This window comes from Methylobacillus methanolivorans (assembly GCF_054588515.1).
On the sequence record NZ_BAAILT010000002.1, the window covers coordinates 1,493,081 to 1,550,751 of the forward strand.

Consider the following 57,671-nt stretch of genomic DNA (forward strand, 5'->3'; position numbering starts at 1 on the left):
GTATCTCTCGCCAAGGTTTAGCTAGCCGCGCTCAGGTGCAACGCAAGCCTGATCTCATCCTCATCAATCAAAAGGCCAGGGATTGCTCCCTGGCCTTTCGTGTTAGCACTTTGCCAAGTGTTAATAGATTAACGCTTGGCAGATGCCAGTCTCAGTAGCACCCCTTGCAGCACATCCACTTCTGCATATGTATTGTAGAAAGCCAAGGACGGCCTGACCGTGGTTTCCACGCCAAAACGGCGCAGAATGGGCTGCGCGCAATGATGACCAGAGCGTACGGCAATCCCTTCCTGGTTCAACGCTGCGCCAACTTCCTCACTCTTGTACCCATGCAGGTTGAATGACAATACACTGGCTTTATTCTGGGCAGTGCCTATCAAGCGCAAGCCCGGCACTTTGTGCAGCGCGGCTGTCGCATAGACCAGTAGTTCATGCTCGTAGTGCGCAATATTTTCTATGCCCAGACGCTCAACATACTCGAGTGCAGCGCCCATCCCAACAGCATCAGCAATATTGCCAGTACCGGCCTCAAACTTGGCCGGCGCAGCGTGATAGACAGTTTTCTCGAAGGTGACGTCTTGAATCATGTTGCCGCCACCTTGCCAGGCTGGCATATCCTCCAGCACCGCTGCCTTACCGTACAAAGCACCTATGCCGGTCGGGCCAAAAATCTTGTGCCCGGAGAACACCAGGAAGTCGCAATCCAGCAACTGCACATCGGTACGCATATGCGACACGGATTGAGCACCGTCAAGCAGCACTTTTGCACCCACGGCATGCGCCATGGCGATCATCTGCTGTGCAGGTGTCACCGTCCCTAATGCATTGGAAACCTGGGTAAAGGAAACCAGCTTGGTGTGTGAAGTCAGCAGCTTCTGGTACTCGTCCAGCAACACCTGGCCACTATCATCCACGGGTACCACTTTCAACTTGGCACCAGTCTCCTGGCATAACTGCTGCCAGGGCACGATATTGGCATGATGCTCCAGGTTGGTGACCACAATCTCGTCACCTTCGCCCAGGTGCTTCTTGCCCCAAGTCTTGGCTACCAGGTTGATCGCTTCTGTCGTACCGCGCACGAAGACGATATTTTCCACCGAAGGTGCATTGATGAAGCGCCGCACGGTTTCACGCGCCCCTTCGTAGGCATCCGTCGCACGTGCCGCCAACTCATGCGCTGCACGATGGATATTGGAGTTTTCATGCTGGTAGAAATAGGACAAGCGATCAATCACTACTTGTGGCTTCTGGGTAGTCGCTGCGTTATCCAGCCAGATCAACGGCCTGCCGTTGACCAACTCACGCAAGATCGGGAAATCCTTGCGTACCAGATTGACGTCAAACGGTGGATGCGCAGAATCTGCAACATCGGGTACTCGCGGTGATTCGGCAAGGAAATAGAACGGCGACGACGCCTTGCTGTTGGCAGCTTTGCCTGAACCTGCAGCACTAGCAGGAACACCGCTAAACGGTGATGCCAGCAAACCCAGATCCATAGCATAAGGAATGTCGAGCCCACCCAGCAAGCCACTGATATCCAGGCCAGGTAAAGTAGGAACAGACCCCACAGCATCAACGCGCTCCTGGCTGAATTCTGGTGGCAAATCAGACGGCGACACTCCGAAGCTGGGAGACCTGACTGGCAAAGTTTCAGCGCCCGGCACCACGTTAGTGGCAGCTGGCAAGCCCGTAGGCACCGCAGAAACGATGGAAGGAGCTGCAGGCACAGGAGCACCAATAGTCGGACTGCCTGCCCCATAAGGTGCGGCGGAATCCGAGAGCGACGTCACCGACGGGGCATCTTGTGGCAAACGAGGAAACCCCTCCGCATACAGCTCATTGGCTATGCGGGTAAGCTCATCAACATCCAGGTGACCACCTGATTGCGCTTCACGACCCACGGCCAATGCAGCCGCCATGCGTGGATGCTCACCAGGCAAAGAGGCCAGAATGGCTTCGGGTTCAAAAGAAGACAGATCGTTGAGGTTACTTGTAGTCATAGTAGTTGCCTACGTCTACATTCTCCAGCACGGCAATCGCATCTTCGGTCAGTACCGCCAGCGAGCAATAAAGTGAAACCAAGTATGAAGCAATCGCCTTGTGGTTGATACCCATGAAGCGTACGGAAAGCCCCATGCTTTGTTGACCCGGCAGGTTAGGTTGATACAGGCCTACAACACCTTGACGGCTTTCGCCTGTGCGCAACAGCAGAATGTTGGTCTTGCCCTTGGTCACGCGCAGCTTGTCACACGGAATCAAGGGGATGCCACGCCATGTGATGAACTGTGAGCCAAACATGCTGACAGTAGGAGGTGGTACGCCGCGACGAGTGCATTCACGCCCAAACGCAGCAATCGCCTGTGGGTGTGCCAGGAAAAATGCAGGCTCTTTCCACACGCGGGAAATCAACTCATCAAAATCATCTGGTGTGGGAAATCCGGTGCGCGACTTAACCTTTTGGCCATCTGCCACGTTGTGCAGCAAGCCGTATTCCTTGTTATTGATTAGTTCGCTTTCCTGGCGTTCCTTGACGGTTTCGATGGTCAGGCGCAACTGCTCGCGAATCTGGTTGTGCGGGCTACTGTAGAGATCGGAAATACGGGTATGGACATCAACCACAGTATTCACTGCATTCAGCACATACTCACGGCCCCACTCTTCATAATCCACAAAAGTAGCAGGCAACTCACGCTCATCCTTGGCAGAGCAATCCACCTCGACATTGTGGTTGTCTTTCACCTTATTGACACGGTAGATACCCGCCTCAACCGGCACCCATTGCAGCAGGTGTACTAGCCAACGTGGTGTGATAGACCCAAGCATGGGGACTGTTTTGGTCGCATTGGCAAGCGTGCGCGCTGCAACATCCCCTAATGCGGTATGGGCCTGATGAATATCTGACATGAAAGCTCTCCTAAAAAATTACCAATCAATGGCAGGCAAATGCCTGCCCTATTCACTACTGAACTGCCGGATGACTCACAGCGCCATTAGAATGGCCTGTAGATGTCCCCTCCTTCATCTGTATCTGGGTAATATTGCTATTCGGGGGAACGCTATATGTAAGCCAGACATTGCCACCAATCACCGAGCCGCGACCAATCGTAATACGGCCGAGAATCGTCGCGCCGGCATAAATGACGACATCGTCCTCGACAATTGGGTGTCGTTCATTGCCCTTCACCAAACTGCCATCGGCATCCTGCGGGAAACGCTTGGCGCCAAGAGTCACAGCTTGGTACAACCTGACATGCCTCCCAATAATGCTGGTTTCCCCGATCACGACCCCGGTGCCATGGTCAATGAAAAATCCCTCATCGATCTGAGCGCCCGGGTGAATATCAATACCCGTGGCAGAGTGAGCGATCTCAGTGATCATGCGCGCAATTAATGGCACGCCAAGTTTGTGCAGCAAGTGGGCAATACGATAGTGGATCATAGCGTTGATGCCCGGATAACAAACCAGCACCTCATCTACGCTGCGTGCTGCCGGGTCGCCTTCATAGGCAGCACGTATATCGCTATCCAACAAGTGACGTACTGCTGGCAACTGAGCAGCAAACTTGCGCACTAAATCCGTGGCACGTTCACGCACTGCTGCCAACGCTGATGTTTCTGCGACGAAGCTCAACTCCAGGCGCACCTGAACCACCAACTCCCGCAATGCAACGTCCAGCGTATTGCCGACAAAATAATCGATCCCTTCCTCTCGCAAATCCGGCAAGCCGAGACGATTGGGAAACAAGGCAGCACCCAGCCCCTCCACCACATCCGCTAGCGCCTTGCGTGCTGGCAGTTTGGGAGGTCGGTTCAAGCGATTCCGGTGTTCCAGCGAGGTGAGCCTAACCTCACGCAGCTTGCCTACAATCTGGCTAATTCCCAGTTCGTCGCCCAACTCAATATTTTTTTCATGCTGACTCATCAAGTCCTACCCACAAGTGACCTTGTAAAAACAAAAAAGCCAGCCCCTCTCAAGAGAGGAGCTGGCTTCCGGTTGTCCGGTCAGCTTACGCTAACGATGTATGGAAATGCTGTACTGAAATTAATTCAAGTTCACAATGCTTGTTGTCCATACTGAACATGGTGCAACAAACATATCACGTCGGGAAGACTACCACATATTCAATTAACTTCTATACATAGAACTATAAAATATATTAATTCCCACCCATTAAATAACCAATAAATTTAATTATATTCCACTATATTCTTTTACATTATTACAATAATTTCTTATAGTACCGCACATTCCCTCCCATCTCTCCGAGGCCTACATGCTAAGAAAAATAGTGGCAATCAGTCTTTTTGCCGTCGCAGGAATTGTTCATGCAGATACCACACTACTCAACGTTTCGTATGATGTAACACGCGAATTCTACAAAGACTTTAATCCCGCCTTCAGTAAATTCTGGAAACAAAAAACTGGTGAATCCGTCACCATCAATCAATCACATGGCGGTTCCAGCAAGCAGGCCAGAGCCGTAGCAGATGGCTTGCAGGCTGACATCATCTCCATGAACCAGAGCAATGATATTGATATCTTGTTCGAGCGCGGCAAGCTGATTCCCGCTGACTGGCAGAAACGTCTGCCCAATGCCAGCTCACCCACCACATCCACCACCGTCTTTCTCGTGCGTAAAGGCAACCCCAAGAACATCAAGGATTGGGACGACCTCATTAAACCTGGCGTCGGTGTCGTGATCCCTAACCCCAAGACCTCGGGCAATGGACGCTATAGCTATCTTGCCGCCTGGGGCGCGGTTATCAAGAAAGGTGGGGATGAAGCCAAAGCACGTGATTTTGTCGCTCGCTTATTTAAGAACGTTCCTGTCCTGGATGCAGGTGGACGCGGTGCCACTACGACATTTATTCAGCGTGGCATTGGTGACGTATTGCTCACGTTTGAGAATGAGGTATTTCTCATCAATAAAGAGTTAGGTAACAATAACTTCGACGTGGTGTATCCATCTTCCAGCATCCTGGCAGAAAATCCCATCGCACTGGTTGACAAGGTGGTAGACAAGCGCAAGACACGCCAAATTGCACAAGCCTACCTGGAGTTTCATTACTCACCAGAAGGCCAGGAAATCGCCGCACGGCATTACCTGCGCCCACGTTCTGCGGAAGTATTGGCTGCACACAAGGACGATTTCAGGCCACTGCAACTCTTTACCGTAGATGAGACATTTGGCGGCTGGCAAAAAGCCCAAAAAACGCACTTTGCTGATGGCGGCATATTTGACCAGATTTACGTCAATAAATAAGCGGCCACAATCATGACCAAGCAAAACGTCTCCACATCCATCGCTATAGAGCAATTGAAAGCCCAGTTGCGAGAATCGCTTTATCTCGACCTTGATGAATATGGGCTAGAAGAACAGTCTTCGGGAGAGTTCAATAGCTCATTCCTGGGACTGCAACTCAACAGTGCCTTCCAGCCTATCTACGATAGTGAAGCAGGCGATTTGTTTGGTCATGAAGCGTTTATCCGCCCCTCGCTCGGTGGCCAACAAGCCATTAATCCAGAGTTTGCCTTCAGCTTTGCCGGGCAAGTTGGCAAGCTGGTAAAGTTTGATCGCGTTGTCCGCACGCTTCATGTACTGAACTTCCGTCAGATTTATGCAGAAAATGGCTTGTTGTTCCTCAATGTACACCCCAATTTGCTGATGAGCGTCAACGCGCACGGTAAAGTATTCGAGCGCATCCTGCATGCGAACTCTGTTCCCACCCATCGCGTCGTCATTGAAATACAGGAAAGTGTCGTCGAGCATGAGCATCAACTGGCAGATGCCATTGAAAACTACACAGAACGAGGCTACCGCATCGCGATTGGCAACTTTGGCAGCAAGCACTCCCATCTGGAACGGCTATGGAAACTTGCCCCCGAGTTTGTCAAACTTGATATTGGCCTGATCAAAGAAGCCGAGCGTAATACCCGCATGCGCAAGATATTGCCGCGCTTGATCCAGCTCATCCATGACATCGGTGCGCAACCTGTGATTACCGGCATCGAGTCTCAAACCGGCCTCGACATTGCAGTGGAATCTGGTACTACTCTGCTGCAAGGATACTTCCTAGGCAAACCGGTGACTGCCAAGGAGCTTCAACCCACGCAAGCACTCAAGCCTTCATTGCAGTTGAACAAACGAGCAGCCGCGTGATGCCGCAGCACATAGAAAAATAACCCCGAGCTATATCGTTATAAAAACATATTATTTTTTGCGCGCAGCCACTTCTGCTACATTGCAGCGGCCTTGCTCCAGCCACACACACTAAATTCACAATATGGCAAAAAAACACAAACCACATAACGTATTGCCTGGCTTTAACTTATCTCTTGGCTATACCTTGTTATACCTGAGCCTGATAGTACTGATTCCATTATCAGCTGCCTTTTTCAAGACGACAGAGTTAAGCCTTGCAGAGTTTTGGCACACTGTCACCACACCCAGAGTGATCGCTTCATACAAGCTCACTTTCGGCGCATCCTTGTTTGCAGCGCTGATCAATGCAGTGTTCGGTTTGCTTACTGCCTGGGTGCTGACCCGCTATACATTTCCCGGGAAGAAGCTGGTAGACGCATTGGTGGACTTACCATTCGCCCTGCCTACCGCAGTGGCTGGCATTGCACTGACAGCAGTCTACTCAGGCAATGGCTGGATTGGCAGCCTGATCGAGCCATATGGCCTCAAGGTAGCCTTTACTCCGTTAGGCGTCGTCGTGGCCTTGACATTTATTGGGCTACCCTTCGTTGTCCGCACCGTACAACCTGTGCTGGAAGACCTAGAAGCAGAAACTGAGGAAGCTGCAGCCAGCTTAGGCGCAAATCGTTGGCAGACCTTTCATCGCGTTATCCTACCAGCCCTCTGGCCAGCCCTGCTCACTGGATTTGCACTCGCGTTTGCCCGTGCAGTGGGTGAGTATGGCTCCGTGATTTTCATCGCTGGCAATATGCCGATGATTTCCGAGATCACACCGCTCATCATCATCACCAAACTCGAACAATACGACTACACCGGCGCAACTGCAGTTGCCGTAGTCATGCTGGTCATCTCTTTCCTACTATTGCTCACCATCAACGGCCTGCAGTGGTGGAGCAGCAGCCGCAACAGCGCATCGCGATAGGAATACACCTTATGTCAACCACTGTTTCCCAATTCGCCCGTTACAATGCCAAGGTAGCACGCAATCGTGCCACCTCCGAGCCAGCCTGGGTACGCTGGACGCTGATTATTTCTGCGCTGCTGTTTCTCAGCCTATTCCTGTTTGTTCCCTTGGCAGCCGTATTTACTGAAGCATTACGCAAGGGCTTCGACACTTACCTTGCTGCCCTGATTGAGCCCGATGCCGTTTCCGCGATCAAGCTCACGCTCATCGCAGCCGCCATCTCGCTACCGCTTAACTTGGTATTCGGTATTGCAGCCGCCTGGGCCATTGCCAAATTCGAGTTCAAGGGCAAAAGCATTCTGATCACCCTGATTGACCTGCCATTTGCAGTCTCCCCGGTCATTGCAGGCTTGATCTATGTATTGATCTTTGGATTGCAAGGCTGGTTTGGCGAGTGGCTAATTGATCATGATTACAAAGTCATTTTCGCCATCCCCGGCATCGTCCTCGCCACGATCTTCGTTACATTCCCCTTCATTGCACGTGAATTAATCCCACTCATGCAAGCTCAAGGTAAGGAAGAAGAAGAGGCAGGCTTGGTATTGGGTGCTTCAGGCTGGCAAATCCTCTGGCACATCACCCTGCCAAATATCAAATGGGGCTTGCTGTATGGCGTCATCCTCACCAATGCCCGTGCCATGGGCGAATTTGGCGCTGTCTCGGTGGTATCAGGCCATATTCGCGGGCTCACCAACACCATGCCGCTCCATGTGGAAATCCTCTACAACGAATATAACTATGCCGCGGCCTTTGCTGTCGCCTCGCTACTGGCCTTCCTAGCGTTAATAACACTGGCACTCAAGTCATACATTGAGTGGCAAAGTGGCCGTAGCGCCAGCGCACGTGAAAAAGCCTCTGACCAATAACGTACTGACCGCACCACCGTCACAAGGATGACATCATGAGTATCGAAATCCGCAATATCAAAAAAGAATTTGGCAGTTTTACCGCACTAGGAGACGTCAGCCTTGATGTTCCCAGCGGCGAACTTGTCGCCCTGCTTGGTCCTTCAGGATGCGGTAAAACTACACTATTGCGCATCATCGCGGGCCTGGAATCTCCCGATTCTGGCAGCATACATTTCCATGGTGAAGAAGCCACAAACCGCGACGTACGTGAACGCGAAGTGGGCTTCGTATTCCAGCATTACGCCTTGTTCCGCCACATGACAGTGTTTGAGAATGTCGCGTTTGGCTTACGTGTTCGCCCTAAAAAGACACGCCCCACAGAGGCCGAAATCCACCGTCGCGTTCACCAGCTCTTAAGCCTGGTGCAACTGGACTGGCTGGCCGACCGTTATCCACCACAACTTTCCGGTGGCCAGCGCCAACGCATCGCACTCGCCCGCGCTTTGGCCGTTGAGCCCAAAGTTTTGTTACTGGATGAACCCTTTGGAGCCTTGGACGCCAAGGTGCGTAAAGACCTGCGTCGCTGGCTGCGCCGACTGCACGACGAACTGCACATCACCAGCGTCTTCGTCACTCATGATCAGGAAGAAGCGCTCGAAGTCGCAGATCGCATCGTCGTCATGAACCAGGGCAAGATCGAGCAAATAGGCTCTCCGCAAGAAGTGTACGACAGCCCGGCCTCACCATTCGTCTATCAATTCCTCGGCAACGTCAACCAGTTCCACAGCCGCGTAGATCAAGGCCAAGCGCATATCGGCGACATCAGCCTCGCACTGGACGAGCACCACACCGTACAGAACAGCGATGCTCTTGCCTACGTACGTCCACACGACATCGACATCTATACCGAGCAAAACGGCAGCCCCGCATTACAAGCCGTGGTCAGCTACATCCATGCGGCTGGCCCACTTGTCAGGCTTGAACTACAGCCTACCAACAATGCCGACATCATCGAAGCAGAAATCACCCGTGAACGCTTCCGCGAGCTCGCCATCCGCCAGGGCAGCGCAGTATTCCTCAAGCCACGCAGCGTACAAGTTTTTCTTCAAGGTAGTAGCACTGCCAGTTGAGCACTGATTAGCGTTATCAACAACCAGCCGACCCGACCACAGGAGGCCCGCGTGATGAAAATCCCGCGGGCCTTTTTATTTACAGCCCACACAAGGAGCACTCCATGCAGAAACTCAAACCCGCTTTGACTGCGCTCGCACTGGCAGTAATCTCCCCTCTGGCGTCCACCCAAGCCCTCGCCACGGACGGATACTTTTCCCATGGCTATGGCATACGCTCGCAAGGTGCAGGCGGCGTCGGCATCGCCTTGCCGCAAGACAGCCTGGTAGCAGCCAGCAATCCCGCCGGACTCTCCCTGGTGGGTGATCGCCTCGACATCGGCGCCTCCTGGTTTCGCCCACAACGCGAAGCCGAAATAGAAAATAGCCCAGCGCCATCCGCCAATGGCAAATACTCCGGCAACGAACGCGAACACTTCATCATTCCGGAAATTGGCTACAGCAAACGCGTCAGCGACGTCACCACTGCAGGCATCAGCGTCTATGGCAATGGCGGCATGAACACCGCCTATGATCGCGCCATTCCCCTGCTGGGCGATAGACGTGCAGGCGTCGACCTGATCCAGATATTCGTCAAACCCACTCTGTCATGGCAATTGACGCCAACCCAATACGTAGGCGTAGGCCTTAACATTGCCTACCAGCGCTTTGAAGCAAAAGGCCTGTCGAATTTCACCGCCACCGGGCTGGGCCAGGTTTCCCAATCACCCAACAACGTCTCTGACCGCGGCCACGACTCCTCCTATGGCATCGGGCTACACCTGGGCTGGCTGGGTCAATTCATTGACCAGCGCCTCACCCTGGGCGCAAGCTACCAAAGTAAAATCTCCACCACAGACTTCGACAAATATCGCGGCCTGTTTGCAGAAGACGGCAGCTTTGACATCCCAGAGAATTATGGCCTGGGCATCGCATTCAAACTCACCCCATCCTGGACCATCGCCAGCGACATCCAGCGCATCCGCTACAGCGACGTCAACTCAGTGGGCAACTCCTTGAACAGACTCCTCTCCGGACAAGCCCTTGGCTCAGATCAAGGCCCAGGATTCGGCTGGCGCGACGTCACTGTATACAAACTCGGCACCGTCTTTGCCGTCAACGACCAACTCACCCTACGGGCCGGCTACAACCACACCACCCAACCCATCCCGCGAAGCGAAACCCTCTTCAACATCCTGGCCCCCGCCGTCGTACAAGACCACATCACCCTAGGCGCCACCTGGAAACTCGCCAACAACAACGAACTCTCATTTAGCTATGCCCACGCCTTCGAAAATACCGTCAAAGGCAACAACTCCATCCCCACATTATTTGGCGGCGGAGACGTGAACCTGAAAATGCATCAAGATACGTTTGGGGTTGCGTATAGCTGGATACTGTAGTGACCATCGCCACGCCTATCTAGAGCATGGGAGCCCAAGACGAGCAACAGTGACTTTGTCCACCTCTTACTCTGGTCAAGTCTAAATAGTCTTTGGTGGAGTTAAGGTGCCTAGACTCCACCATCGGAATGCCTGATAAACTCAGCGCGGTGCTTTCCACGCCGTTCACCTTCGTTCCGATACCCCACCATCGGAATGCCTGATAAACTCTCAAAGCAATCCCGCATTGATGCGCTGAGTGTTCCGATACCCCACCATCGGAATGCCTGATAAACTCCAGCGCCGGGGTCGCGAGACGATCCGGGTAGTTCCGATACCCCACCATCGGAATGCCTGATAAACTCGCGGAGGTTTTGGCTATGCCAACCACACTAGTTCCGATACCCCACCATCGGAATGCCTGATAAACTCGCGTGCGGAGCAAACCATGTTACCTTGCCAGTTCCGATACCCCACCATCGGAATGCCTGATAAACTCGTTCTCCAACTCCGCTATGCGGGATAGGAGGTTCCGATACCCCACCATCGGAATGCCTGATAAACTCTTGCTACCACGTTACTGGCTGACGCTTGAGGTTCCGATACCCCACCATCGGAATGCCTGATAAACTCGATGCGCTGAGTAAGGAGCTGTCTGCCCATGTTCCGATACCCCACCATCGGAATGCCTGATAAACTCTCAACCGGGTAACATGAGGTTACGGGCATGGTTCCGATACCCCACCATCGGAATGCCTGATAAACTCGAGCTGAGACATCTAAATCTGCCACAGATGGTTCCGATACCCCACCATCGGAATGCCTGATAAACTCACCCTCGGAAGCGGTTATCGAGGCTAACCAGTTCCGATACCCCACCATCGGAATGCCTGATAAACTCCACCGAGTTGCCAGGGATGAGTTTAGCGAGGTTCCGATACCCCACCATCGGAATGCCTGATAAACTCTTATACCTCTGCAAAGTGGTGTGATTCTTGGTTCCGATACCCCACCATCGGAATGCCTGATAAACTCCAGCCAGACGTGGTGCAAACCTCGCCTGTTGTTCCGATACCCCACCATCGGAATGCCTGATAAACTCACAGCAACTACCTGAGACTGCGTGAGCAGTGTTCCGATACCCCACCATCGGAATGCCTGATAAACTCCCAGCCATATGGCGGCATGGCGTGACCAACGTTCCGATACCCCACCATCGGAATGCCTGATAAACTCGGGTGCTGGGTGATGCCCCGGAGGAAATCCGTTCCGATACCCCACCATCGGAATGCCTGATAAACTCAAGCGGGGATTTTGCCGTATGACGGTAGGAGTTCCGATACCCCACCATCGGAATGCCTGATAAACTCGCGGAGGAACGACGCTGTACCGGTTTTGAAGTTCCGATACCCCACCATCGGAATGCCTGATAAACTCAGCGTTGAACGTGGCGTAAATGAAACTGCTGTTCCGATACCCCACCATCGGAATGCCTGATAAACTCATGGGGTCTCAGTTTGATGTGGTCGTATCAGTTCCGATACCCCACCATCGGAATGCCTGATAAACTCTTGGGCAGCATGCCAGCCGTCAAGGGTACCGTTCCGATACCCCACCATCGGAATGCCTGATAAACTCCCCATAGTCAGAACGGAGCCATCAAACTGAGTTCCGATACCCCACCATCGGAATGCCTGATAAACTCTTTCTATCCCAGCTGGAACTAAGAACGAAGGTTCCGATACCCCACCATCGGAATGCCTGATAAACTCTCGCTTCCCACTCTTAATAAGTCTTTCATAGTTCCGATACCCCACCATCGGAATGCCTGATAAACTCACAGTGGAGTGACAATAACATTATTTTTGAGTTCCGATACCCCACCATCGGAATGCCTGATAAACTCTGGGCAGCATGCCAGCCGTCAAGGGTTCCGGTTCCGATACCCCACCATCGGAATGCCTGATAAACTCCTCGCCCCTTAGTGCCTTCCGCCAGGACTCGTTCCGATACCCCACCATCGGAATGCCTGATAAACTCGTAGGTACGCAGTTAACGAAGTCAGAATTAGTTCCGATACCCCACCATCGGAATGCCTGATAAACTCTCCTGCCTGAAAGCCTGGAGAGGCTTAAAGGTTCCGATACCCCACCATCGGAATGCCTGATAAACTCGTTAATTCTGCTCTTATGGCTAAAAATATAGTTCCGATACCCCACCATCGGAATGCCTGATAAACTCTCAATGTATTCGCCATAGGTAGAGTGCGTGGTTCCGATACCCCACCATCGGAATGCCTGATAAACTCTTGCAGGGCCAGTAGTAGACATTGTGGTCAGTTCCGATACCCCACCATCGGAATGCCTGATAAACTCACGACCATAAATTCTACGCATTGTGTTATAGTTCCGATACCCCACCATCGGAATGCCTGATAAACTCCTGTATTGCGCTATTTGGACAAGCCCTTACGTTCCGATACCCCACCATCGGAATGCCTGATAAACTCTTTGAAATTGCCTTGTATGTATTGGTTAGAGTTCCGATACCCCACCATCGGAATGCCTGATAAACTCATAGCTACGCCTTCGGCTATCTGAGCACTAGTTCCGATACCCCACCATCGGAATGCCTGATAAACTCTTTGAAGCGCTTGAGCGGCTTGCATGGCTAGTTCCGATACCCCACCATCGGAATGCCTGATAAACTCACGCCACGGGCTTTCCCCATGACTACGTTGGTTCCGATACCCCACCATCGGAATGCCTGATAAACTCTCGACACTAGCTCACCTAGCCGTAGCGGTAGTTCCGATACCCCACCATCGGAATGCCTGATAAACTCCTGGCGTTGGGCAGTGCGTCAACTGGCAGAGTTCCGATACCCCACCATCGGAATGCCTGATAAACTCTTAGGCCAGCGAACAAGGATAGATCATTGAGTTCCGATACCCCACCATCGGAATGCCTGATAAACTCGGAGCTGATACCAGTAACGTCGTACACATCGTTCCGATACCCCACCATCGGAATGCCTGATAAACTCGCACGTCCTCGCATGCCGAGATCGTGTCCAGTTCCGATACCCCACCATCGGAATGCCTGATAAACTCTGACGAGGTGATGATATGAGTTGTGCCTAAGTTCCGATACCCCACCATCGGAATGCCTGATAAACTCTGATCGGCGTCAGGGAAAGTGATTCTGGTAGTTCCGATACCCCACCATCGGAATGCCTGATAAACTCGTGGCAGGCTTGAAAGCGATGATCCGGGCAGTTCCGATACCCCACCATCGGAATGCCTGATAAACTCTAGTTGTTCGCAACTAGTTAATTTATAAAGAAGTAACTATTAAAAAAGCTCAACTTGCTCAGGCATGTTGGGCTTTTTCTTTGTGGGTTTGGTACCAAAAAACTCTTTAGTCATACCGTATTGTTTGTCTGTAACAATAAAAAATGCCACTTGTGCATCCTTAGGAATAAGGGGGCGGAGCCTCACTATCGTCGCCTCACCTACCGCAATCGTCGGAAAATGATGCACATATAGCGAATTTTGCAATTGCACAAAATTTTCTTGCAAAAGACTGCGTCGAAACACGCTGTAGTCATGCCGAGCCTCAGAATCAATCATTGGACAGTCATATACGCATATCACCCACATCACGCGCCACCCATTTATTCCCATGGATATTCTTCATTTCTTTGTAGCAGTGCATCTTGCGGCAATTGTAAGTATTCCCCACGACCATCTAAGACTCTTACAAAGCTAGCAACACTCTCGTTAATTGCAGCAGGCAATCGATACCCCGCACCATTAAGTTTTATTTCTTGCTCTACGAACCTCAAAATCTCTTTACGCGCTTTACCGTCAAACTCCCCCGATGGTCCAAGAGCCACATGCCGCTCAACGACAAACCGATAAGGTTCTATAAAATCATCTGCCAGATTAAAAGGGTTCTCCATATTGCTATGTCCTAGACCAAGTGCTGGATTTAAACCAGCCATGACGAGTGAGCGCGCCACCATAGAGCGCAAAACCGCATAGCCAAAATTGAGCCGAGAATTAATAGCATCTCCCGCTCCCTCTTTTTCACGTTTGAAATCTTCATCAAACAAATAGGCCCAGTAGTGCTTGGCACCCTGGCCTTCACATTTCGTTTTATCTGCCGGTTGAACTTCCTTTGCCAGTCGCTCAAGCCTCAATGCACCTCTCCGATTCAAGACTCGTAAATTTGCAGCTTGAGTACTTAATCGGGCTTGGACGATAGCCTGCCAGAGTTTGCCTTTGGCAACACTGCTATCCAAGGCCATCTGCTGTCGCAAACGGCGAACCAAATCCCCATTACCCACTTGTGGCAACAACCATGCACACGGATGATGAAACTCATCTGTCACCAATACACTAGCGCCTGCGTCAGCCAATACTCGTAAAGCTTGCACAGATATTTGTATCGTATAGTGATGCAGACATAAAACAGCTATATCTTTCGGTGGTACAAAATTATCGTCAAAACCATCCCGCCTAATCCGCAATCTGCCTAAATCTACGGACAGAGAAGCAGGATTTTCGATGAGCAGGATGCGATGGTCAGACATTGTTAGTTAGTGATCTTGAGTCTAAAAGCTTGACTGAAAGCCAACGATTTCTTGCCTGAGTTTGGCTCCTCAATGGCGTTGTAAGCTCGAGGATCAGTGATAGGTACAAGAAAAAAACCTCCTGCTGCTTTAAACATACCAATTCTGTAAACTTTTCCATCTTTACTATCAAACACAGTATCGCCTTTATAAAAACGAATAATGCCTTCTTTAGGTGAGATTTTTTTATGTTTCATAGCCTGCTGAATTTTAACCAGTGTAGGCTGTCCAACAAGTCGTCCATCTGTCACTTCAGTCTCAAGATAAGCATACCCCGCATTTGGCAGACGCTTCAGATGTTCACGCCCATCCTTACTAGTGTGGCTGATGATCGCAACATCATCAGCATACTTATCTGTAAAACACCTTACCTTTTTAACCTCTATATGCTGACCATACAATGTTTGGAAGATCGGCTGCACCAAGGCATCGGAGGCAGATATTCCACTTGCAACTCTACTATCAAAGGTTTTAGCCACAATCTCCCTGACATGATCACTGACGATATTCTGAATTGCTTTCCTAGCTTGCTCTACCGTCCCTTTTTTGCGATCTATCAAATCGGCGACCTTAATGCGCAGAGTCAAACGCGATTTCTCTTCCCCTTCTTTCAACGCGATGCCATATGCTGTTTCTTGAAAAATTGCACCATCTGGATAACGATCAGGCTTGATCGACAGTGGGCATTCCTTCACCGCCGCCAAAGCCAATTCGCGTACATTTTTCAGTGGCAACGCTTCGCCGATTCGTAACCTCGGTTTTTCGCCTGCACCAACCCGTTCACTATCCAGCTTGTATTGCCTTGCCATCTGTTGAAACAAGGCACGCGAAGTCAACGCAATGGTAATGGCATCAATCAAATGGTGTCTGTGGTCTATACGCTTATCCAGTTTCCGATCAGTGTGACGTGATTTATCCAGTTTGCCATGGACATCAAGCACTCTGTGACCTTCCCATACATCTCGGTATCTTGCAAACTCCTCTGGGCTAACGACCTGCCCCTCTTCGTCTAGCAGCGGCAAGCCTTCTGCTATCCTTGCTTGGGGTATGACAGTTTCCAACTTCCATTTACGGCGCAAACCAGCCGTCATTTCTCCGCGCGAAACCGAGACTGGTGTTTTGCAGATACTTTGCAGCCACTGTGCTGCCTCTTTGGCAATCCATGAAGTCTGGTGAAATTGACGGTCAGCAAAACCATCTATGGATTCATCGGTAAGCACCTCTTGCTCAAAATCTTCCAACAACAAAAGCTTGGCTTTTCGGAAACATTTGTTATCAGCAAAGTATTTAGCACGTACTTGAATCACTTGCCAACGCTCAGCATACTGTCCCCATGTTTGGTAAGGGGTACGATTACCTTTATCCTGATTGCAGCTACGATGAGCGAGCACAATTTCACTGCGTTTCAGGCCAACCTGAGTGAGTGAGCGTGGCAAGATATGTTCGTACTCAGTTTCAGCTCCACTTAATGCATCCGCCAAAGTAATCGTCTTGCTGCAATATGGGCAGTGTCCTGCCCCCTGTTCTTTCCATAGCAAATAACGACGAATTCTAGAGGGGGTAACGGTAACCCCATGTGAGCGAATTTGCTCTTCTGCCGCTAACCGCATCTTGCGATTTCTGGCATTTTCACTTTCTCGCTCATTACGTTTAGTCAAACCAACGCTCAAATCCCGAGCCATCTCCACCACAATCTGTTCAGGTATCGTGCCTAACTCCTGAATCATACGATTCACCACATAGCGAATCTGCCGTAAAGAACCATCAACCACGGCATTACCGGTAACAGGTGGCTTATCCAAACGAGCCTGCAAAGCAACTTTTCCGTTCACTGAATGAGGATAGCAAACTCGAGTTGCAGCCTCTTCGTCTGGACGCATATCGCCTTGCGGATTGTCTGGCCACCACGGGGATTCCAACCAATCTGTCAGCGTTTTTAATGCCTTGATGGAATAGGATGCTCGACCACCCTCAAAACCCATCTTGCTTAAGCGGTCAAACTTTTCATTGGTTTTCAACTCATTGATAAAAGCAACGAATGTATCAGGCAGTTTGCGTGGAGTACCATCAGCCTTTGCAAACCGCGTATGCCACACAGGATCATCCAATTGCTCTGGCGATCCCAAATCCGCTAAAAAGTTAATCACTTGAATTTTCGTTCGCTCATCCAGAGCACGCCAAGTGTCATCCATACCGAGCTTGCGGAATACATGGTTAGTTTTATTGCCAGGAATTTCATCACGACTGAGACGATCAAGATTCAATCCTTTGGTTTCTGGTTTAGAACAACCAGCAACAGCAAGTGCTTTATAGATAGCCTCAAATTTCACCACTTCTTTCTCATCGCAAAGCTGACGGATAACAGCTTTTTGCTTTGGCGTGAGTTTCTCTGCCCGCTTACCTGCTCCCCAACGCAAATCAGCTAATGTTTTCTCAATGCGGAATCGTTGAAAAGCCAACTGAGCACGAGGAGCACGAGGTAGTGTGGGCTCAAGGCTGCATTGCCCCACCATTCCCCCAACTGCTTTTAATGGACGTTGATGAAAAATGGCCTGGCGAAAAATTTCCTTGAGAGCTTCTCCCCGAGACTCTGTCGACAAAACTGGGTAGAACACCGATTGTGTTTGCCAAATTTGCTCGAACTCAGCCTCAAGCTGACTGCGAAGTGCATAAAGATTTTTATCCGTGGCGGTTTTATCATCAGACTCTTTGATCTTCAGCTTGGTAGGCTTCCCATCCAGCCACCGTTGATAAAGAAACTCTCCCAAAGTAACGGACTCTAGACCTTTAGCTTGCGCCAGAGCCCCCATTTCAACTTTTAAATCGTTACTCCCACCTTCAACTTCACCAAGCTTCGCTCCTTCTTTTTTCTGCTTGAACTCACCGGCGTAGCCGCGCCGCTTCCCGATACGGATAAAAATGCGGATCAGGTCGGACAGACTCACTTTTTGCCGAGCAGCATTGGCACGCAATTCTAGAAGAGTGCGTCCACTATCTGGCGATGGCTCAATACAAATACCGAGCAAAGGTACTAATAGCGCGATATGCTTGGTACGCCCCAAGCGACGATCATGCTGCCGACGCTGCATCCGTGCCGCACGACGCCCTGCTTTTTTAGATTTAAGCCCTGTCTGGCTTTTTTCCAAGGGCTCGTCAAAAATCCGCACATGCTTCCAAACTAAGTCAATTGGATTATTTGCTTCATCCAATGAAAAAGCTGCCACCCCCAAAGATGCTGTTCCCACATCCAAGCCAGCCCGATACCGCATATCGCTTACCTCGCGTTGAAACTATTCATTGTTGTGTTACAGTAATAATCGTATCAGGTATTCCGATGGTGGGGACTATCGGTAACAAGGGGAAGTTGAAAAACAACCCCACCGATATAAAAGGCAGACTTCGGTCTGCCTTTTTCAATTCTGTCACCATCATGATAAATCCAGCTTTCGGTTATAATTCATCAATTCTGCTCTTAAACTAGACGCTCAGGCTCTACCTCTAATGATTAAAAAACTGCTGCAACGCGTTTTTAAACCCTCAAAAAAATCCGCATCTTTGCCCGCAGCCAAACCGAATCAGCCCGCCACTCGTATTACTGCCAAGGCCCACCACATCAACCGCAAGCTGATCAGCCATGCTGCGATCAAGACGACGGAAGGATTGCAGAAAGCCGGTTTTGAGGCGTTTATCGTGGGAGGCGCGGTGCGTGATCTCTTGCTGAAAAAACGGCCCAAGGATTTCGATGTGGCGACGAATGCCACGCCAGAGCAAGTGAACCGGATTTTCCGCCGCTCTCGTATTATTGGCCGACGCTTCCGGCTGGTGCACGTGATGTTTGGCGATGAAACGATTGAGGTCTCGACCTTTCGTGGTAGCCATTTGAATGATCAAGGTGACGCCAAGGTCGCCGATACCGGGCGTATCTTGCGCGACAATGTTTTTGGCTCGCAGGAAGAAGATGCGGTAAGGCGCGACTTTACGGCCAATGCGCTCTATTACGATCCAGCGACCGAAGAAGTGCTGGATTTCCACAATGGCGTCCCTGATATCCAGGCAGGCGTGCTACGCATGATTGGTGACCCAGAAATTCGTTATCGTGAAGACCCTGTACGCATGCTGCGTGCCGTGCGTCTATCGGCAAAACTTGGGCTGAAGCTGGATAAGAAAACCGAACAGCCGATTTCCGAGTTGGCAGAACTACTGCACGATGTGCCACCTTCACGGCTCTTCGACGAGATGCTCAAGATGTTTCTCTCCGGCCATGCGATCGAAAGTGCCAATGCCTTGCGCGAGCATGGCCTGCACCATGGCTTGCTGCCTTTGCTGGATGTGGTGCTGGAACAGCCAATGGGTGAGCGTTTCGTCAAGCTGGCATTAAAAAATACCGATGAGCGCGTATTGGCAGATAAGCCCGTCTCTCCTGGATTTCTATTTGCCACGCTGCTGTGGCACGAAGTCCTGTTGGCCTGGAAAAAATTTGAGCAGCAAGGCAATAAGCCTATCCCCGCCTTGTTTATGGCAATGGATGAAGTCTGTGACATCCAGGCCGAGAAAATGGCGATCAACAAGCGCTATAGCGTGACGATGCGCGAAATCTGGAGCTTACAGCCTCGCTTTGAGCAACGTGCGGGCAAGCGCCCCTATAGCTTGTTGGAAAACCCGCGCTATCGCGCTGGCTATGATTTCCTCTTGTTGCGTTGTGAGTCTGGTGAGCTGCCCGCAGAGCTTGGTCAATGGTGGACTGACTTTGCTAATGCCGATGGTGAAAAACGCCAAACCATGTTGCTGCCTGATTCCACGCCACGCAAACGCAGACGCCGTCGCACCAAAAAGCCAGCGACCGCAGCCGCAGGAGAATAAGCATGGCGCGTGCTTATATTGCCTTAGGCAGCAACCTGCGTGACCCGGTGCAGGAAGTACGCCAAGCCATGGTTGAGCTCGGCACCCTGCCAGGAACTCGTGTGGTTCGCACCTCTTCACTCTATCGCACCGCACCGCTTGGCTATGATGATCAACCCGACTTCATCAATGCCGTCGCCGAGATTGAGACCAGCCTGGAGCCGATGGCCTTGTTACGCGCTATCCTCGCACTGGAAACCCTGCATGGCCGCGAGCGCCCTTTTCCCAATGCCCCGCGGGTGTTGGATCTGGACCTGTTGTTGTACGATCAAGTGTCCATGAATAGCCAAGAATTAACCTTGCCCCATCCACGCATGCATCAACGTGGCTTTGTGTTGCTGCCGCTCGCGGAGATTGCTCCAGACCTGCAGCTTGCTGACCACGGTAAAGTGATGGATTTGGCCGCACAATGTGCAGACCAAGGCGTTGCCTTGTTGCAGGAAGATCAGGCATGAGTATTTTTGATCGCTTTCATTACATCGTCATTGAAGGGCCGATTGGCAGCGGCAAAACCACGCTGGCAAAAAAGCTGGCCGATATGTTCCCCGTCAATCTCCTGCTGGAAAACGCGGGTGCCAATCCGTTCCTGCCCAAGTTTTATCAGGATGCACCACGCTATGCCTTGCCTACGCAAATGTTTTTCCTGTTCCAGCGTGTTGAGCTGATTCGGGACTTATGCCAGCGGGATATGTTCAACCAAGCGACCATTGCCGATTTTTTCCTGGAAAAAGACCCATTATTTGCTCAGCTAAACCTCAATGATGAGGAATATGCGCTGTATCGCCAGATGTACAAGCACCTGCATGTACAAGTGCCAACGCCAGATTTGGTGATCTACCTGCAATCGCCCGTGGAAACCTTGCATGAGCGCGTTAACCAGCGCGGTACCTCATATGAACAGGAAATCCCGCGCGAATATCTTTCGCGTCTATCAGATGCCTACAGCAATTTCTTTCACCAGTACGATGGCGCACCTGTGCTCATCGTGAATAATGAAAAACTCGACATCACCGAAAATGATGCCGCCATGACCATGCTGCTTGATCGCGTGATGCAGATGCGTGGCCGTCGTGAGTTCTTCAACCCCAACCTGGAGTAAAGCCATGAACCTGCTTGCATTGCAGCAACTCAAGGAGCGTGGCGAAAAGATCGCCGTACTGACCAGCTATGACGCCAGCTTTGCCGCGCTCAGTGATAAAGCAGGAGTAGACGTGCTGCTGGTTGGCGACTCGCTGGGCATGACCATTCAAGGCTATACCAGCACATTGCCCGTATCCTTACGTGATATGGAATATCACACGCGCTGTGTTGCCAAGGGCGTACAACAAGCCTTTATCGTCACCGACATGCCTTTCGGCAGCTACCAGATTAACCCTGAACAGGCTTTCGAAAATGCAGCCTTGCTGATGGCTGCGGGAGCACAAATGGTCAAAGTGGAAGGTGGCAGCATCATGCTGGATACCGTGCGCTTTCTGGTGGAACGTGGCATTCCTGTCTGTGGTCACTTGGGGCTAACACCACAATCAGTACATCAATTTGGCGGCTATCGCGTACAAGCACGTGATGAGGCGGCTGCCCGTCAATTGCTTGATGATGCCAAAGCCCTGGCAACTGCGGGTGCAGGCATGTTGGTACTGGAAATGGTGCCAACTGCCCTGGCAGCGGCAGTGAGCCAAGCAATCAAGATTCCTGTTATTGGTATTGGGGCGGGCAAATACTGCGATGGCCAGGTACTGGTCTTGCAGGATATGCTGGGTATTTACGCAGGCAAATCACCACGCTTTGTGCGCAATTTCATGCAAGGTGCCACCAGCATTCAACAAGCGATCAGCGACTATGTGGCTGCCGTCAAGGCGCAAACTTTTCCTGATACCGAACATAGCTTTGAATAAGCCATGCCATTAGACATCATCCCTGACATTGCAACACTGCGCGCTCGGCTAAAAGTAGCACCCAGCATTGCCTTTGTGCCTACCATGGGTAACCTGCATGCCGGACATATCCATTTGGTTAAGCTAGCCCGACAACAAGCTGACTGTGTGGTCGTCAGTATTTTCGTTAATCCGCTGCAATTCGGCGCCAACGAAGACCTCGCAAGCTATCCACGCACGCTTGCGGAGGATTGTGAAAAACTGCAGGCTGCGGGCGCAGACATCGTTTTCACGCCATCAGTCGCCGAAATGTACCCAGCGGCGCAAACCATGCGCATCACACCCCCACCAATTGCCAATGAACTCTGTGGCGCTGCACGACCAGGGCATTTTGATGGGGTAGCAACTGTGGTGATGAAGCTGTTTAATATCGTACAGCCGCAAATTGCCTTATTCGGCAAGAAGGATTATCAGCAGCTTTTCATCATCCGCGAGTTGGTAAAACAGTTCAACTTGCCTATTGACATCATCGCTGGCGAAACCCAGCGTGAAGAAAGTGGCCTTGCCCTAAGTTCACGCAATGGCTACCTGAGCAGCGCACAGAAACTGGAAGCACAACGCCTCTATCGCACCCTTAACATGATTGTCGACAATGTGCAGAAGGGGCACCATGACTATGCCGCTATTGAAGCCCAATCCAGCCAATACCTCACCCAGCTAGGCTGGATTGTAGACTACATCTCTATCCGCTCCGCAGCCACGCTGTTACCTGCCGGCGCAACAGACACTGAGCTAGTCGTGCTTGCTGCGGCACGGCAAGGCAATACCCGCCTAATCGACAATATAGAATTCACACGATCACTTGCCTCAAACTGACTTTACAGCAATGTCATGAGGGTAGACCATAGAGAACGCTGAAAGATACTCTCAGCATTTATACCTTCTTCAGTCGCAATATCAGCCCAACCAACTACAATTAAGAAGCATTATTATTTATAATAAGCACTTACTTAATACTGGCTGGTTTGCACGCGTGCTACCCAACTCATCCACTCCTCCCATCCTTGTCTCTTTGGTTCGGCATTACGACGACCTGGTGGATTATGTCCGGCGACGCTTTGGCTGCAAGATGTTTGCTCGCGAAATAGTGCATGACGTTTGCGTACACCTGCTGGAAAAACCAGCCATTGAAGCGCGACAACCGATTGCCCTGCTCAAGCGCATCTCGCACAACATGGCGGTGAATGAATGCCGTTCCGAAAGCGTACGCACCCGCTTGATCGAATCCATGGCCGAGCTGCCGGATACCGCCAGCGTTCCCGACCATGCTGCCGCGCTGGATGCCCAGCGCGAGGTGCAACTGCTGGCGCAAGCCATCGAACAACTGCCGCCGCGCTGCAAGCAAGTGTTCATCATGCACAAGGTTCATGGCTTGCCCCAATCCGAGGTGGCCGCGCAACTCGGCATTTCCGTCAAGATGGTCGAACGCCATACCCGCCTGGGGCTGGCTGCCTGCAAAAAACAACTCGGACGCGATTAAGCATCTATGTCGCAGCAAAATCCCCCGCCCGGTAAAGAGCAACACAGTGCAGAAGACGCACTGGCACAGCACCGCGACACTCTGAAAGAGCTATTCCCGCTGCCGGAAATCAAGAAGCCGCGCAAGAAGAAAACCGCCGCGAACGCAACGCTGCTGCTCGCCGTGATCGCCGCAGGCTTGCTATGGCTGGACCCGGCCTACAGGAGCGAACAGCATGCTACCGTCATCGGGCAGCGCGCCGACATTACACTGGCAGACGGCAGCAAGCTCACGCTCAATACCGATACGCAAGTTGAGGTTTCCTGGCACCTGCGCTCGCGCCGCGTGGCATTGCATCAGGGCCAAGCGCTGTTCTCCGTCGCCAAGGCCACCTACCGTCCATTCACCGTGGCGGCGGGCAAGGCAGACATCAGGGTGGTAGGCACAATGTTCGACGTCTACCGTCAGCAAGACCATGTGACGGTGACGGTGGAAGAAGGCAAGGTGCAGGTCACCAGCCGGGCAGCCAACGGCTATATGCGCACCATGCTCACCGCCAACCAGCAGGCCACCATATCGGCGGACGGCACATTGCAGTCGGCGCGCGACGTCAATCCTGCCAGGAGCCTCGCCTGGCGCGACGGCAAGCTGGTATTCGAGCAAACACCGCTCAGCCAGGCCATCGTCGAAATCCAGCGCTACCGCCGTGGACCCATCCATCTGCAAGCGCCGGCGCTAGGCAATTTGAGGTTCTCCGGCGTGTTCGCCATCGACAATATAGACAAGCTGCTGCAATTGCTGCCGGATATCCTGCCGGTCAACGTAGAAGAACAGGAAGACGGCAGCCTGCTGATTAGCAAAAAATAAGCAGTCAAATCACTCAAAGAAAAAATAATCAAAAAAATTCTCATTCCCAGGTTGGGACAAACCTTCTGCCAAACGGCTAACTTCCTGTAGGTCATCAGAATCGTTTACAGAAGGGGAGTTTTTACCGTGTCACATCACTACGCACTCGAGCAGGCCGCCATTGCCATCAGCCTGTTATTTGCCGCATCCATCCATGCCGACACCGGCAAGCTGGCGTTCGATATCCCGGCAGAGCCGCTGGAACAGGCCGTCAACCGCATCGCCAAGCAAGCCGACGTGCAGGTGCTGCTCGCCAGCAGCCTGGCCAGCGGCAAGACCAGCCCGGCCCTCAAGGGCCAATACACAGCGCGCGAAGCGCTGGAAAAACTGCTGGCCGGCTCCGGCCTGACCATCCAGGACAAGGGCGGCAACAGCTTCATCATCACGGTGGCACCGCAAAAAGAATCCGTGCTGCCGGAGGTCGCCGTCAAAACGGCAGCGGAACGCAACCTGACCACGGAAGGCACCGGCTCTTACGCAGCCAAGGGCGCCAGCCTCATGAAGGGCACGCAGTCGCTCAAGGATATCCCGCAGTCCGTCACTGTCATGACGCGCCAGCAAATGGACGACCAGCGACTGGATACGTTGACTACTGCGCTGGCCAACACGCCAGGCATTACGCTGGTCACCCGCCCCAACGGCGGCAGCGACATCTACTCGCGCGGATTCCTGACAGACACGCTGCAATACGACGGCGTACCGCTATCGCGCTATCACAGCTTTGGAAATGATTTGTCCGCCAGTGCAGTACACCTTGACCGCATCGAAGTGATGCGTGGCGCGCAAGGACTGCTGGAGGGAGCAGGCAGCCCAGCCGGCGCTGTCAACCTGGTGCGCAAGCGCGGCCTGGCAGAAACCGCTGTTATGCTCGAAGGACGCGCCGGCTCGTGGGACAATTACGGCGCACGCCTGGATATGGGCGGCGCGCTGAACACAGAAGGCACACTGCGGGGCCGCGCCGTCATCGACTACGAAGACAAGAATTCTTTCCTCGATACGGTGTGGGACCGCAACCTGAATGCCTATGCCGCCATCGATTTCGACCTGTCGCCTGATACCACTATCGGCCTTGGCATTGCACACTCCCGCCTGGACGGCAACAGCGTGCTCTATAACGGCGTACCCCGCTATGCGGACGGCCGCTCTCTCGGACTCTCCCGCTCCGCCAATATCGGTGCAAACTGGCAGGAGGCCAACCGCCGTGAAACACAGGTATTCCTGGACTTGGAACACCGTATTAACGATAACTGGAAAATCAAGGCTGCAACCGCTTTCGCCCAGGATGATTGGGATGCCATCACATCCAAAGGCAATGGCATCGTGGCGCTGGGCGGCAGCACGGTTCCCGGCCCTGGTTTTACTTATGACAACGCATCCAACAGCAAAGGCCTGGATATCCACGCGGATGGCAAGTTCCAAGCATTGGGGATGGCGCATGAAGTGGTGTTGGGCGCCAACTACTCGCGGCAAAAACGGGATGACAGTTATTCCCAATATTGGAATTACACCACCTACGACGTGTTCAACCCTAACCACAACGCCCCGCGCTTCAACACGCCCAGCGATATCTGGGACCAGACATCGACTACAACCCAAAAAGGCATTTATGCCTTGCTACGCAGCCATTTGACCGAGCACACCACTTTGGTACTGGGAGGCAGGACCAACTGGTACGACTTCCATTCGCATGGCTCGAGCAGAATCGATGGCTACGAAGAGACCACCGAACGCAAGGAAACCGGGGAATTCATCCCATATGGCGGCCTGGTGTATGCGTTGACGCCGCAATGGTCGGCCTATGCCAGCTACGCAGAGATTTTCAACCCGCAGAGCGCCACCGACACCCTGCGGAAAGTGCTGCCGCCGATGACGGGCAAATCCTACGAGACCGGGATCAAGGGAGAACTGTTCAACGGCGCGTTAAATGCCTCGCTGGCGGTGTTCCGCGTCGACCAGAAAAATCGCGCAGTGCTGGATTACAGTTCCCCGATGACATGCAACGGATGGTATTGCTCCCGCGCCGCAGGCGAAGTACGTAGCGAGGGTTTCGAGGCTGAAGCGCATGGGCAATTGGCACCAGGCCTGCAAGTCAGCGGCGGCTATACCTACACCAAGAACAAATACCTGGAAGATACCGACGAAAGCCTGGTCGGCAAGCCGTTCAACTACCTTATCCCAAGGCATATGCTGCGCCTGTGGTCGAACTACCAGTTGCCTGGCGAGCTGAACAAGTGGCGCGTCGGCCTTGGCGTCAATTACCGTAGCGAGCAGAAAACCACCAGCGACACCATGCTCAACCCGGTACAAGGGGGCTATGCGATATGGAATGCACGCATCGGCTATGACATTGACAAGCACTGGTCGGCGGCATTGAACGTCGACAACCTCTTCGACAAACGCTACTACTCCTTCATTTCGGACAATTACTTCTACAGCTACGCAGGCGAGCCGCGCAAAGTGCTGCTGACGCTGCGCTGGCAATATTAATACCCGTCACGACAGGCGCATCCATGGGATGCGCCGCCCAAACCCTCTTCCTCAAGATTTACCTGGATTAACAACCAAGCCACGCCTGAGCATCTACAATTTGGAGTACCGCAATCGCATTAAAGGAACGAGCATGTTACGCAAAAGCTTTCTGTTGATCGTCATTTCCGCCTTGCTGCTGGGCGGCTGCTGCGGCTTCGGCCCGTATGGCGGCCATGGCGGAGGCCCGGGCAACTCCGAGCGAGGACAGGGCAGCGACAGGACCGCGCCTGGACGTTAAGCGACTTGTCAAAAAGAAAAAGCCGGCATCTGCCGGCTTTTTACATCATCCCTTGCTGAAAGTATCACAGGCTTCCACCTTGCCGCTCTTGTAGCCGGTATTGAACCATTGCATGCGCTGGGCGCTGCTGCCATGGGTGAAGCTTTCCGGCACCACGTAGCCCTGCCCACGCTTTTGCAGGTTGTCGTCGCCGATCTGCGAAGCCGCATTCAACGCGGATTCGATATCCCCGGCTTCCACGATGCGGTACTGCGCATCGGCATGGTGAGCCCACACCCCGGCCAGGCAATCGGCCTGCAACTCCTGCAGCACGGAAAGCTGGTTGGCTTCCGCCTCGCGCGCGCGGGAGCGCAGTTGATCCACCTTGGGCAGCACGCCAAGCAGGTTCTGCACGTGGTGCCCGACCTCGTGGGCGATCACGTAGGCCCGCGCGAACTCGCCCGGCGCGCCGAGCTGCCTTTCCAGCGTGTCATAGAAGCCGAGGTCGATATAGGCGGTGCGGTCGAGGGAGCAATAGAACGGCCCCATGGCGCTCTGCCCCACACCACACCCTGTCTGCGTAGTATTGCTGCCCCCACCAAACAGCACCAGCTTGGGCTCCTGATACGTCCTACCCGCCTCACTGAACAGCCTGGCCCACAGCTAGCCAACACAGTGGCTACAAACATGGCCTGGCGATCGTTAGTCGGCGGCGTAGCCCCTTGCCGGGTGGCAACAGGAGGATTCGCGCCATCCAGCAAGCCTAAAATGGTGAGCGGATTCACTCCGAATATCCAGCCCGCCACCAGCGCCACGACCACCGCTCCAAGGCCCAGCTTACCGGTCCCAGTCGCTATGCCACGCCTATCTTCCACATTACCGGAACGACGATATCCATCCCATTTCATGATGTGCTTTCTAAAGCTTTGCGATAGTTTTCATCATACGCTCATCTATTCACAGAATTACGCCCAACTGATCTCCCCATTGTAGAAGAATGCGCCAAGATTTAGAATGAGAATAATTATCATATAAATCAGTATTTCTCATGCATTCTCCCCAGCATTTTTCCGTGGCAGAGATATATACGGCACATCGCGGCTGGTTATTCGGCTGGCTCTACAAAAAGCTGGGATGCCCCCACAATGCGGCTGATCTGACACAGGATGCCTTTGTCCGGCTGCTATTGAAACATGAGTCGCTGAGGGATATCAGCACCCCGCGCGCCTACCTTGTGAAAGTAGCCAAGGGCCTGATAATTGATCAATGGCGACGCCAGGAGTTGGAACAACGCTATCTTGATGCCTTGGACCTCTACGATGGTCAATCCGCTGCCTCGCAAGAATTGCAGGCCATGGTGATCGAAACCCTGCTAGAAATTGACACCATGCTCAATCGCCTCAATCCCAAGGCTAGGCAAGCCTTCTTGCTCGCACAGATTGATGGGCTGACCTACCTGGAAATCGCCCAGCAACTTGCGGTTTCAGAACGCATGGTGAAGAAATACATGGCTACCGCCATGATGCATTGCCTGCTGTTGCGCCGTGAACTCAACGATGCACAGGCATGAGTAAGGGTGACGAACTCACGGCATTGCAGCAAGCAGCGGAGTGGTTTGCTGTCTTGCGCGATGAACAGGCTGAGGAAAACGATAAAATCGCTTGGCAAGCCTGGCTTAAGGCCAGCCCGCTGCATCAATCAGCGTGGGCAGAAGTTGAATCCATCCATACCCCATTCCAAGAATTGACCAGTATTGCCCATAAACCTGCCGCCCATCAGGCCCTGAGCCGCCCAACATCCCGGCGCCAGGCCTTGAAGTTACTAGGCTTTGGGAGCATAGCCTTTGCCAGTGGCATGCTGCTGAAACGCTTCAGCCCCTGGCAGGACTGGATCACCACACTCACTGCACAAGCAGACATCCATCGCCCTGAGCCAGGTAAAACAGGCATCGTCACACTGGCAGATGGCGGCAAGCTCTGGCTGAATGCCGGTAGCCTCGCCACGGTGGAATATGGCTACAGCTTGCGGCGCATTACCCTCGCTGCCGGAGAAATCCTGGTGCAGTCAGGCCATGACACCACGTCCCCGGCGCGCCCGCTGGTGGTTGATACCCGACATGGGCGCATGACCGCCCTTGGCACCCGCTTTACCGTGCAACAACAAGCTGAACATACCTTGCTTGCCGTCTATGAGGGCCAGGTCGCCATCAGCCCGAAACACGCTTCCCCGATTGTCATCAGCGCAGGCTGGCAAACACAGTTTGATGCCCACCGAGTTTCCCACCCTACCAAGGCATCAGCCGCGCGAGAAGCCTGGACACGCGGCATCCTGATCGCAGATAACCGCAGGCTGGATGACTTCATTCAGGAGCTTGGGCTGTATTATCCGGGCAAGCTGAGTGTGTCACCGGCCGTCGCACACTTGCGGCTCATGGGAGCATATCCATTTAACGATGTACATCTCGTATTAGACGAAATCACCAACACCCTGCCTGTACAAATACAGGAGTCAGGCAAAGACTCTATTGTGTTGATGCCACGGCATTAAGCTCAAGACATTCGCAGTATTTTTATGGCTTCCAGTTCCCTTTTTTGAGTTTGGTTCGGTTTAGGAAATGAAGCAGCCTCATTCCAACCACTCAGGGAACCATATGAACACCGATCTATTTTGCAAGCGTGCAATACGCCTGCGCCTCTGCGTAATCTCGCTCACAATCGCTCTAGGCAGCACATTCGACATCACCACATTACAGGCTGCCGAGCCTGATAGTGCACTGCACGAGTACCACATTCCTGCCGGACCATTAAGTCAGGTGCTTAGCCAGTTTGCAGCAGGTGCAGGCATTCTGCTCTCTGCCGATGCCTCTCTGGCCGATGGAAAAACCAGCGCAGGATTGAATGGACGCTATAGTGTTGAATCCGCTTTTGAAATCCTGCTGGCAGGTTCAGGCCTCAGCGTGCAACGACGAGATCACCAACGCTATACGATTGTGGCAAAAGAAAAAATCTCTGAAATATTGCCAGAACTCAAGGTCAGTGCTGGAGACCAGAACATCAACCTTCTACCTGCACCATATGCCGGTGAACAGATTGCAAAAGGTGTACGGCTCGGCGTGTTGGGTAACACCTCCAACATGCGCGCACCATTCAGTACAACCAGTTATACATCCGCCGCAATCCAGAACCAACAAGCAAGAACCATTGCAGAATCCATCAATCGCGACCCATCCGTGCGCTATACAGTCGCTCCTGGTGGCAATGTGGACAATCTATACATACGCGGCTTTCCAATCTGGGAGGGAAACTCAGGAGAAATCGCCTTTGATGGTATTTATGGTATTGCGCCCAATTACCGTGTCAGGACAGAGTATGTGGAACGCATTGAGGTCATTAAGGGGCCGGGGGCATTATTATTTGGCATCTCGCCCAATGGTTCGGTTGGCGGCGTCATTAATATTGCCCCTAAGCGAGCTAATAAAGATGTCACCACCCTCACCACATCCCTGATCAGCAATAACCAAGCAGGCGCTCACTTGGATGTTGGCAGGCGCTTCGGCACAGATAGTCAGTTTGGTATCCGTTTCAATGGGAGCTACTACAATGGTGATACTGCTATCGATAAACAATCTACGGAAGGGCATACGGGTGCATTGGCATTAGATTATGAAGGAGAGCGCTTCCGGTCCACGCTGGATATCATCCTGCAGAAAGAACATATTAATGCGCCCACCCGCCCACTGATGCCTTCCGGCATTAGCCGGATGCCCGGCGCACCAGATGGCAAACGTAATGTCACCCAGCCCTGGGAATGGTCAGATAACAAAGAGCAAGCCATCCTGTTACGCACGGAATATGATTTCAATGAGCACTTATCATTATTTGCCAATGCGGGTACGTCCTCAGCCGACGTCTCCCGTGTGTACGACTCGGCTCCTCGATTAGTGAGTGAGCAAGGCACTACACAGATCACACCGACCTACGGCGTGTTTGAGGTCGCCCGCAAGACCTATGATGCTGGCCTGCGCAGCAAATTCCGCACTGGCTCAATACAGCACTCTGTCACATTCCAAACCAGTGTTTATCGCGACCAACTAGATAGGGCCCTGCTTGCCGGCACCGCAGTGACCTCGAATATTTACGATACGATGGACTACGCAAAACAGTATCTTGCCAAGCCTAGCAATATTCCGCGCATATACAACAACCAGAACACCAGCTTTGCATTGGTCGACACCATGTCCATGTTGGACGACAGGCTACATATCTCACTGGGGCTTCGTCACCAGCGCATCAAAACGACCAATCACAATGTGCTTAGTGCCAGTAACAACAATAATTATGACCGCAGTGTCTCAACCCCTGCTATTGGTATCGTTGTACAACCGATCAAGCATTTATCGCTGTATGCCAACTATATCGAGGGGCTGAGCAAGGGAGACATTGCTCCTCCTGCTGCCGTTAACTATGGTGAAGTTCTGGCACCATACAAGAGCAAACAATATGAAACAGGCATCAAGTATGATGCAGGCCACTTCATGACTACCGTGGCCGTGTTCCAGATCGAGAAACCCAGCGGAGGACTGGACAATGGTGTATTTTCCGCTAATGGTGAACAGCGCAATCGCGGCGTTGAGCTATATGGTTACGGCACTCTATTACCCAGCCTGAGGGCAATGGGTGGCATCACCTTGATAGACAGTGAAATCACCAGCGCAGCAACATCTAGCTTGATAGGCAATCGACCAATCGGCACCAGCAAGCAACAGGCAAACTTGGGATTGGAATGGGACTCTGCCTTCATTCCGGACATGACATTAACCGCCGATCTTGTCTATACCGGCAGCCAATATGTCAACCAGGCCAACACACTGCACATCCCCTCCTGGACGCGCATTGACGTTGGAGCACGCTACCAAACCAGCATTGCTGGCCGCCATACTACCTTGCGAGCCACCATCCAGAATCTCACAGACCGCGCATATTGGTCCGGCATTACCTCTTGGGGTGCAGTTTCTCCCGCGATTCCACGCACTTTTGTATTATCTGCATCCTTCGATTTCTAACAACCTCTGAAGCTGGCAGCAGTCAATCACACTGCTGCCTTTATTGCTCCTCCACCTGGTATTTCATATCCCCTACCCATAGATCACGCCAGGTATTGGGCTTGGCAGAGAAATCGAGGGTGTCTAGTTCGCGTCGTATATTGTCGGCGCTTAACGCATCCATATGCTTGCCTGTCAGCCGGCCGACCACTTTCCATACACCCTGCACTTTGGAAAAGATACAGCTGCTATACCCGCTCAGCAGCACCAACTCCTGCTCGCCATCGTCATTCAGGTCTAGCATTAACACCGGGCAGGGCTTGTTAGCGCTGCAATTGATATAAAGCTTCCCTGAATTGCGCTGCTCAAGGACGAAATCCAGAAACACCGGATCAAGCTCGGTAGCGTGGGGATAAAGCTTTAATTGTTCTTGCAATTGCTTATGTGTCAACGGCTCAGGCCCTTGGGGCTTGAACGTGCGATGCGTGACTTTCAGCGCATCAGCGGCTTTCTGCCTGATCAAGGCAGCATGCTCATGGGTAGTATTGTGGCTCAAGTCTTGGAGCACTTGATTGCCGTATCGCCTGCCTTCCAGCCGTAAATACTCGAAATCAAAATCACTGACTGGTGTACGACCATCGAGCAAGCGGGAAACCTGGCTATGAACTGCCAACCTTACAGGGTCAAGAATTGGCGTCAGGCTGAATATCAGCAGTGCCACCGTGAACAATGCCGCCACAACATTCACTCGCCTTGCATTGAGCATCCAGACGGCATGCCTTCGCATCACGACGAGGGCGTATCCGAATGCGTAAATGGCCATGACCACAATCGCTAAAGCCGCCCAGACCCTATCTATCGTCCAGCCATATTGGATTATCCGCAATCCAAGAGAGTAAGCGCATAAAAGGATATATACCGGCATTGTCAGCAAACTCAGGCCAATGAAGCGCCGCAGCCAACCAGGAAACCGTTGCTCACGCGAAGCATCTTGCCATGCAGCATTGAACAGAAATATCATCCACAACAACAAGCACAACATGAGACTAGTGGCATAACCTGTCTGCCACAACAGAGCCAGGCCCTGGAAAGGCAATGCCAGCAGGAACAAGAGCATGATGAAACTGACCACTGGCAACAACCAGCCCAATATATCCAGGCTTGCCCGGTAAATACCGACCAATGCTTCCTCCTTGGCAGCATACAACGAGAGTCCTATGCCAAACGTGATGGCGGTAACTGGATAAGCAAATATCCTGCTACTAATCAACTCCATGAGAAAATTGACATGAAGCACCTTGAACAAGCCCGCCAGCAAGAACAATAACGCCCAGAACAGGGCGGTAAAAACGCCAGCCAATACCAATTTGACCCAGTTGCGCCAAGCAGCAGAAAACAGGAACGAATAATCACTGAACCAACTGCCCTTGTTTAACCTATGCTCGGCAAACGGCAGCAAGACAAACCAGGTGGATAAGGTAATAAAAGTCAGGATAAGCCCAGGCTGCCAAGCCGAATGAGGAGGCATATTGCCGCCCCAGGCATGGTGTCCGCTATATGAGGCAGCACCCGCCATCAGTAGAGAATAGGCCGCCGCCATTACCCATAGCTGCCGCTGTTGGCGATATGCAGAAAGCACCATGAAGCTCAACGGTAGTGTAATGATCAAGGTATATATGGGCCAGATGCAACTGAAATATTGCTCAGGGAGTGTCAGCTTGAGTATCCACTCATGCAACAGCCACAGGCCACACCCTTGAAGGGTTGCCCAAGCAATCATCCAGCTACGTTCCTGTCTATTCATGACCTTATCTCTCCCTCAGCAATAAATCTTCATTTATTCAGCGTGTTGTTTCCACTATAATAGCGGGTCTCGTTTTTTTACACTGGCAGGCCATGCAAAGAACCATGCTCCAATCCAAGCTGCACCGGGTACGCACGACGCACTCGGAGCTGGACTATGAGGGCTCCTGTGCCATTGATGAAGCACTGCTTGACGCAGCCGACATCAAGGAATATCAACAGATCGACATCTACAATGTCAATAACGGCGAACGCTTCACAACGTATGCCATCCGTGCGGAACGCAACTCCGGCGTCATTTCCGTCAACGGTGCTGCTGCACGCAAAGCCAGCCCTGGCGATTTACTGATCATCGCTAGCTATGCCGTATATTCCGAAGCCGAGCTCGCCACTTTCAAACCCAAGCTGGTCTATGTTGATGCGCAAAACCGCATCAAGGATCAACGCCAGCATATCCCTGTACAAGCTGCCTAATGCTAGATTTAGAACAAATGAAGCTGGCCGTCGTCGACGCGCTGGAAGATATCAAAGCCTTTGATATTACCGTCATGGACGTGCGCAAGCTTACCTCCATGACCAATTACATGATCGTCGCCAGTGCTAACTCCACTCGCCAAGCCAAGGCAGTTGCCGACAATGTCCGCGAAAAGCTCAAGGAAAAAGGTGCCAACATTCAGGGCACTGAAGGCGAGAAGGAAGGCGAATGGGTGCTGGTTGACCTGGGCGATATCGTCGTGCATGTCATGGTGCCCGCTACCCGCGCCTACTACAACCTGGAACAACTCTGGGGCGAAGCTGAAAGCCGTCGCGGCCATATCAAAGCCGTAGAGTAACCGACACTCCCTTGAAGCTGCGGATCATTTCTGTCGGACATAAAATGCCGGACTGGGTGCAATCCGCATGCAACGAATACACCAAGCGCATGCCACGCGAAATGAACGTGGACATTGTCGAGATCAAGCCAGACAAACGCGCCTCCGGCAAAAATGCAGAAGTCGTGCAGGAAGCAGAAGCCAAGCGTATCCTCGAAGCTGCCGGTCGAGACTACCTCGTGGCGTTGGATGAGCGAGGTCAAGAAGTCACGACACTGCAATTAGCTGACAAGATGCGTGGATGGATGGAAAGCGGGCGCGATGTCAGCCTGGTGATTGGCGGTGCCGATGGCCTGCACGACAGCTTGAAGCGCCAGGCAAATTGGCTGTGGAGCCTGTCAAAACTCACCATGCCACACGGCATGGTGCGTGTGATGTTGAGCGAACAACTTTATCGCGGATTAAGTGTCATCAACAATCATCCTTATCATCGCGAATAAGCTTTCGCGCCCCAACTCATGAACAAATCACTCGTCTGGTTCCGCCGCGACTTACGAGATTACGACCACGCCGCGCTCTATCACGCACTGAAAAACTCAGCACAAGTCATCTGTGCCTTCGTTTTCGACACCGATATCCTGACACAACTCACCAACAAGCAGGATAGACGCGTAGAGTTCATCTGGGAAAGCGTGCAAGAGCTAAAAACTGCGCTGCAACAACAGGGTAGCGACCTGCTCGTGCTTCATGGCAAAGCGGTAGAGGAAATCCCCAAGCTTGCCGCACGTTTGGCAGTCGATGCCGTTTACTGCAACCATGATTACGAACCCGAGACCATGGTCCGGGACCAGACCGTTTCACAATCACTGACCAAGGCGGGCATTAGCTTTCACTCATTCAAGGACCAGGTCTTGTTTGAGAAGGATGAAATCCTCACCAAATCTGGCACCTCTTTCAGCGTATTCACGCCTTACAAAAATGCCTGCCTGAAAACCATTAATGACTTTTATCTCAAAGCCTATCCCGTTGACCGCTATCGTCACCACTTGGCTAATGTGACACCACAATCCATGCCTTCTCTTGAGTCTCTGGGTTTTGAGCGCACAAATCTGAAACAGCTCAAGCTTCCTACTGGCATGTCAGGCGGCAGTGCATTATTTGAAGATTTCCACAACCGCATGTCACGTTACCGCGATGCGCGCGATTTTCCTGCCGTCAAAGGCCCTTCCTATCTGTCCGTTCACCTGCGCTTTGGCACCGTATCCATCCGCCACCTGGCACGTACAGCATGGCAACAGGGAGGCTCGGGGGCTGAAACCTGGCTCAACGAACTGCTGTGGCGGGATTTTTATTTCCAGATACTGCATCACCACCCCCAAGTGGCACACGGGAAAAGCTTCAAGCCTGAATTCGACGCTATTCCCTTCCCCAACGATAAGCGCTTGTTTGAGGCATGGTGCACAGGCAAGACTGGCTACCCCCTGGTAGATGCCGCCATGCGCCAGCTCAACCAGACAGGTTATATGCACAACCGCCTGCGCATGGTGGCTGCGAGCTTCTTGGTCAAAGATCTGTTGATCGATTGGCGCTGGGGAGAGCACTATTTTGCGGAACACCTGATCGACTTTGACCTGGCCGCCAACAATGGCGGCTGGCAATGGGCAGCTTCCACGGGCTGTGATGCACAACCCTGGTTCCGTATTTTCAATCCGATAACGCAATCAGAAAAATTCGATGCCGATGGCAAGTTCATCCGCAAATACGTACCTGAGCTGCAAGGATGCACTAGCAAGGAAATCCATGCCCCGTGGCTGATGCCACCTTTACGCCAGCAGGAACTGGGGCTGGTAATTGGCAAGGATTACCCTATGCCCGTCGTGGATCACGCGATGCGACGTGAACAAGCACTCGCACTCTATAAACAAGCCAGCCACCAAGCCTCTACCGCAACATAATCCCGTTGCCAGTTACAAAAACTGGCCCGATATCTATGCAGTCGGATCAGTGAATGAGTGATACTCCTGCAAGCGCTCAACCTCTTCCTTCGCCCCGAGAATCACGGCCACACGCTGATGCAGGCTACCGGGCTCCACCTCCAGGATATTCCGGTGCCCAGTACTGGCAAGACCACCTGCCTGCTCCACCAGCCAGCCCATGGGGTTAGCTTCGTACAACAACCTCAAGCGCCCACCCCGCCCCACGCTGCGACTATCGAGCGGATAAAGAAATACGCCACCACGCACCAATAAGCGATGCACTTCTGCCACCATGGTTGCCACCCAACGCATGTTGAAATCCTTGCCACGTGGCCCACTTTTCCCAGCAATGCATTCCTCGATATACCGCTGTACCGGCGGCTGCCAGAAGCGTTGATTAGACATATTGACGGCAAACTCCTGGGTGCTGGCGGGAATGGTCAACGCGGGATGGGTCAGATAAAACTCGCCTTGCTCAGGATCAAGGGTAAATCCATATACGCCATGCCCAAGGGTCAGCACCAGCATGGTCGATGTGCCATATAAAGCATACCCAGCCGCCAGCTGCCGGTTACCAGGCTGTAAAAATGCAGCCTCATCAATGTGGCCCGCTGGCGCCTCCAGAATGGAAAAAATGCTGCCCACGGAAAGGTTCAGGTTGATATTCGATGATCCATCAAGCGGATCAAACACCAATAAGTAGGGTGCCTGCTTACCAGAAAATATCTGGGCATGCTCCAGCTCCTCTGATGCCAGCGCAGCGATGTGTGGGCTTTGGGCAGCCATCTTCACAAAAATATCGTTGCTGATGAGGTCCAGTGTTTTCTGCTGCTCCCCTTGCACATTCTGCTGATCAGCCTCACCCATATTGCCGCGCAACGCACCATGACCAATCTCATGCGCCACAGCCTTGCATGCCAGTGCAAGCGTTGCCACCGCCTCAGTCAGGCTTGGAGCAAGCTGATATTGCGTGGCCTGCCCTGCCAGGAAATCCGATAAATTCAACATCGTCAGTGCTTCCTCTCTACATGCTCGCGGCATATCGCAAGCCATTGGTTGTACCACACACCTCTGTGCATCAGGTGTTTCATTTTTACAACTCGCTGCCGTTAAGGAGTTTTAGTTGTATTAAATTCGATAGACAACTAAAAACCGCTCGGTTAAAGTGGGTTCCGTTTGTGTCAAATTAGAGACACTCAATAATAATTAGGACAGATGTATGCGCATTAAGATTTCAGGGATCGCAACCAGCCTCGTACTTGCACTGAGTATCAGCGGCTGTGCCACCCAAGCCAATAAAGACCCACTGGAAGGCTTTAACCGTGGCGTTTATAAATTCAATGATACTGCTGATAAAGCCGTACTGAAACCCATTGCAGGCGCATACAAGGCAGTACTGCCTAGCCCGATTCGCACAGGCGTCAACAATTTCTTCACCAACCTGGGCACCTTCACCTCTTTGATCAACAACATCCTGCAGTTGGAGCTGGGCAAAGCCATGGATAACGCTGGCCGCCTGGTAATCAACTCCACCATTGGGATTGGTGGCCTGATTGATGTTGCCTCGATGGATGGCGTACCCAGACACAAAGCTGATTTTGGCCAGACACTGGGCAAATGGGGCGTTGGCAGTGGCGCTTACTTGGTACTGCCATTTGTAGGCCCAAGCACCATCCGCGATACCGCTGGCCTGACGGTTGATACGCTCTACTTCGACCCCATCCAGTACACCAATCATGTCCGTATACGTAACCAGTTGCGGATGCTCAGCTTCGTTGATCTGCGCTCACAATATTTGCCAGCAAGCGATCTGGTCGATGATGCAGCACTTGACCCGTACATTTTCATGCGCGAAGCCTACCTGCAACGTCGGGATATCGCAGTGCATGGCAAAGCCACGCAGTATGATGATTTCGACGACGATGATGACGACGAAACCCCAGATGCGCAGCAGTAATTACTAAACAAAAAGCCACGCAGATGCGTGGCTTTTTTATTGGTACAGAGTGAGTCTACTTATTCTCCACTTGCAACCGTCATGCGTTCAATCAAGATGGAGCCTGTTTGCTTGGAACCCTGTACCAACACGTCATTGCCTACGGCCACGATATTCATGAACATTTCTGCCAAATTGCCGGCAATCGTGATTTCCTCAACTGGATAGGCAATCACGCCATTTTCCACCCAGAAACCAGCCGCACCACGGGAGTAATCACCCGTCACCATATTAATACCGTGCCCCAGCAACTCCGTCACCAGTAGCCCTGTGCCCATGGTATTCAGTAGTCCAGCAAGATCCAGATCACCGTGCCGGATAATCAAGTTGTGGTTACCGCCTGCATTACCCGTGCTTTGCATCCCGAGCTTGCGAGCGGAATAACTACCGAGCATATAGCCCTGCAACACGCCATCTTTGATCAAGGTCCGGGCATGGGTCGCCACGCCTTCATTGTCAAATGGTGAGCTTGCTAGTCCGCGCGGCACGTGCGGCAACTCTTCAATATTCACGAATGAAGACATTACCTGCTTGCCCAGGCTATCCAGCAGGAAAGATGATTTTCGATACAAACTGCCACCCGAGATCGCAGAAACCAGGTGAGAAATTAAGCCAGAAGCCAGTGGTGCCTCGAATAGCACAGGCACCTGACAAGTCTTGACGCGACCCGGGTTGAGACGACGTACTGTACGCTCACCGGCACGTAAGCCTACCGCAAGCGCTGAATCCAGGTCAGCAGGGTGACGGGCGCTGGAATACCAATAATCCCGTTGCATGCTTTCAGCTGCCTCGGCAATGACCGAACAGCTCAAGCCATGACGCGAGCTGGGATACCCAGCGTTGAAGCCATTGCTATTGGCGTAGGAAAATAGACCCTCATAAGTGGAGACCGAAGCGCCTTCGGAATTACTGATACGGGGATCAGCAGACCGGGCAGCCTGCTCACACTCCAGTGCCAAGGCCAGTGCCTCATCAACACTGATATCCCAGGCATGATGCAGATCAAGATTTGGAATATCGCGTGCCAGCAAAGCAGGGTCAGCCAATCCACAGAATTCATCCTGTGCGGTATAGCGTGCAATATTACAAGCCGCTGCGACAGTATCCTTGAGCGCCTGCATACTGAGGTCAGAGGTGCTGGCATGACCTTTTTGCTGGCCGAAATACACAGTGACAGACATACCCTTGTCACGGTTGTATTCAATGGTTTCGGTTTCACCCATGCGCACCGAGACATTCTGGCCGATACCCAGGCTAACCTCTGCTTCAGCTGCGCTTGCCCCTGCGGCCTTGGCAAAACGCAACACTTCATCGCTCAGTCCCTTCAGCTCATCCAGCGTGTATGAAAAGCGCGAATCATGGGCTGTCTGGTCGTTCACGGGCGTCTCTTTGCAAAAAACTGTTATCATACATCAGCATGAAACCGAACAAGACAGAAAACACCGAACCGGGTATCGAACCCATCAGCAAAACCAAGCGCAAGGCTGAAGCCGATGCGCAGCAAGCCATCGGCGTCACGCTGGTTGGCCTGCCCAAGGACAAGCTTGCCAAGCTGGAGCTGCCTGAAACCCTGCTGGATGCCGTCAATGAAGCCAAGCGTATTAATTCCAATGGTGCGTTGCGCCGACAGATGCAATACCTCGGGCGCCTGATGCGCGATATCGACACAGCGCCTATCGTTGATCAATTGCAGCGCTGGGAAGGCTCGCATAATGAAGAAAATGCGCGCTTCCACCGCCTGGAACAATGGCGTAGCCGCTTACTGGAAGACGAATCTGCGCTGGCAGAGTTCATTAATGAACATCCCAACACCGAAGCACAGCAGATTCGCAACCTGATTCGCAATGCGCGCCGGGAGCACGCCGCAGGCAAGCCCCCTAAGAGCAGCCGGGAGCTGTTCAAACTCATCCGTGGCATCACGGAAAATATAACGCCAGAAACTGAACTCGACGCTGATTAATCCATCAGTGCAATAGCCAGTCAGGCCCTCTGGGAGTTTCCGGCTGTGCCAGCTAATGCTGAGCACGTGTTGATTGCCCGAATGACTCGGGCAGCATCACCGTAAACTTTAACAAGACATTGCAAACCTCATGGGCTTAGCTTATTTAACACTCATCCCTTTCATCGCGGCAGTCTTCACGAAACTCAGCACTAGGCTGGGACGGTACTCATCGGCCTGGGTTTCCTTATTCTCTGCAACACTATCGCTGTATTTGCTATGGCCATTAGCTACGCAAGTCTGGCAGGGTGGTGCCACCATCATCCAGCGCGTCAGCCCCTGGCTGCCGGAGCTTGGCATTGATATATCGTTCCGGCTGGATGGCCTGTCGCTATTGTTCAGCCTGATGATCCTGCTGGTCGGCCTGATCGTGGTGATCTATGCCCGATACTATCTCTCCCCGCGCGACAGCATGGGGCGTTTTTATACTTACCTGTTGCTGTTCATGGGCTCCATGCTGGGTGTTGTGCTCTCGGAAAACATCATCCAGCTTCTCATGTTCTGGGAGCTCACCAGCCTGTCTTCATTCCTGCTGATCAGCTATTGGCAACAACGTGAAGAAGCCAGCCGCGGCGCACGCATGGCGCTGACGATTACCGGCGGCGGTGGCCTTGCCATGCTGGGTGGCTTCCTCCTACTGGGGCAGATGGCTGGCAGTTACAATCTCAGTGATATCTTGCTGACCGGTGATACTATCCGCAGCCACGAGCATTACCTGCCCATGTTGCTCCTGATCTTGCTGGGGGTATTCACCAAGTCAGCGCAGTTCCCCTTCCACTTCTGGCTTCCCAATGCGATGGCGGCTCCCACACCTGTCTCCGCTTACCTGCATTCAGCCACCATGGTCAAAGCAGGTATTTTCCTGTTGGCACGTCTGTTTCCTGCGTTGTCCGGCACCCCGGAATGGACTTGGATTGTTTCCACTGTCGGCATCATCACATTCCTGACAGGCAGCTATATCGCGCTGTTCAAGCACGATATGAAAGCCTTGCTAGCCTACTCCACGATCAGTCATCTTGGCCTGATTGTCGCGCTATTCGGCATCGGTACACCGCTAGCGGTAGTCGCGGGCGTATTCCATATCATCAACCATGCCACCTTCAAGGCATCCTTGTTCATGCTCGCAGGGATAGTCGACCACGAAACCGGCACGCGGGATATGCGTCAACTGCGCGGCCTGTGGCGCTATATGCCCTACACCATGGTACTGATGGTGATTGCCGCTGCCGCAATGGCGGGCATTCCCGGGCTCAATGGCTTTATTTCCAAGGAAATGTTTCTTGAGCAAGTCGTCGAGTATGGTCATACCGCCACACCTCCCTGGCTGCTACCTACGATTGTGACCCTAGGCGCGGTCTTTTCAGCAGCTTACTCTATTCGCATTGCACACAATGTCTTCTTTGGCGGTGAACCTAGTGACCTACCAAAAGAACCGCATGACCCTTCCGCCGGCATGCAAATTCCAGTGGCTATTCTCGTAGTAGGCTGTATTGTGGTTGGCTTGTTTCCAGCCATGGCCGAACCACTGGTCACGCTGGTCGTTGGCAGCTCGCTACAAGATACAGCGCCTCCTATCCACCTTGCCATCTGGCATGGATTTACCCCCGCGTTGTACATGAGCGCAATTGCACTCGTAGGCGGCATCCTGGTCTATCGCCAGCGTGAAGCCTTCTTCTCACTGCAAACCCTCGTAGACGGCAGGATTGATGCCAAGATCATCTATAACGGCACCATGCGCAGGTTGTTTGCTTGGTCCAGCGCCATCACCATGAATGCCGACAATCTCTCGCAAAAACGCATGTTATGGATATTGTTCGTCACGGCTATTGTCCTGGGAGGCTATGGCTTCATCAGTGGCGGCAGCGCCTTGACCGGCAATCGCCCTATGCTGCCTGTCGACCCCATGAGTGTGATGGTCGCCGTGATCATGATGGCAGCTGCCATTGCGACTGTCGCCATGCATCAGCAACGCTTTACCGCACTGGTATTGGTGAGCGCCGTAGGCTTGGGCGTAGCACTCACCTTCGTGAAGTTTTCTGCACCAGACTTGGCGCTGACACAGCTCGCGGTCGAGTTCATCACGGCCGTTCTACTGTTGCTGGCCTTGTTTTTTCTGCCTCAGACGACCCCAGATGAGCAGGATCGCTTGCGGCAAGCACGTGACATCGTCATCGCCGTGGTGTCAGGACTAGGTATCGCAGCCTTGAGCTACGCCGTGCTGACACGTGGCTATGACACGATTGCCGATTACTTCATCGCCAACAGCGTCAGCGGTGGCGGTGGTGCCAATGTGGTGAATGTCTTGCTCGTGGATTTTCGCGGCTTCGACACCATGGGGGAAATCACGGTACTGGCGCTGGCTGGCCTGGGAATCTATGCCATGCTGGACCAGCTCAAATTGCTCAGTCCCAAGCAGGATGCCGATGGCCGCCCCTGGAACCCCGACACCCACCCCTTGATTCTTGCCACCTTCAGCCGCATCCTGCTGCCACTAGCCTTGCTGGTTGCCATCTTTATCCTGCTGCGCGGGCATAACCTACCGGGTGGCGGCTTCATTGCAGGCTTGGTGACTTCAGCCGCACTTATCGTACAATATCTCGCGAATGGCGTGGAATGGACGCGCAGCAAGCTACCGGCCAATACCCATCCATTGATTGGCTATGGCCTATTGATTGCAGCCAGCACTGGTATTGCCAGTTGGTATTTTGGCTACCCATTCCTCACCTCCACCTTTGATCACCTGCACCTGCCAGTGTTGGGCGAATTTGAACTGGCATCAGCCATGGCCTTTGATATCGGCGTATTCCTGGTAGTAGTCGGCACCTCGCTCCTGATTCTGATCAACCTGGGTATGATCCACCAGGTCAGCTACCTGCCACGTGTCAATAAAAACCCAGGCAATAAAGAACCCAAAGCGGCACGTACTACACCAGCCGGCAACAAGACCGACAAGTCCACAACACAAACACAGGAAGACATGCCATGGAAGCGTTGATCTCGATCCTGATTGGCATACTCACCGCAGGCGGCGTTTACCTCTGCCTGCGCAGCCACACCTTTCCCGTCGTCCTCGGCCTCACGTTATTGTCCTATGCCGTGAACCTGTTCCTGTTCATGATGGGACGCCTAGTCATCGGCAAGCCCCCCATCATCAGCGAACATGCCAGCAGCTATGCTGACCCATTGCCGCAGGCACTGGTGCTGACGGCGATTGTCATCAGCTTCGCCATGACCGCCTATATCATAGTATTAGCACTCAAGGCACGTACCGAGATGGGCAATGATCATGTGGATGGAAAGGATATCCGTTGAGCCACCTTGCCATCATCCCGTTACTACTGCCGCTGTTTACCGGCATCTTCCTGTTGCTGTTGCGCGAGCAGCGCATCTATATCAAACGTACCATATCCGGCCTTAGCAGCATTGCGCTGATTGCCGTCGCCACCCAGCTATTGTGTGCCGTTAGCGATGGCAACATCCTGGTGTATTCGTTGAGCAACTGGCCTGCGCCTTTCGGTATTGTGCTGATGGCAGATCGCCTGGCAGCCCTGATGGTGTTGACTACCTCGCTACTAGCCCTGTTTTCACTCATCTATGCCATGCGTGGCACGGATAGGCAGGGGCGCCAGTTCCACATCCTGTTCCAGTTGCAGTTGTTCGGGCTTAACGGGGCTTTCCTCACCGCCGACCTGTTCAACCTGTTCGTGTTCTTTGAAGTATTGCTATTGGCGTCGTACAGCCTGCTGCTACATGGCGGAGGACGCAAGCGCATACGTTCCGGCCTGCACTTTGTCGTCATCAACGTGGTGGGCTCTTCGCTGTTCCTGTTTGCCGTCGGTATTCTCTACGGCATTCTGGGCACACTGAATATGGCTGATCTGGCGGTCAAGGTCGCCCATGTCAGCCCCGAGAATATCGGCCTGGTGAAAACCGCGGGCTTGCTCCTGTTTGTCGTGTTTGCATTGAAGGCTGCGTTGTTGCCGCTTTACCTCTGGCTACCCACCGCCTATTCGCAAACCAGCGCCCCCGCTGCGGCCTTGTTCGCCATCATGACCAAGGTAGGTGCTTATAGCATCCTGCGCGTCTACAGCCTGATCTTCGGCAACGAAGCAGGCCCGCTTGCCAACCTGCTGGATGGCTGGTTGCTGGGCATGGCGCTGACCACCATCATCATTGGCAGCTTTGGCCTGCTGGGCAGTAAACGGTTACGCCAGCAAGTCGCCTATCTGGTCGTGATTTCCGCAGGCACCCTGCTCACCGGCTTCAGCCTCAACTCGCAGGCAGGCATTGCCGCAGGGCTGTATTACCTGCCGCACACCACATTCGCCGCAGCAGCGCTGTTCCTGCTTGCAGACCTCATCGTACAGCGCCGCGACCAAATGGAGGATAAGCTGGAGGCCGGTTTGGTCATCACCAAACAAAAATTCCTCGGCGTGATGTTCTTCGTGCTCGCGATCATTGCTTCCGGCCTTCCTCCCCTATCAGGCTTCCTCGGCAAGTTCATGCTGCTGCGCGCAGCACTGGAACACCCAGCCCTGCCTTATATCATGGCCATCGTCTTGATGAATGGCCTATTGACCGTGATTGCCATGGCGCGCACAGGCGCGTTGTTCTTCTTTGCGGCCCATGCAGTCGACACATCCACCAACACCTACATCAAGCAGAGCGAACCCGAGCCGCTCAAGGTACGCGAACTACTGCCTATCCTGTCATTGCTCGGCCTGTGCGTGCTCATGACCCTGTGGGCAGGCCCCATCAATAGCTACAGCCTGAAAACTGCCAACCAATTACTGGATACACCCGCGTATATTGAAGCCGTTCTTGGAAAGGAAGCACAATAATGCAACGCTTCTTGCCCCACCCGCTGCTCACCATTATCCTGGGCATCATCTGGTTATTGCTCAACAACAGCATAGAACCAGGGCAAATTGTTCTGGGCTTGCTGCTCGGCTGGGCGATCCCGTTTTTTGCCCTGCAGTTCTGGCCAGATAAACTCAAAGTGCATAAACCGCTCACCCTGTTGCGGTTCAGCTTTATCCTGCTCTATGACATCATCGAGGCCAATTTCATTGTCGCCATGCGTATTTTGGGTAACCCGGAGAAGCTACGTCCGGCCTTTATCGTAGTGCCTATCGACCTGAATTCCGATTTCGGCATGAGTATTCTGGCCAACACCACCTGCCTGACTCCTGGCTCACTGTCGGCGTTGCTCGCACCTGACCGTAAAAGCATCCTCGTGCATGCGATTGATGTCGACGACGTCGATGCTTTCATCCATACCATCAAGACACGTTACGAACTGCCTCTGAAGGAGATTTTCGAGGAATGATAGAAATCGCCATCCATATTGCATTCGTGCTGGTTTCAGCCGCATTGGCGCTGAATGCCTGGCGCCTGCTCAAGGGTCCGAGCGCACCAGACCGTATCCTGGCGTTAGACACGCTTTATATCAACACCATCGCCTTACTGGTTGTGTTTGGCATCCATATCAAAAGCATGGTGTATTTCGAGGCAGCATTGCTGATTGCCCTCATGGGCTTCATCGGCACCATTGCCATGTGCAAATACCTGTTGCGCGGAGACATTATCGAATGAATATCGTGCTGGAAATTTTGCTCTCGCTACTGATTGTGACCGGTGCCTTGCTGACCTTTATCGGCTCGCTTGGTCTGGCAAGGCTACGTGACTTTTACACCCGCCTGCACGGCCCGACCAAAGGGACGACACTGGGCGTAGGCTGCCTGCTGATTGCCTCTTCAATTTTTTTCAGTGTGCAAGGAGAAGGCCTCAGCCTGCATGAGGTGCTGATTACACTGTTCCTGTTTATCACGGCGCCGATCAGTGCCCACTTGCTGGCGAAATCAGCATTGCACCTCAAAGTGGAGTCGCTGGTGCCCTTGCCGGACGAAGCCATCGCCCGCAAGAACAGCCAACACAAGCCTTACCAGACACTGGACTAAGCTACCTCAACACCTCTCCCTCAATGCGCTGGCGGCGCTTTGTCCGCGCCAGCCTGATCATGTGAGGCAGCTTGCAAATCCTCCACACTCACATGACTGGTACGCTTGGGTGGGAACAGGAACAAGGCTGGGTTCTGGATAAAACGCTTGGCCAAGGTCTTCAACAACAAGCGCCACTGGGCAAAGGTGACCTTGCGTGATTTCATTGCCACATACAGCGCCAAGCTGAAACTCACCACAAGATTGGTCGTCCCTATCAGCCAGATGCCGAGAATAGCGGTAACCAGCACCTGCCATGAAAAAATAAAATCCAGCGCCACAAAGGAATAGCCGGTAAACGCCGAGGCAAAAGCAATATGGCGGATATCGATAGGCACACCTAGCAACACGCCCAGGCCAGACATGCCGCCCAGCAAGCAGCCAAAATAGAAGTTACCTGCCAACGCCCCCAGATTGTTCTCCACATAGCGCGCAACACGATCCAGGCGCGCAGGCCCCAACAACCATTCCAGCCAGCCCAAAGCGCGCAAGCGTTGCGGGATTTTGTTATAAACCGCCATGTTGTCGTGATAACCCGCAATTAGGCCAGACAAGAACAGGCACACCCCGGCAATCGCCGCATAAAACACGGCACCGCTATGGAACGGATCGTTGGCATCCAGCAAGGCATGAGCTTTTTCCGGCGTGATAAAGTGCTCGCCAGTCGCCGTCAGGATCAACCAACCCACCAGCATCGCCACTGGTACTGCCATCATGACGTTACCAAGGATAGCAATGGTTTGGCTGCGGAATGTCTGCGCAATGATGGTCACCAGCTTATCGAGGTTCTTGTTCTTGCGATCACTGGCGTCAATGCTCGCCGCAATCGCCGCTGCCGTCATCGCGGGCTGCTTGGTGGCTACCGTAAAATGCAGGATGTGAATCAACGCAAAACCCAAGCCGTAATTGAGGCTAAACAGGATAGCCTCGGTCAGGGGCGCATAATGATGCTTGGCGGCAATGATCTTGAGCATGGTCATCAGTGCAATGATCACGCCCGCCCCCATCGCTGAACGCATCAAGCCAAAATATTCGCTACGCGTCTCGGTGATGTAGTGTTCGCCAGTGCGGCTCGCATTCTCCGTGACGCGCAAAGCCATCAACTCGACATTCTCACGGAAATGCTGCCGCACATCGTTCTTGTGGCGCTCAGCGGAAACCAGAGTCTTGAACAATTGCACCATCGCCACGCCAGCATCCGCCTCGCTACGTACCAGCTTGATGATGCCCAGCAAGCTCTCTAGCCGTCGCACCTGCTGACTCATACGCTGCAACAAAAAGGTGAGATGCACACTAGTTCCGGTTTGCGAACTGTTACGCCTTATCTTTGCAATCACCTGGCGACATTGATCCAGCATCACGAGTATGTGCCCCACATCGTGCTGCTGCTCCAGCGGCATGGCGAGCAAGGCCTGCAATTCGACGCTCTGGGTAATAAAAGGCGAATCGTGGTACTCGATCTCGGGATGATTGCGGATCAACTCGGGCTCAAGGCCAGAAGCAGCGAGCCGGTATGACAGCACCTGCGCCGCATCCAGCAGGCTTTTCTGGCACTCAGCCACCTTCTCGGCAGGTACCTCATTGAAGCGCAAGGCATGCACCAGTTGCAGCCAGACCTCATCAGGCACGGAAGATACCCACTCCTCATCGCCATTTTTTGGGAATATCTGCCCAAATAAGTCCTTGAGATAAGCTGGATTGATGGCATCGGGAAGAATCTTGTGGCCAATACGGCGTGCCAACTCTGTAAAAAAACCACTGTTCGGCTGAATGCCGGAATCCACATACAAAGAGATAGGCTTGCGCCCCACCAGCAGGCTGACGATAGCATCACGCAGCAAGCGTGCCTTGTCGGGATCACTGTTCAATACATGGCAAAGTGCCTGCACTGCATGGGCAGCGTGCGCGGTATCGTGATTGTGGCGTGGACGAATTTCTGCCACCAAGTCAGCAACCAAGTGGGCAGCATTCATATTATGTTGTGCGTAATCGCGCAGGATTTCTTCCATCAGCATATTTCTATAGAAAACATTTTTGTGATTATCAGGAATAGATTTCTTCGTTCTTATCATCCCACATATAAGCTTGAGGCACGCACTATAATGCCGCCCCCAGCGTCAGATGCACGCGCTTCTCGCTGTTGACGCGGCGCAAGACCAGCTCCACTTCCTGCCCGGCATGGCGATGTACGATTTGCTGTAGCGCCTGCGCTGACGGAATAGGCTCCCCACCAAGATTGAGCAAGACATCCCCCACAGCCACTCCAGCTTGCGCCGCAGGAGATCCGGTAATCACCGCCATCACCATCAAGCCGGGCTTAGCATCATCTTTGCTAGGCTGCATCACATGCACGCCCAGCGCGGGCGGGGCCAGCTTGCCCCAGTAAGTAGCAAAATAACTATAGACCTCATCTTTCCCTGCACTAGCTCCCTGGCTCTTTGACTGCTCCTTGATTTGCTGCAGCCTCATTGCCGCAGTTGGCGCAGCGATCAGCTTGGTATACACAACCACAGCATCTGCCTTGGCCTTGGCTGCCTGAGCGACGGCACGTGAAGGTGGAACATCGGTCGTTTCAAAACTGGAATACCCCAACATTTCGTAACCATCATTCAGCATGCGCTGGTAATCATCCGCTTCACTCACACCTTTATAGATGGTTGGTTCCTGGCCACCTGAGCTCAGTTTCACGCCATGCAACTGACGAGCGACATAGTGCTGGGTATAAGGATTATCCTCAGCAGGCACCTCAACCGGCGGCACAGCGATCACAGGCTGATCAGGTACCGGCTGCTTCACCACTGGCTTGCTACAAGCAGCCAGCATTACTAGCAATAATACAATGACATATGGATGCATCATCCTCTCCACTCATTTTTCCTAGCGACAATGGTATGATGAAACGATGTTTTTTTCATCGCCTGCGTACACGTTACAGGCAGATTAACCGACTAACTCCATCAACCATCACTCCTCACCTATGGCAATAGACATCATCCGTATCGGCCTGGTTTCGATCAGTGACCGTGCATCCAGCGGCGCTTACGAAGACAAGGGCATCCCTTCCCTGCAAGAGTGGCTAGGCCGCGCATTGGCAACCCCGTGGGAAAGCACGCTACGCGTGATTCCTGATGAGCAGGATGAAATAGAGGCAACCCTGCGCGACCTGGTGGATTTCGATGGCTGCCACTTGGTGCTGACCACAGGCGGCACTGGGCCAGCCATTCGCGACGTCACGCCAGAGGCAACTTTGGCAGTGGCAGACAAAGTGATGCCTGGCTTTGGTGAACAAATGCGCCAGATCAGCCTTAACTTCGTGCCCACCGCCATCCTCTCGCGCCAAGTCGCGGTCATCCGCAAGCGTAGCCTGATTATCAACCTGCCAGGGCAACCCAAGGCCATCGCCCAAACACTGGAAGGCCTGAAGGACGAACATGGCAAAACCGTGGTACCTGGCATTTTTGCAGCAGTGCCTTATTGCCTTGATTTGATCGAGGCGCCTTACATCGAGACTAATCCCGACATCGTATCGTCATTCCGTCCTAAATCCGCACAAAAGCCCGCTTGAGCCATGGCCTCGGAATTCGACCTTATCAAGCGTTACTTCAATCGCCCGCAGCCAGCCGCCATTTTGGGCGTGGGCGACGATGCGGCCGTGGTGCAAGTCTCTCCAGGCATGCAGCTGGCAATTTCTGCCGACATGCTAGTAGCAGGCACTCACTTTTATGCAGACATAGACCCTTGGATGATAGGCTGGAAATCCATGGCAGTGAATATCTCCGATATGGCTGCCATGGGCGCTCAACCTCGCTGGGCCACATTGGCTATTGCCCTGCCAAAAGCGGATGAAACTTGGGTCGCCAGGTTTGCCGAAGGATTTTTTGCCTGCGCCGAGCAATTCGATGTCGCCCTCATAGGAGGCGACACCACCCGGGGCCCACTCACCATCAGTGTGCAGATCATGGGTGAAATTGCGCCAGGCCAATCATTGCTACGCAGCAATGCCCACGTCGGGGATGATCTCTGGGTGTCTGGGCCATTAGGCGATGCCGCATTGGCACTGGCAGCCATCCAGGGGCGATTCCCCCTCAGCGAGACTGAACTTTATGCATGCAGCCCAGCCTTGCATCAACCACAACCCAGGGTGGCCCTAGGCCGAGCTTTGCAGGGCCTGGCTCATAGCGCACTTGATATTTCCGACGGCCTGCTCGCCGACCTTGGACATATCCTCGAACGCTCAAAGGTAGGGGCAGAAGTCTGGTTGAAAGCCATTCCACAGTCCGATATTGTAAGCACCCACTCTCATCAAAGCAAAGTCCAGGCGATGATTCTCTCTGGCGGTGATGATTACGAACTATGCTTTACTGCCCCGGCAAAAAATCGCCATCGTATTGCAGAGATTGGCCAAAAACTTGGCTTGACCATGGCGATCATCGGGCAGATTACCGCATCACCCACACTTACTGTCCTCGGGCTAGACGACGCCCCCCTCACACTCAAGGAGCATGGCTTTGACCATTTCGCCTGACCGTCACTTCCTGCTGCGCCATCCTGCGCATTTCCTTGCACTTGGTTTTGGCAGCGGCCTAGCGCCTAAAGGCCCGGGCACCTTTGGCACCCTGGTAGCACTACCATTATTCGGCCTATTGCTGCTACTGCCTGAAGTGAGCCACCTGCCTATCCTGGCGCTATTATTCCTGCTAGGCATTCCCTTGTGCGGCATTACCGGGCGCAACCTCGGCGTCAGCGACCACGGTGGTATCGTCTGGGATGAGATCGTCGCCTTCATGCTGGTGCTGGAATTCACACCCAAGGCCTGGGAATGGTGGCTTTATGCCTTCCTTCTCTTCCGCCTGTTCGACATCTGGAAACCCTTCCCCATCCGCACACTGGATCACCAGGTACATGGCGGCTTCGGCGTGATGCTTGATGACTTGATCGCCGCAATCTATGCAATTGCCGTATTGAAAGGAACCCAATGGTGGATGATGCAACACTTCTAACCCTGGCTCACGAGCTTGGCACCGCCTTGAAGAATAAAGGCTGGAGTCTAGCCCTGGCAGAATCCTGCACTGGTGGCTGGGCAGCGCAATCTGTCACAGCGATCGCTGGTAGCTCGGCATGGTTTGACCGCGGCTTTGTCACCTACAGCAATCTTGCCAAACAACAGATGCTGGGAGTTGGCGCAGATACACTGGAACAATACGGGGCGGTCAGCAAGCAAACTGCAGAGGAAATGGCCCTGGGCGCCATCGCCCACAGCTCTGCAGACATCAGTGCAGCCATTACCGGCATTGCCGGACCCGAAGGCGGCAGTGCTACAAAACCAGTCGGCACGGTATGCTTTGGCTGGAGTTGTAAAAATGGCCAAATCCTCACGCAAACAGAAGTATTTTCAGGTGATCGCGAGGCGGTGCGGAGGCAAGCGGTCAAAACCGCATTAACAGGCTTGTTGCAACTTACCTTAGCCACTGATTTATGAAATAATTGCAGGCTTTAGCAGGCAACTCGAAAAGGTATTCACTGATGGATGAAAATAGAAGCAAAGCGCTAGCCGCCGCCCTCTCGCAAATTGAGAAACAATTCGGCAAAGGCTCCATTATGCGCATGGGTGACACTGACGTCGCCGCTGACATCCAGGCAGTCTCTACCGGCTCGCTGGGCCTAGATATAGCCTTGGGCATTGGTGGTTTACCACGAGGCCGTATCGTGGAAATTTACGGGCCTGAATCTTCTGGCAAGACCACGCTGACATTGTCGGTGATTGCACAAATGCAAAAACTGGGTGGCACGGCAGCGTTTATTGATGCTGAACACGCACTTGATCCGCAATATGCACAAAAGCTCGGCGTGAATGTTTCCGAGTTGCTGATCTCCCAGCCCGATACTGGCGAACAAGCGCTTGAAATCGCCGACATGCTGGTACGCTCAGGTTCTGTTGATATCGTCGTTGTCGACTCCGTAGCTGCACTGACACCCAAGGCCGAAATCGAAGGCGAAATGGGCGACTCACACATGGGTCTGCAAGCACGCCTGATGTCGCAAGCCCTGCGTAAGCTCACGGCCAACATCAAGCGTACCAATACCCTGGTCATCTTCATCAACCAAATCCGCATGAAGATCGGCGTAATGTTCGGCAACCCCGAAACCACCACTGGCGGCAATGCGCTCAAGTTCTACGCCTCCGTGCGCCTAGATATCCGCCGCACTGGCGCCATCAAGAAGGGTGACGAAATCACCGGCTCCGAAACTCGCGTCAAAGTGGTGAAGAACAAAGTTTCGCCCCCATTCAAGCAAGCAGAGTTCGACATTCTTTACGGTGAGGGGATTTCGCGTGAAGGCGAAATCATTGAACTGGGCGTAAACCTCAAGCTGGTTGAAAAAGCGGGTGCCTGGTATAGCTACAAGGGCGATAAAATTGGCCAGGGCAAGGATAATGCCCGCGAGTACCTCAAGGAGCACCCGGCGATTGCCGATGAAATTGATGCCAAGATTCGTGAACAATCCAACCTGGCCAATGCCGCGATGACCACGGCGCCGGATGAAGACGAAGACGAGTAAACCTGCCTATAGCCTGCGCGAGCGGGCTTTGGCCTATCTGGCGCGCCGGGAACACTCCTATCAGGAACTGCAGCAAAAGCTGACCCCACATGTGGGAGAGGACGATGACCTGCCCACACTACTTGAGGATTTCAAGAAACGTGGCTGGTTATCCGATACCCGTTATACCGAGCAGATCGTCCATGCACGCAAAGGCCGCTATGGTAGCCTGCGCGTAGCCCATGAGCTTAGGCAACATGGCATCAGTGATGAGTTGATCAGCAAAGCAGTTGCTGACATGGCAACAGATGAGTTGGCCGCTGCCAGGACGGTATACCAGAAGAAGTTTTCCCAGACACCGCAATCGCGGGAAGAATGGGCCAAGCAAGCCCGCTTCCTACAAGGCCGCGGGTTTGAGTTTGAAGTAATACGCAAAGTGCTGCGTGGCAGCCCGGAAGATATTGAGTGATGCAACATAGCACGTTGCATCCATGGATTTTTTTGACATTAACGCTTTGAGCAAGAACATATATCAATGAAGAGCAACCAGATTCGCCAGGCTTTCCTGGATTATTTCGCCTCCAAGGGCCACCAGATCGTCAGTTCCAGTTCGCTGGTGCCTGCCGGCGACCCCACCCTGCTCTTCACCAATGCCGGGATGAACCAGTTCAAGGACGTATTTCTGGGTTTTGACAAGCGCCCCTACACCCGTGCCACCTCCTCGCAGAAGTGTGTACGCGCTGGCGGCAAGCACAACGATCTGGAAAACGTCGGCTATACCGCGCGCCACCACACCTTCTTTGAAATGCTGGGCAACTTCAGCTTTGGCGACTATTTCAAGCGTGATGCCATTAATTTTGCCTGGGAGCTGCTGACCGAAGTCTTCAAGCTACCCAAAGACAAGCTCACCGTCACTGTCTATGCAGAAGACGACGAAGCCTACGATATCTGGACCAAGGAAATCGGCGTACCTGCCGAGCGCGTGATTCGCATCGGCGACAACAAGGGCGCGCGCTATGCTTCCGACAACTTCTGGATGATGGGTGATACTGGCCCCTGCGGCCCCTGTACCGAGATTTTCTATGACCACGGCGACCATATCTGGGGCGGCCCTCCAGGTAGCCCCGAAGAAGATGGCGACCGCTTCATCGAAATCTGGAACAACGTCTTCATGCAGTTCAACCGTGACGAAGCTGGTGTCATGCATCCGCTGCCCAAGCCTTCGGTCGATACTGGGATGGGCTTGGAGCGGATTGCTGCTGTGTTGCAAGGCGTACATAGCAATTACGAGATCGATCTGTTCGAAAATTTAATTACCAGTGCTCGTTCAGCAATATTCACTGCATATGAAGATGACTCATCATTCAATGCACTAATGACTGAAAAAGAACAAGGCATTGTTAATCCATCGCTGAAAGTTTTAGCAGACCATATTCGCTCATGTGCATTCTTGATTGCTGACGGAGTAATTCCTGGCAACGAAGGGCGTGGCTATGTATTGCGCCGGATCATCCGCCGCGCGATTCGCCACGGCTATAAACTTGGAGCCAGACGCAGCTTCTTTCATTTAATGGTTTCTGCTTTGGTAGCCGAGATGGGCGATGCCTATCCCGAGCTCAAGAGCGGCGAACAGCGTATTACCGACATCTTGCGCCTGGAAGAGGACCGGTTCTTCGAGACCATTGAGCACGGTATGGCGATCCTGGACGCTGAGTTGGCCGACATGGCTAAAACCGGCAATACCGTATTCAACGGCGAAACCGCATTCAAGCTGCACGACACCTTCGGCTTCCCGCTTGACCTCACAGCAGATGTCTGCCGTGAGCGTGAAGTCAGCGTAGACTCCGCCGCTTTCGACGCCGCCATGACACGCCAAAAAGAACAAGCCCGCGCCGCAGGCAAGTTCAAGATGGCCACTAACCTTGAATATGTAGGGGCGGCCACTACATTCCAAGGCTACGACACTCTGGAAGCGCCGGGCAAAGTGCTGGCACTATATAAGGATGGCAGCGCTGTCGATAGCTTGAATGAAGGCGAGCTAGGCGTGGTCGTGCTAGATAACACCCCCTTCTATGCCGAATCTGGCGGCCAGGTCGGCGATCAAGGTATATTGAAGGGCGCGGAAGGCATCTTCCAGGTAGAAGACACCTTAAAAATCCAGGCTAATGTGTTCGGCCATCACGGCGTATTGAACACCGGCACCCTGCGCGTAGGCGACGAAGTCAGCGCACGCGTGGACCTCGTCTCGCGCCATCGCACCATGCGCCACCACTCGGCCACCCACCTCATGCACAAAGCCTTGCGAGAAGTGCTGGGCAGCCATGTGCAGCAAAAAGGCTCATTGGTAGACCCTGACAAGACACGCTTCGATTTCGCGCACAATGCTCCCGTCACCGATGAGGAAGTCCGTCGCATTGAAGATATCGTCAATGCCGAGATTCTCGCCAATGCGCCGACCCAGGCACGTGTGATGGATATTGAATCGGCACAGAAAACCGGTGCCATGATGCTATTCGGCGAGAAATATGGCGATGAAGTCCGCGTACTCGACATCGGCACTTCGCGCGAACTGTGCGGCGGCACGCACGTCGGCCGCACAGGCGATATTGGCCTATTCAAGATTACTTCCGAATCAGGCGTTGCTGCCGGGGTGCGTCGCATTGAGGCAGCTACTGGTGATGTAGCGCTACACTATATCCAGCAACAGCAGCAACTGCTTGCCGATGCTGCTGCCTCCTTCAAGGCACCAGCAGCAGAACTGGCTAGCAAGATCAGCCAGACTCTGGATCATATCAAAGCGCTGGAGAAGGAACTCGCACGCCTGAAATCCAAGCTGGCCTCATCGCAAGGTGATGAGCTTGTAAGCCAAGCGGTGGAGATCAATGGCGTCAAGGTTCTGGCTGCGACATTGGAAGGCGCAGATGCCAACACCTTGCGCGAAACCATGGACAAGCTCAAGGACAAGCTCAAGACTGCTACTATCGTGCTTGCTAGCGTTAATGGCGACAAGGTCAGCGTTGCCGCTGGTGTCACCGCTGACACTATCTCCAAAGTCAAAGCTGGCGAGCTGGTCAACTTTGTTGCCGCACAAGTCGGCGGCAAAGGTGGCGGCAAGCCGGATATGGCCATGGCAGGTGGCACCGATGCCAGCAAGCTGCCACAAGCACTCGCCAGCGTTGCTAGCTGGGTAGGCGAAAAACTGAATTAACCGCCGCGGGGGCATGCATGACAGCCACCCGCGTTTTATTGATGCACTTTTGATACCGACATAGATATGGCACTTATCGTACAGAAATACGGCGGCACCTCAGTCGCCAATCCAGAACGCATCGGCAACGTCGCCCGCCGCGTGGCTCGCCACAAGGCATTAGGTCAGCAAGTCGTGGTCGTGGTTTCGGCAATGTCCGGCGAAACCAACCGCCTGATCGGCCTGGCCAAGGAAGTGATGCCCAACCCTAGCCCACGTGAACTTGATGTGCTCGTCTCCACCGGCGAACAAGTCACCATTGCCCTGCTTGCCATGGCCCTGCAAGAGCTTGGGGTAAAAGCCAAGAGCTACACCGGTAGCCAGGTCAGCATCATCACTGACAATGCTCACACCAAGGCGCGCATTCTCAAGATTGATGAAGAGCGTATCCGCAAAGATCTTGATGACGGCCATGTCGTTGTCGTCGCTGGTTTTCAGGGTGTTGACGAGCAAGGTAATATCACCACCCTAGGCCGCGGTGGCTCCGATACTACCGGCGTCGCGCTGGCAGCTGCTCTCAAGGCCGATGAGTGCCAGATCTACACCGATGTAGACGGCGTCTACACCACCGACCCACGCGTCGTGCCTGAAGCACGCCGCCTCAAATCGGTCACCTTCGAGGAAATGCTGGAAATGGCCAGCCTGGGCTCCAAGGTACTGCAAATCCGCTCAGTCGAGTTTGCAGGCAAATACAAGGTCAAACTACGCGTGCTTTCCAGCTTTGAGGAAGAAGGCGAAGGCACGTTGATTACTTTTGAGGACGACAACAATATGGAACAACCCATCATTTCCGGTATCGCCTTCAACCGCGATGAAGCCAAAATCACCGTACTAGGTGTACCTGACCGCCCAGGCATTGCCTATCAGATCCTGGGCCCAGTGGCTGATGCCAACATCGACGTCGACATCATCATCCAGAACGTTGCCGCCGATGGCACCACCGACTTCACCTTCACCGTGCACAAGAACGACCTGCAGAAGGCCCTAGACATCCTGCGCGACAAGGTACAAGGCCATATCGGCGCACGCGAGATCATCGGCGACGACAAGACCGCCAAAGTCTCCGTGGTCGGCGTCGGCATGCGCTCCCACGTTGGTATAGCCAGCCAGATGTTCCGCACCTTGGCTGAAGAAGGCATCAACATCCAGATGATCTCCACCTCCGAGATTAAGATTTCT

General features: G+C 53.1%; 50 protein-coding genes, 1 pseudogene and 1 CRISPR repeat array (2 of these 52 running past the window's edge). Of the genes and pseudogenes, 39 read left to right on the forward strand and 12 right to left on the reverse strand.

Features of this window, described 5'->3' with window-relative positions:
• Positions 1-21 carry the end of a TOBE domain-containing protein gene (locus tag LG202_RS08365; RefSeq protein WP_230347929.1) on the forward strand. The gene continues 195 nt to the left of window position 1, outside the view, so only the last 21 of its 216 coding nucleotides appear in the window; its start codon lies off the left edge, out of view; it ends in the stop codon at positions 19-21.
• 107 nt (positions 22-128) lie between these two features.
• Here the strand turns inward: LG202_RS08365 and LG202_RS08370 are convergent, their stop codons facing one another.
• Genes LG202_RS08370 through epsC form a run of 3 tightly spaced genes read right to left on the reverse strand, consistent with a single transcriptional unit; the run spans position 129 to position 3,922 of the window.
• Complete coding sequence (locus LG202_RS08370; protein ID WP_230347930.1) at positions 129-2,000, reverse strand: family 2A encapsulin nanocompartment cargo protein cysteine desulfurase; 1,872 nt, start codon at positions 1,998-2,000, stop codon at positions 129-131.
• Positions 1,987-2,904, reverse strand: coding sequence for a family 2A encapsulin nanocompartment shell protein (locus tag LG202_RS08375; protein WP_230347931.1), 918 nt, complete (start codon positions 2,902-2,904; stop codon positions 1,987-1,989). Before LG202_RS08375 ends, LG202_RS08370 begins: the two co-directional genes overlap by 14 nt.
• Before the next feature lie 55 nt (positions 2,905-2,959).
• A complete protein-coding gene (gene epsC / locus LG202_RS08380) occupies positions 2,960-3,922 on the reverse strand; it encodes a serine O-acetyltransferase EpsC (RefSeq protein ID WP_230347932.1) in 963 nt (320 codons plus the stop codon).
• A gap of 352 nt (positions 3,923-4,274) precedes the next feature.
• On the opposite strand from epsC, the gene LG202_RS08385 reads away from it, so the two are divergent.
• The 6 genes from LG202_RS08385 to LG202_RS08410 all read left to right on the forward strand — a co-directional run bounded on the left by LG202_RS08385 (position 4,275) and on the right by LG202_RS08410 (position 10,527).
• Positions 4,275-5,264 carry a sulfate ABC transporter substrate-binding protein gene (locus LG202_RS08385; RefSeq protein ID WP_230347933.1) on the forward strand — a complete coding sequence of 330 codons (990 nt, stop codon included), beginning with the start codon at positions 4,275-4,277 and terminating at the stop codon, positions 5,262-5,264.
• A gap of 12 nt (positions 5,265-5,276) precedes the next feature.
• Positions 5,277-6,161 carry an EAL domain-containing protein gene (locus LG202_RS08390; RefSeq protein WP_230347934.1) on the forward strand — a complete coding sequence of 295 codons (885 nt, stop codon included), beginning with the start codon at positions 5,277-5,279 and terminating at the stop codon, positions 6,159-6,161.
• A 124-nt stretch (positions 6,162-6,285) separates the two neighbouring features.
• Positions 6,286-7,125, forward strand: coding sequence for a sulfate ABC transporter permease subunit CysT (gene cysT / locus LG202_RS08395; RefSeq protein ID WP_230347935.1), 840 nt, complete (start codon positions 6,286-6,288; stop codon positions 7,123-7,125).
• 11 nt (positions 7,126-7,136) lie between these two features.
• Positions 7,137-8,033 (forward strand): sulfate ABC transporter permease subunit CysW, encoded by an 897-nt coding sequence (gene cysW, locus LG202_RS08400; protein ID WP_230347936.1) that lies wholly within the window; start codon positions 7,137-7,139, stop codon positions 8,031-8,033.
• Between the two features lie 35 nt (positions 8,034-8,068).
• The gene (locus LG202_RS08405; protein WP_230347937.1) at positions 8,069-9,145 is read left to right on the forward strand and encodes a sulfate/molybdate ABC transporter ATP-binding protein; all 1,077 of its coding nucleotides are present in this window, start codon (positions 8,069-8,071) and stop codon (positions 9,143-9,145) included.
• A 104-nt stretch (positions 9,146-9,249) separates the two neighbouring features.
• On the forward strand, positions 9,250-10,527 hold the full coding sequence (locus LG202_RS08410) for an OmpP1/FadL family transporter (RefSeq protein WP_230347938.1): 1,278 nt from the start codon (positions 9,250-9,252) through the stop codon (positions 10,525-10,527).
• 106 nt (positions 10,528-10,633) lie between these two features.
• Positions 10,634-13,819: a CRISPR direct-repeat array (repeat unit 37 nt; unit sequence GTTCCGATACCCCACCATCGGAATGCCTGATAAACTC).
• Positions 13,820-13,858: 39 nt separating this feature from the next.
• Here the strand turns inward: LG202_RS08410 and cas2 are convergent.
• From cas2 to cas9, 3 genes are read right to left on the reverse strand one after another with little or no spacing between them, the layout of a single operon-like run.
• A complete protein-coding gene (cas2, locus tag LG202_RS08415; RefSeq protein ID WP_459724625.1) occupies positions 13,859-14,191 on the reverse strand; it encodes a CRISPR-associated endonuclease Cas2 in 333 nt (110 codons plus the stop codon).
• The gene (gene cas1, locus LG202_RS08420) at positions 14,182-15,102 is read right to left on the reverse strand and encodes a type II CRISPR-associated endonuclease Cas1 (protein ID WP_230347940.1); all 921 of its coding nucleotides are present in this window, start codon (positions 15,100-15,102) and stop codon (positions 14,182-14,184) included. The genes cas2 and cas1 overlap by 10 nt, the downstream gene beginning before the upstream one ends.
• Before the next feature lie 2 nt (positions 15,103-15,104).
• A complete protein-coding gene (cas9, locus tag LG202_RS08425; protein ID WP_230347941.1) occupies positions 15,105-18,410 on the reverse strand; it encodes a type II CRISPR RNA-guided endonuclease Cas9 in 3,306 nt (1,101 codons plus the stop codon).
• A gap of 232 nt (positions 18,411-18,642) precedes the next feature.
• Between cas9 and pcnB the strand changes: the two genes are divergently transcribed.
• The 9 genes from pcnB (at position 18,643) to LG202_RS08470 (ending at position 27,103) form a co-directional block, all read left to right on the forward strand.
• Positions 18,643-20,001, forward strand: a complete 1,359-nt coding sequence (gene pcnB / locus LG202_RS08430) for a polynucleotide adenylyltransferase PcnB (RefSeq protein ID WP_230347942.1) — start codon at positions 18,643-18,645, stop codon at positions 19,999-20,001.
• 2 nt (positions 20,002-20,003) lie between these two features.
• Positions 20,004-20,495 carry a 2-amino-4-hydroxy-6-hydroxymethyldihydropteridine diphosphokinase gene (folK, locus tag LG202_RS08435; protein WP_230347943.1) on the forward strand — a complete coding sequence of 164 codons (492 nt, stop codon included), beginning with the start codon at positions 20,004-20,006 and terminating at the stop codon, positions 20,493-20,495.
• Positions 20,492-21,139, forward strand: coding sequence for a deoxynucleoside kinase (locus LG202_RS08440; RefSeq protein ID WP_230347944.1), 648 nt, complete (start codon positions 20,492-20,494; stop codon positions 21,137-21,139). The genes folK and LG202_RS08440 overlap by 4 nt, the downstream gene beginning before the upstream one ends.
• A gap of 4 nt (positions 21,140-21,143) precedes the next feature.
• Positions 21,144-21,932, forward strand: coding sequence for a 3-methyl-2-oxobutanoate hydroxymethyltransferase (gene panB, locus LG202_RS08445; RefSeq protein ID WP_230347945.1), 789 nt, complete (start codon positions 21,144-21,146; stop codon positions 21,930-21,932).
• Between the two features lie 3 nt (positions 21,933-21,935).
• Positions 21,936-22,787 (forward strand): pantoate--beta-alanine ligase, encoded by an 852-nt coding sequence (gene panC / locus LG202_RS08450; protein WP_230347946.1) that lies wholly within the window; start codon positions 21,936-21,938, stop codon positions 22,785-22,787.
• Positions 22,788-22,944: 157 nt separating this feature from the next.
• Positions 22,945-23,451: a sigma-70 family RNA polymerase sigma factor gene (locus LG202_RS08455; protein ID WP_230347947.1), complete on the forward strand. Its 507-nt coding sequence runs from the start codon at positions 22,945-22,947 to the stop codon at positions 23,449-23,451.
• 162 nt (positions 23,452-23,613) lie between these two features.
• A complete protein-coding gene (locus tag LG202_RS08460) occupies positions 23,614-24,297 on the forward strand; it encodes a FecR domain-containing protein (RefSeq protein ID WP_230347948.1) in 684 nt (227 codons plus the stop codon).
• Positions 24,298-24,423: 126 nt separating this feature from the next.
• The gene (locus tag LG202_RS08465; protein ID WP_230347949.1) at positions 24,424-26,823 is read left to right on the forward strand and encodes a TonB-dependent siderophore receptor; all 2,400 of its coding nucleotides are present in this window, start codon (positions 24,424-24,426) and stop codon (positions 26,821-26,823) included.
• A gap of 133 nt (positions 26,824-26,956) precedes the next feature.
• Complete coding sequence (locus LG202_RS08470) at positions 26,957-27,103, forward strand: hypothetical protein (RefSeq protein WP_230347950.1); 147 nt, start codon at positions 26,957-26,959, stop codon at positions 27,101-27,103.
• Positions 27,104-27,148: 45 nt separating this feature from the next.
• Here LG202_RS08470 and ypfJ read toward each other — a convergent pair.
• Positions 27,149-27,990 (reverse strand): annotated as a pseudogene (gene ypfJ, locus LG202_RS08475) (KPN_02809 family neutral zinc metallopeptidase).
• 140 nt (positions 27,991-28,130) lie between these two features.
• On the opposite strand from ypfJ, the gene LG202_RS08480 reads away from it, so the two are divergent.
• The 3 genes from LG202_RS08480 (at position 28,131) to LG202_RS08490 (ending at position 32,144) form a co-directional block, all read left to right on the forward strand.
• The gene (locus LG202_RS08480) at positions 28,131-28,652 is read left to right on the forward strand and encodes a sigma-70 family RNA polymerase sigma factor (RefSeq protein WP_230347951.1); all 522 of its coding nucleotides are present in this window, start codon (positions 28,131-28,133) and stop codon (positions 28,650-28,652) included.
• A complete protein-coding gene (locus LG202_RS08485) occupies positions 28,649-29,629 on the forward strand; it encodes a FecR domain-containing protein (protein WP_230347952.1) in 981 nt (326 codons plus the stop codon). Before LG202_RS08480 ends, LG202_RS08485 begins: the two co-directional genes overlap by 4 nt.
• 103 nt (positions 29,630-29,732) lie before the next feature.
• Positions 29,733-32,144, forward strand: a complete 2,412-nt coding sequence (locus tag LG202_RS08490) for a TonB-dependent siderophore receptor (protein WP_230347953.1) — start codon at positions 29,733-29,735, stop codon at positions 32,142-32,144.
• A gap of 40 nt (positions 32,145-32,184) precedes the next feature.
• On the opposite strand, the gene LG202_RS08495 is transcribed toward LG202_RS08490, so the two are convergent.
• Entirely contained in the window at positions 32,185-33,927 is a 1,743-nt protein-coding gene (locus LG202_RS08495; RefSeq protein ID WP_230347954.1) for a DUF4153 domain-containing protein, read from the reverse strand.
• A gap of 92 nt (positions 33,928-34,019) precedes the next feature.
• Between LG202_RS08495 and panD the strand changes: the two genes are divergently transcribed.
• From panD to LG202_RS08515, 4 genes are read left to right on the forward strand one after another with little or no spacing between them, the layout of a single operon-like run.
• On the forward strand, positions 34,020-34,400 hold the full coding sequence (gene panD, locus LG202_RS08500) for an aspartate 1-decarboxylase (RefSeq protein WP_230347955.1): 381 nt from the start codon (positions 34,020-34,022) through the stop codon (positions 34,398-34,400).
• A complete protein-coding gene (rsfS, locus tag LG202_RS08505; protein ID WP_230347956.1) occupies positions 34,400-34,759 on the forward strand; it encodes a ribosome silencing factor in 360 nt (119 codons plus the stop codon). Before panD ends, rsfS begins: the two co-directional genes overlap by 1 nt.
• A gap of 11 nt (positions 34,760-34,770) precedes the next feature.
• On the forward strand, positions 34,771-35,238 hold the full coding sequence (rlmH, locus tag LG202_RS08510) for a 23S rRNA (pseudouridine(1915)-N(3))-methyltransferase RlmH (protein WP_230347957.1): 468 nt from the start codon (positions 34,771-34,773) through the stop codon (positions 35,236-35,238).
• A gap of 18 nt (positions 35,239-35,256) precedes the next feature.
• Positions 35,257-36,693, forward strand: coding sequence for a cryptochrome/photolyase family protein (locus tag LG202_RS08515; RefSeq protein WP_230347958.1), 1,437 nt, complete (start codon positions 35,257-35,259; stop codon positions 36,691-36,693).
• 33 nt (positions 36,694-36,726) lie between these two features.
• Here LG202_RS08515 and LG202_RS08520 read toward each other — a convergent pair whose 3' ends face one another.
• Positions 36,727-37,722 (reverse strand): class 1 fructose-bisphosphatase, encoded by a 996-nt coding sequence (locus tag LG202_RS08520; RefSeq protein WP_230347959.1) that lies wholly within the window; start codon positions 37,720-37,722, stop codon positions 36,727-36,729.
• 211 nt (positions 37,723-37,933) lie between these two features.
• Here LG202_RS08520 and LG202_RS08525 point away from each other — a divergent pair, with 211 nt between their 5' ends.
• Complete coding sequence (locus tag LG202_RS08525; RefSeq protein ID WP_230347960.1) at positions 37,934-38,671, forward strand: MlaA family lipoprotein; 738 nt, start codon at positions 37,934-37,936, stop codon at positions 38,669-38,671.
• A 59-nt stretch (positions 38,672-38,730) separates the two neighbouring features.
• Here the strand turns inward: LG202_RS08525 and pmbA are convergent, their stop codons facing one another.
• Positions 38,731-40,089 (reverse strand): metalloprotease PmbA, encoded by a 1,359-nt coding sequence (pmbA, locus tag LG202_RS08530; protein ID WP_230347961.1) that lies wholly within the window; start codon positions 40,087-40,089, stop codon positions 38,731-38,733.
• 38 nt (positions 40,090-40,127) lie between these two features.
• Between pmbA and yjgA the strand changes: the two genes are divergently transcribed.
• The 7 genes from yjgA to LG202_RS08565 all read left to right on the forward strand — a co-directional run bounded on the left by yjgA (position 40,128) and on the right by LG202_RS08565 (position 46,669).
• Positions 40,128-40,670 (forward strand): ribosome biogenesis factor YjgA, encoded by a 543-nt coding sequence (gene yjgA, locus LG202_RS08535; RefSeq protein ID WP_230347962.1) that lies wholly within the window; start codon positions 40,128-40,130, stop codon positions 40,668-40,670.
• A gap of 130 nt (positions 40,671-40,800) precedes the next feature.
• Positions 40,801-43,704 carry a monovalent cation/H+ antiporter subunit A gene (locus LG202_RS08540; RefSeq protein ID WP_230347963.1) on the forward strand — a complete coding sequence of 968 codons (2,904 nt, stop codon included), beginning with the start codon at positions 40,801-40,803 and terminating at the stop codon, positions 43,702-43,704.
• Positions 43,692-44,021, forward strand: a complete 330-nt coding sequence (locus LG202_RS08545; protein ID WP_230347964.1) for a Na+/H+ antiporter subunit C — start codon at positions 43,692-43,694, stop codon at positions 44,019-44,021. Before LG202_RS08540 ends, LG202_RS08545 begins: the two co-directional genes overlap by 13 nt.
• Entirely contained in the window at positions 44,018-45,550 is a 1,533-nt protein-coding gene (locus tag LG202_RS08550) for a monovalent cation/H+ antiporter subunit D (RefSeq protein ID WP_230347965.1), read from the forward strand. The genes LG202_RS08545 and LG202_RS08550 overlap by 4 nt, the downstream gene beginning before the upstream one ends.
• A complete protein-coding gene (locus LG202_RS08555; RefSeq protein WP_230347966.1) occupies positions 45,550-46,038 on the forward strand; it encodes a Na+/H+ antiporter subunit E in 489 nt (162 codons plus the stop codon). Before LG202_RS08550 ends, LG202_RS08555 begins: the two co-directional genes overlap by 1 nt.
• A complete protein-coding gene (locus tag LG202_RS08560; RefSeq protein WP_230347967.1) occupies positions 46,035-46,304 on the forward strand; it encodes a K+/H+ antiporter subunit F in 270 nt (89 codons plus the stop codon). The genes LG202_RS08555 and LG202_RS08560 overlap by 4 nt, the downstream gene beginning before the upstream one ends.
• The gene (locus LG202_RS08565; RefSeq protein WP_230347968.1) at positions 46,301-46,669 is read left to right on the forward strand and encodes a Na+/H+ antiporter subunit G; all 369 of its coding nucleotides are present in this window, start codon (positions 46,301-46,303) and stop codon (positions 46,667-46,669) included. Before LG202_RS08560 ends, LG202_RS08565 begins: the two co-directional genes overlap by 4 nt.
• A 20-nt stretch (positions 46,670-46,689) precedes the next feature.
• Here the strand turns inward: LG202_RS08565 and LG202_RS08570 are convergent, their stop codons facing one another.
• On the reverse strand, positions 46,690-48,723 hold the full coding sequence (locus LG202_RS08570) for a site-specific recombinase (RefSeq protein WP_230347969.1): 2,034 nt from the start codon (positions 48,721-48,723) through the stop codon (positions 46,690-46,692).
• Positions 48,724-48,805: 82 nt separating this feature from the next.
• Positions 48,806-49,567: a PDZ domain-containing protein gene (locus tag LG202_RS08575; protein ID WP_230347970.1), complete on the reverse strand. Its 762-nt coding sequence runs from the start codon at positions 49,565-49,567 to the stop codon at positions 48,806-48,808.
• Positions 49,568-49,685: 118 nt separating this feature from the next.
• Here LG202_RS08575 and mog point away from each other — a divergent pair, with 118 nt between their 5' ends.
• From mog to LG202_RS08615, 8 genes are all read left to right on the forward strand, one after another.
• Positions 49,686-50,273 (forward strand): molybdopterin adenylyltransferase, encoded by a 588-nt coding sequence (gene mog, locus LG202_RS08580; protein ID WP_230347971.1) that lies wholly within the window; start codon positions 49,686-49,688, stop codon positions 50,271-50,273.
• Positions 50,274-50,276: 3 nt separating this feature from the next.
• The gene (gene thiL, locus LG202_RS08585) at positions 50,277-51,233 is read left to right on the forward strand and encodes a thiamine-phosphate kinase (protein ID WP_230347972.1); all 957 of its coding nucleotides are present in this window, start codon (positions 50,277-50,279) and stop codon (positions 51,231-51,233) included.
• On the forward strand, positions 51,211-51,708 hold the full coding sequence (locus tag LG202_RS08590) for a phosphatidylglycerophosphatase A family protein (protein WP_230347973.1): 498 nt from the start codon (positions 51,211-51,213) through the stop codon (positions 51,706-51,708). Before thiL ends, LG202_RS08590 begins: the two co-directional genes overlap by 23 nt.
• Positions 51,684-52,187 (forward strand): nicotinamide-nucleotide amidase, encoded by a 504-nt coding sequence (pncC, locus tag LG202_RS08595; protein ID WP_230347974.1) that lies wholly within the window; start codon positions 51,684-51,686, stop codon positions 52,185-52,187. Before LG202_RS08590 ends, pncC begins: the two co-directional genes overlap by 25 nt.
• A gap of 44 nt (positions 52,188-52,231) precedes the next feature.
• Complete coding sequence (recA, locus tag LG202_RS08600) at positions 52,232-53,266, forward strand: recombinase RecA (protein WP_230347975.1); 1,035 nt, start codon at positions 52,232-52,234, stop codon at positions 53,264-53,266.
• Positions 53,247-53,714, forward strand: coding sequence for a recombination regulator RecX (gene recX, locus LG202_RS08605; RefSeq protein ID WP_230347976.1), 468 nt, complete (start codon positions 53,247-53,249; stop codon positions 53,712-53,714). Before recA ends, recX begins: the two co-directional genes overlap by 20 nt.
• 66 nt (positions 53,715-53,780) lie before the next feature.
• A complete protein-coding gene (gene alaS / locus LG202_RS08610; RefSeq protein ID WP_230347977.1) occupies positions 53,781-56,453 on the forward strand; it encodes an alanine--tRNA ligase in 2,673 nt (890 codons plus the stop codon).
• Positions 56,454-56,519: 66 nt separating this feature from the next.
• A protein-coding gene (locus LG202_RS08615; RefSeq protein WP_230347978.1) for an aspartate kinase crosses the window boundary here: on the forward strand, positions 56,520-57,671 show its 5' portion. The gene runs 75 nt beyond the window's last position; the window shows 1,152 of its 1,227 coding nt (coding positions 1-1,152); it begins with the start codon at positions 56,520-56,522; its stop codon lies beyond the right edge, outside the window.

Bases quoted from the DNA above. Each gene is read 5' to 3' on its own strand.
- LG202_RS08410 (WP_230347938.1), top strand. From the start codon at position 9,250: ATGCAGAAACTCAAACCCGCTTTGACTGCGCTCGCACTGGCAGTAATC.
- LG202_RS08560 (WP_230347967.1), top strand. From the start codon at position 46,035: ATGATAGAAATCGCCATCCATATTGCATTCGTGCTGGTTTCAGCCGCA.
- LG202_RS08485 (WP_230347952.1), top strand. From the start codon at position 28,649: ATGAGTAAGGGTGACGAACTCACGGCATTGCAGCAAGCAGCGGAGTGG.
- folK (WP_230347943.1), top strand. From the start codon at position 20,004: ATGGCGCGTGCTTATATTGCCTTAGGCAGCAACCTGCGTGACCCGGTG.
- LG202_RS08525 (WP_230347960.1), top strand. From the start codon at position 37,934: ATGCGCATTAAGATTTCAGGGATCGCAACCAGCCTCGTACTTGCACTG.
- LG202_RS08540 (WP_230347963.1), top strand. From the start codon at position 40,801: ATGGGCTTAGCTTATTTAACACTCATCCCTTTCATCGCGGCAGTCTTC.
- mog (WP_230347971.1), top strand. From the start codon at position 49,686: ATGGCAATAGACATCATCCGTATCGGCCTGGTTTCGATCAGTGACCGT.
- LG202_RS08515 (WP_230347958.1), top strand. From the start codon at position 35,257: ATGAACAAATCACTCGTCTGGTTCCGCCGCGACTTACGAGATTACGAC.
- LG202_RS08555 (WP_230347966.1), top strand. From the start codon at position 45,550: ATGCAACGCTTCTTGCCCCACCCGCTGCTCACCATTATCCTGGGCATC.
- LG202_RS08470 (WP_230347950.1), top strand. From the start codon at position 26,957: ATGTTACGCAAAAGCTTTCTGTTGATCGTCATTTCCGCCTTGCTGCTG.
- LG202_RS08545 (WP_230347964.1), top strand. From the start codon at position 43,692: ATGGAAGCGTTGATCTCGATCCTGATTGGCATACTCACCGCAGGCGGC.
- panD (WP_230347955.1), top strand. From the start codon at position 34,020: ATGCAAAGAACCATGCTCCAATCCAAGCTGCACCGGGTACGCACGACG.
- LG202_RS08520 (WP_230347959.1), bottom strand. From the start codon at position 37,722: ATGTTGAATTTATCGGATTTCCTGGCAGGGCAGGCCACGCAATATCAG.
- LG202_RS08565 (WP_230347968.1), top strand. From the start codon at position 46,301: ATGAATATCGTGCTGGAAATTTTGCTCTCGCTACTGATTGTGACCGGT.
- LG202_RS08375 (WP_230347931.1), bottom strand. From the start codon at position 2,904: ATGTCAGATATTCATCAGGCCCATACCGCATTAGGGGATGTTGCAGCG.
- panB (WP_230347945.1), top strand. From the start codon at position 21,144: ATGAACCTGCTTGCATTGCAGCAACTCAAGGAGCGTGGCGAAAAGATC.
- pncC (WP_230347974.1), top strand. From the start codon at position 51,684: ATGGTGGATGATGCAACACTTCTAACCCTGGCTCACGAGCTTGGCACC.
- LG202_RS08495 (WP_230347954.1), bottom strand. From the start codon at position 33,927: ATGAATAGACAGGAACGTAGCTGGATGATTGCTTGGGCAACCCTTCAA.
- LG202_RS08370 (WP_230347930.1), bottom strand. From the start codon at position 2,000: ATGACTACAAGTAACCTCAACGATCTGTCTTCTTTTGAACCCGAAGCC.
- pcnB (WP_230347942.1), top strand. From the start codon at position 18,643: ATGATTAAAAAACTGCTGCAACGCGTTTTTAAACCCTCAAAAAAATCC.
- recX (WP_230347976.1), top strand. From the start codon at position 53,247: ATGAAGACGAAGACGAGTAAACCTGCCTATAGCCTGCGCGAGCGGGCT.
- panC (WP_230347946.1), top strand. From the start codon at position 21,936: ATGCCATTAGACATCATCCCTGACATTGCAACACTGCGCGCTCGGCTA.
- thiL (WP_230347972.1), top strand. From the start codon at position 50,277: ATGGCCTCGGAATTCGACCTTATCAAGCGTTACTTCAATCGCCCGCAG.
- LG202_RS08590 (WP_230347973.1), top strand. From the start codon at position 51,211: ATGGCTTTGACCATTTCGCCTGACCGTCACTTCCTGCTGCGCCATCCT.
- LG202_RS08480 (WP_230347951.1), top strand. From the start codon at position 28,131: ATGCATTCTCCCCAGCATTTTTCCGTGGCAGAGATATATACGGCACAT.
- recA (WP_230347975.1), top strand. From the start codon at position 52,232: ATGGATGAAAATAGAAGCAAAGCGCTAGCCGCCGCCCTCTCGCAAATT.
- LG202_RS08440 (WP_230347944.1), top strand. From the start codon at position 20,492: ATGAGTATTTTTGATCGCTTTCATTACATCGTCATTGAAGGGCCGATT.
- cas9 (WP_230347941.1), bottom strand. From the start codon at position 18,410: ATGCGGTATCGGGCTGGCTTGGATGTGGGAACAGCATCTTTGGGGGTG.
- LG202_RS08390 (WP_230347934.1), top strand. From the start codon at position 5,277: ATGACCAAGCAAAACGTCTCCACATCCATCGCTATAGAGCAATTGAAA.
- LG202_RS08405 (WP_230347937.1), top strand. From the start codon at position 8,069: ATGAGTATCGAAATCCGCAATATCAAAAAAGAATTTGGCAGTTTTACC.
- yjgA (WP_230347962.1), top strand. From the start codon at position 40,128: ATGAAACCGAACAAGACAGAAAACACCGAACCGGGTATCGAACCCATC.
- LG202_RS08570 (WP_230347969.1), bottom strand. From the start codon at position 48,723: ATGCTGATGGAAGAAATCCTGCGCGATTACGCACAACATAATATGAAT.
- cysT (WP_230347935.1), top strand. From the start codon at position 6,286: ATGGCAAAAAAACACAAACCACATAACGTATTGCCTGGCTTTAACTTA.
- rsfS (WP_230347956.1), top strand. From the start codon at position 34,400: ATGCTAGATTTAGAACAAATGAAGCTGGCCGTCGTCGACGCGCTGGAA.
- cas1 (WP_230347940.1), bottom strand. From the start codon at position 15,102: ATGTCTGACCATCGCATCCTGCTCATCGAAAATCCTGCTTCTCTGTCC.
- cas2 (WP_459724625.1), bottom strand. From the start codon at position 14,191: ATGGGAATAAATGGGTGGCGCGTGATGTGGGTGATATGCGTATATGAC.
- epsC (WP_230347932.1), bottom strand. From the start codon at position 3,922: ATGAGTCAGCATGAAAAAAATATTGAGTTGGGCGACGAACTGGGAATT.
- alaS (WP_230347977.1), top strand. From the start codon at position 53,781: ATGAAGAGCAACCAGATTCGCCAGGCTTTCCTGGATTATTTCGCCTCC.
- LG202_RS08490 (WP_230347953.1), top strand. From the start codon at position 29,733: ATGAACACCGATCTATTTTGCAAGCGTGCAATACGCCTGCGCCTCTGC.
- cysW (WP_230347936.1), top strand. From the start codon at position 7,137: ATGTCAACCACTGTTTCCCAATTCGCCCGTTACAATGCCAAGGTAGCA.
- LG202_RS08385 (WP_230347933.1), top strand. From the start codon at position 4,275: ATGCTAAGAAAAATAGTGGCAATCAGTCTTTTTGCCGTCGCAGGAATT.
- LG202_RS08575 (WP_230347970.1), bottom strand. From the start codon at position 49,567: ATGATGCATCCATATGTCATTGTATTATTGCTAGTAATGCTGGCTGCT.